The sequence below is a fragment of the Mesorhizobium sp. M0923 genome (assembly GCF_040319365.1).
Taxonomy (GTDB): domain Bacteria; phylum Pseudomonadota; class Alphaproteobacteria; order Rhizobiales; family Rhizobiaceae; genus Mesorhizobium.
The window spans coordinates 1-55,795 of the sequence record NZ_JAMYNW010000008.1 but is presented as its reverse complement, the minus strand read 5'-3'; the positions used below and the strand labels follow the sequence as shown (position 1 = coordinate 55,795).

Genomic DNA, 55,795 nt, shown 5'->3' with positions numbered 1-55,795 from the left:
CTTTCCGAGCGCGATGTGGTGCGGGTTCTTGCCAAGGAGGGGGCGGCGGCGCTCGACCTTGCCATCCGCTCGGCGATGACGCCCAAGGTGAAGATCTGCAATGAGAACCACACCGTCAACGAGGTCATGGAGATCATGACCAAGGGCCGCTTCCGCCATCTGCCGGTGGAAAAGAACGGGCTGCTCGACGGCATCGTGTCGATCGGCGACGTGGTCAAGCGGCGCATCGAGGACGTCGAGCGCGAGGCCGAGGAAATCAGGGCCTATATCGCCACGGCATAGGTGAGGGCGGCCGGGTTGCCGGCCATTGAATTTTTTCAAGCTGCTATAGCAGTCCATCGCGGCAGGTGCGGGCCTGTGCCGCGTCGGCGCCCGCGGCTTTGCGCTTGTCTCTCTTGGCGGTTTGCACTAGCGAAGTTGCACATCAAAATATGCGTTCTCGCATATCCGCAATTCCACTATGCAGGCCACTATGACCCTCATCGATACCCGCACGCCCGACGCCAAGCGCCTGGTTCCCGGCGCCACCGGCGACTGGGAGATCATCATCGGCCTCGAGGTCCATGCGCAGGTGACCTCGCAGGCAAAGCTGTTTTCCGGCGCCTCGACCATTTTCGGCGCCGCGCCCAATGCCAATGTCAGCCTGGTCGACGCGGCGATGCCCGGCATGCTGCCGGTCATCAACGAGGAATGCGTCAAGCAGGCGATCCGTACCGGGTTGGGCCTGAAGGCTGAGATCAACCACAAATCGGTCTTCGACAGGAAAAACTATTTCTATCCCGACCTGCCGCAGGGCTACCAGATCTCGCAGTTCAAGCAGCCGATCGTCGGCGAGGGCAAGGTGATCGTCTCGGTCGGCCCGGACCGGCAGGGCGAATTCGAGGACATCGAGATCGGCATCGAGCGCCTGCACCTGGAGCAGGATGCCGGCAAGTCGATGCACGACCAGCATGCGACAATGTCCTATGTCGATCTCAACCGCTCCGGCGTGGCGCTGATGGAGATCGTCTCCAAGCCGGATATGCGCTCCGCCGATGAAGCCAAGGCGTATGTCACCAAGCTGCGCACCATCGTGCGCTATCTCGGCACGTGCGACGGCAATATGGACGAAGGCTCGTTGCGGGCCGACGTCAACGTCTCGGTGCGCCGGCCCGGCGGCGAATTCGGCACGCGCTGCGAGATCAAGAACGTCAACTCGATCCGCTTCATCGGCCAGGCCATCGACTATGAGGCGCGCCGCCAGATTGCCATCCTCGAGGACGGCGGCAGGATCGAGCAGGAAACGCGGCTGTTCGACCCCAACAAGGGTGAGACGCGCTCGATGCGCTCCAAGGAAGAAGCGCATGACTACCGCTATTTCCCGGATCCCGATCTTCTGCCGCTGGAATTCGACCAGGCCTATGTCGACGAGTTGGCAAAGGACCTGCCGGAACTTCCCGACGCCAAGAAGGCTCGGCTGATCGCTTCGCTTGGCCTGTCGACCTACGATGCCTCGATCCTGGTATCGGAAAAGGCGGTCGCCGATTATTTCGAGAAGGTGGCGGCCGGGCGCGACGGCAAGCTCGCCGCCAACTGGGTCATCAACGACCTCCTGGGGGCCTTGAACAAGGCCGGCAAGGATATTGAAAACGCTCCTGTTTCGCCCGACCAGCTTGGTGCCGTCATCGACCTGATCAAGGAAGGCACCATCTCCGGCAAGATCGCCAAGGATCTGTTCGAAATCGTCTGGAACGAGGGCGGCGATCCGCGTCAGCTGGTCGAAAGCCGTGGCATGAAGCAGGTCACCGACACCGGCGCCATCGAAAGGGCGGTGGACGAGGTGATCGCGGCCAACCCGGACAAGGTCGAGCAGGCGCGTGCCAAGCCGACCATGGCCGGCTGGTTCGTCGGCCAGGTGATGAAGGCGACCGGCGGCAAGGCCAATCCGCAGGCGGTCAACGAGCTGGTCAAGGCCAAGCTCGGGATCGAGTAGGATGTTCGTCCGCACCGCCGGCGAGCGCGATCTGGCGGCGGTGCGCGCATTGCTGATCGAGACATGGCATGCCACCTATGACGCCATCTACGGCGCGGCGCGGGTTACCGAAATCACCGATGAATGGCATTCGATCGCCGCGCTCAAAGCACGGCTGACGCGGCCGAACTCGGAGTTCCTAGTCGCCGACGACGGCAAAAGCATCGGCGGCATGGCTTTCGCCGCCGCCACCACGGATGCCAGGATCGTCATGCTGAACCAGCTTTACGTGCATCCGGCCTGGCAGAGGCAAGGCATCGGCCAGGCGCTGCTGGACGAGATTGAGGCCAGCTTTCCGGAGGCCCGAACGCTACGCGTCGAGGTCGAGGAAGCAAATGCCCCGGCCATCGCCTTCTACCGCTCGAGAGGGTTCTTGCCCGCCGGCGACACGGCCGATTGCGGCGGCGCCACAGGGTTGCCGGCGCTGGTTTTGGAGAAGGCGATCGGCTAGCTCGTTCGCCTGACGCTCAGTTGCGTTTCACAGGCAGGTTGGAGCAGCCGGCGGCGAGAAACTCGCACGGCAGGCTGCCGCCGCCGCCCGACGTGTGCGGCGGCGTAGCGGCTTCGATTTTTTCGACCTCGTAATATTTCGAGGTGACGCCCCATTTTTTGACGCCCTGGCACGTCGAGCGCACGCCAACCTCCGTCGCCTTCGCCGCCGTCTTGTAGTAGGTGGTGATCCGGCAGGATTGGCTGACCGGCAGCGCGTTCGCCGGGCTCGTGACCGGCGGCAGGAAGTTCGGGAAAGCAAGCAGTGAGATTGCCGCAATGATCCGGGCGGCGGGCATGGTGTGGGGAAGGTGCAGCATCGTTTGTCTCCATCGATGGCGCCGCTCGCTCGTGGCGAAGCGGCGCGTTTGTTCCCGCAGGATCAGGCCATGAAGCCGGCGCTGCCGCATCTGCCGCGCGGGGGATGGGGGCAGCGGTCCGAACCGCAGCCGTCATCCGCGAGCGACCGCGTCAGGGCATTTTCGGCTTGATGAGCGTCTTTATCGGAACGGCGACTTTTGGTGGCCGGACCGCACTGGCTCCACCGTCGACGGCCAGCCCGCCGCTGTTGAGATAGCGCACCGTATAGTGCAGCTCGTAGCCCGGAACTCTGATCCATGTAGGCTTGTGATTGAACTGGTCCGGAGGCCTCGAATACCACTTCGGGATCTGCATGATCTTGGAACCGGCACCGAATCCCGCACTCTTGGCCGCTACCGCGAAGGCGCTGTCTCTGGGATCGTTCGGCGGCTGGTCGACATTGCCGATGACGACCAGCGAATCGTATTTTCGCGCGTCGAGCCTGAGTGCGGGAAGGTTCAGCGCAGCCACGTCGCCTTCGCGCATCGTCAGCGCCTTCTGAAGGCCGTCCTCATTGGCGTAGACATTGAGGTTAATGGCCTCGGATTCCGCATAGACCACATTGTTGTGGAAGTCGCGGGCCGCCAGACGCGTGAGGCTGTCGAAGGTCACTTCAACCGTCGGCTTGGCTATGGCGTCCGTCACAATCAGGTTGCGTCGCGGCACCGTCCAGAAGATGAGATCGTCGCCGGTGGCTTGCGTGCCGGCATCGGACCCGTCGATTGCCGAGCATTTCGAATTCGGAACCGGCGTCGTCACCGGCAGGGGTGCCGAAAACGAGCTGCGTACCTGGGCATCGATGTAGTTGCCGATGTTGAAAACATCTTCGAGGATGTTGCCGCCTTCGAAGCTCGCCGGGCCGGGTTGCGAGCGGATGATGACCTGGCTGGAATCGGTCTGCCAGCGGCTGCAGAAGACGTTGACGTCTATGGGAATGCCGATGTGACGGTCGGACGTCAGCGGGATCGAGACCTTGATGGTGAGGATATAGGGAACTTTGACAAACCAGCTGTTCGGCTGGTTCAGCATCTGCGTCGCAAAGCGCGACGGCCGCCATTGCTTCAGCGATTCGATCGATGCGCGCGATGATCGTCCCTGGGCGGCTAGCTGTGCGTTGGTGGCGTCGACCTTGGCCTGCGCCAGGTTGCGGACGGTGTTGGTGATCAGGAACACGCCGAGTTCGGCTTTGCAGGGCCTGTTCGATTGTGTGGGGTTGCATGGGGCAAGTGCCGCACTGGCAACCGGCGGCCCCGAAGGCGGCGGCTGGGCGGCCGCGGTGGCCGCCATCAGACCGAAGAACAGCATCGTGCAGGTTTTCAACATGGTATCCTCGCTCTGTCGTTGGAAACCACCCTCCGGCTAGACAGCAGCATTTGTCCGCTGGCGGTTCATCGCCCGCACGGGGGATGAACCGCGAAAACATCGGGCGGGCCTAGCGACGTCGGGCCGCCGTCCTTTCGGCTTGGATGGCTACTGCTTCACGACGCCTTTGGTCGTCGCCTTCGGCGCGACGACCTTGGGCTTGGGGGTTTTCGGACCTGGGTCGACTACCAACGCGGCCGTGCACGAGCATTTGCCCGAACCGCAATTCAGGTCGCCCTTGCACATTTTCGAATGCCGCATGTCGGTGCAGTCGGCGGTCCCGGAGCAGGAGCAACTGCCTTGCCCGATCGTACCGGACTGACATTTGAAGCTCCATGCCGGATCGGCAGCAACGCCGGCCACAGCGAGCGATAAGACAAAAAGCGTCGTCGAGATGAGCTTGCGCATGAATACCTCCCGGTTCAATCGAGCGATGGAACCACGGAGCAGCAACGCCTTCATCTCCCGTGCGGGAGATGAATTGGCAAACCGGTAACGATCGTCAATGCTGTCCCTTCAGCACGACGAGATAGCCGCGTTCGACGCGAAGCCGGAACGCGATTTGCCCTGCGGTGCCGGGATCCTTGGAAACCTTGTCGATGACATAGCCGCTGGGATGCGAGCCAAGCCATTCTTCCGGTTTGTCGGTGGTTTCGAATGGCTTTTGCAACCGGGCCAGGAAGCCGACTTCGCCTTGATAGTCGAAAGCCACGGCCCAGTCCGCATCCTTTCGCTCGTCGACGAAGTTGGCGAGCGGCGTCAGGTCATAGCGTTTGAACGCGGTTGCCGATGCCACCGCATGGCCGATGCCGAAAATGACAAGCATGACGACGGCCGAGCTTTTCAGCCTGGCGAGCGGGATCTCCGCCATGAAATACCCGAACAGGATGGTCACGAACGGCAACATCGGCACGACATAGTGGGGCTGCTTGCCGGATATCGCGCTGAACGCCAGCAACACGGCAACGAACGAGAACGACAGTAAGCGCAAGGCGCGCAGATCGGGCGACTTCGTCTCGATCAGGCTGCGTATCCGCGTGCGCAGCTTCAATCGCCATACCTCGGGTATAAAAATCCACGGCATGAACATGACCGGCAGCAGCAGCAGATAGAAGTAGAACGGCCGGCCGTGCGAATTGCGCAAATTGCCGGTGACGCGCCCCGCCGATTGGTTCCAGACCAGATCATAGACGAAACTGCCCTTTGTCAGGATGGTCGCCGGCACCAGCCAGATCGCCACCGGAATTAGCGCGGCGAGCACTGCCAGGCCCACTCCAACGAGGAAGTTCGGTGTCGCCAGTCCCGCCCGCCGGTCGCGCCAGAACGGGTAGAACAGGATGGGCGCGCCGATATGGATGAGCACCACCGGGCCTTTCGTCAGCACGCCCATGCCGATGAACAACCCGGCCAGAACGGCCTGCCAGCGGTCGCCGCTCCGGGCAAAGGCAATCAACGACAACAGCGCGGCGAGCACGAAGACCGTCAGCAACAGGTCGAACAGGATCAGCGTCGAATAGATGACGAACACGCTGCTTCCGACGACCAGCCAGGGGACGCGCCGTGCGATGTCGTCGCGGCCGGGAAACAGGGTCCTTGCCAAAGCCGTCGTCAGCCAGATGACGAGTGAGGAGGCGGCGAAGATGACCAGCATCGCCGCCGGCCGGCTGGCGCCGAAAACGGTCCAGACAAGGTCGATAAGCCAAAACAGCAGCGGCGGCTTCTGCAGATAGGGCGCGAAATTCATCGTCGGGACGAAGATCTGTCCGCTCAGATACATTTCCCAGGTGACGCTGAGATATCGCGTTTCGTCGACGGGCAGCAGTGGCCGGAAAGCGACCGCGATGACGATCAGCCCAAGCAGGAAAAGGTAGGGGAGCAGCCGCTCGGTAGATGTCGGTATCAAAGATCGAGATCCGCGCCAGAAACCATTTTCTTTCCAGCCGAGCATAGTGCCGCGTTTCTGGACCGCGAACGACCGCACCATGATTTTGGCCGAATTGCAACGATGCCGGTTTCGTTTTGCAGATTTTGCGGATGATGTTCTTAAAGGCTTGGAAAACTTACCGGCCGAGCCTTTTGGACCACGGCCGGTCCGGGGGATCTGCGCAAATCAACTGGAGCGCAACGGCGGCGACAATTCGCGCATCAAGAGTTCGAGCTCGCGCTGATCGCCGGTACCGGTCTTGTCGAAGATCGTCGCCAGCTGCGACTTGACGGTGCCGTCCGAGACGCCGCCGGCCGCGGCGATTTCCTTTCGCGTCAGGCCGGCGGCAACATGACCGGCGACGCGCCTTTCTGCCGCGGTCAGTCCGAACAGCGCCGCAATGGCGTCCAGCGCCGGGATTGGTGCCGAACCGGCCGCGGCGATGAAGATCGCCGCGGCGGCGCGCTGCGAGATACGCGCCGAGATTTCACGCCGCGCCAGCGGCATCACATGGGCCACCGCCGGAACGGCCGTCTTGGCCAGCGGAATGTTGATGCCGCAAGGTCCGAGCGCGAATTCGTCGCGCGTGCCGAGCTGGACGGCACGGCCGATCGCGGCATTGGCGTTGGCATAGGTGAAGGAAAGCTGTCCGCGCACGCAAGCGACCGAGATGTTTTCGGCGAGCAGCGCTTCGGCTGTCGGGTTGGCGAAGATGATGGTCATGTCTTCGGCGACGATCAGCACGGGATGGTCAAGGCTTTCGATGATGGAACGGAAGATTTCGGCCTTGCGCCGCTCCGCCTCGAACAGGTCGCCGATGGTCACCGCGCGCCGCACATGCGGCGCCAGCAGGCAGACAAGCTCGAGGTCCTCGCTGGAAATCTGGCGCCTGTCCTTGTCGGTAACCACCATCAGCGTGCCGATCCGGATCGGCCGCTTCATCAACGCCACCCAGAAGAAATCGTCCAGCCGGTTGGGTTGCACCCATTCGCGCACGATGCGGCTTTCGAGCCATCTCTGTCGCGTATCCGGACCTTGCAGGGCGTAGATCGAATCGACAGTGAACGGCACGTCGATCTCCATCTTGGGAACCGCCGCATAGAACGGCACTTGCGAGCCGTAGTCATGCTTCAACGGCTCAAGAACTGCGGGATCGCCGCAAGACACCGAAAACCGCGCGGAACTGCTGATCGTGTCGATGACGGCGAGCATGGCAAGCTGGCCTTCCGCCAGGCTGCAGATGGCCTCGAGTGTCGCTTGCCAGCGGCCGACGTCGGCAATCGAATCGTAGATCGCCTCAACGACCTGCGGCAATGCGCGACCGGCCGTGCCCGCCAGCGATGACATGAGCCCCTCTCATTTGCCGCCCTTGAGGCGACGAAGCATCATTCCTAGAATAACGCTGCGTAAGGTTGCCAACAACCCATTTCATCTGCTTCGCGCGGACGCGAGGATCGCATGAACGTATAGCTTGCCCGCCAGCCATTTGCTCGTCGGTTGCGGCAAGACCCTTGCCTTCGCAATGCCGTGACGCCATAAGCAGGAACAGGCGCCGCGAGGACTTGCTACAAGGACTTGCCACGAGGATTTGGATGAAAACTTTCCTTCTGCAGTTTTTCACCTGGTGGAACAGCCAGACGCTGGGAACGCGCTTCCACACCTGGCGGCACGGCAAGATGGTCGGGCAGGACGAGGTCGGCAACGTCTACTACGAGGGCGGCGTCGATTCGGAAGGCCGCACCCGCCGCTGGGTCATCTACCGCGACTATTCGGAAGCCTCGGCGATTCCGCCCGGCTGGCATGGCTGGATCCATCACCGTGTCGACGTTGCGCCGCCAACGGAAGACTACAAGCCCCGCGACTGGCAAAAGCCGCATGTGCCGAACCTCACCGGCAGCCCCGCAGCCTATCGCCCGAAGGGCTCGGTGCTGACCAACCAGCATCGTCCGCAGGTGACGGGCGACTACGACGCCTGGACGCCCGGTTCGTGATCGATCGCCGCGACACGCGCGCGGTTCCCACAGGCACCGTGTCCCCACGGGCGCGGTCCTTTGTCGCCACAATTGCTGTTTAGCTGTTTGCTGATCCGACAGCAGCAACTAGCCTTGGCGTTAAGAGAATCACCCGGGCGCAAACCACCGGACCTTGCATGAGCATGTTCAGCCGAATTTTGACGGGCGGATTAACCGCGGTCGTTCTCGCTTCTATGGTGGCGCTTGCTGCTGCGCAGGAGTTGGCGCCGCCTGCGCCGGACGCGTCGGTGGCGCCTGCAGCACCGGCAGTATCCGAGCGCATCACCAATCCCGTCGCTGAATTCGCCGGTATCGACAAGATCACCGGTCGCATCATCACTTTCGACGTCTATATCGACGAGACGGTGCAATTCGGCGCTTTGCAGGTGACGCCGCGCATCTGCTATTCGCGGCCCGAAAACGAAGAGCCGAAGACGGATTCGTTCGTCGAGGTCGACGAGATCACGCTCGACCGGAAAATCCGCCGTATCTTCACCGGCTGGATGTTTGCCGAAAGCCCCGGGATCAACGCCGTCGAGCACGCCGTCTATGATATCTGGCTGAAGGGCTGCAAGCAGAAGTCCGACGTGCCGGCGCCCGCTGCCCCCAAAACCAACTAGAACCTGTCAGCGCGGCGGATAGATACGCCGCGTCTTGCGGAACCGCCTTGTTGCCTGAGCGTTGGGGCCTCTCTAGGGAGGAGGTTGCCATGATGATGGCCAACAAAAGCGAGCTTCTCGACATCGAAAAGGGATTCTGGACCGGCGACGCCGACTATTTCAAGGCCAACGCCGACACCGAATGCCTGGTGGCCTTCCCGCAGATGGCGCGGGTGATGAGCAACGCCGATCTGGCCAAAACCGCGACGGAGCCGAAGCGCTGGCGCGAGCTCGACATCGACCTCAAGGGCATCATCGAGCCCGGCAGCGACATCGTCATGCTGACCTACGAGGCGCGTGCGACCCGGCAAAATGGCGAAGCCTATGCAGCACTGGTCAGTACCGGCTATGTCCACCGCGTCAATGGCTGGAAGATGATGTTCCATGCACAGACACCGCTGGTGACGGCGACCAAGGGCTGACCGGCCGGTAGAGCAATTCCAGGAAAAGTGTGAACGGTTTTCCGTGCGGAATTGCGTCAAAACACAAAATAGACCGGTTCGGCGTTTCCGTGAAACGATGAACCGTTCTAGATCACGGAAAAAACACAGCCTCGCCCTTTAGCGCCTCGGCCAGCATCTTCTCGTACTTGCCACGTGGCACGTCGATTGCGCCGAAACGTTTGAGATGCTCGGTCGTGAACTGCGTATCGAGCAGCGCAAAGCCGCGCGCCTTCAGGCGCTCGACCAGATGAACCAGACAGGCCTTCGAGGCGTCGGTCTCCCTGGCAAACATGCTCTCGCCGAAGAACACCCGGCCGAGCGACACCCCGTAGAGCCCGCCGACCAGCCGGTCGTCGTGCCAGGCCTCGACCGAATGGCAATGGCCCATCCGATGCAGCTCGACATAGGCTTCGCGGATTGGTGCGTTGATCCAGGTCGACCGCCGTTCCTCGCGTCTTTCGGCGCAGGCGTCGATCGTCGCCTCGAAATCGAAATCGATGCGGAATTCGAACAGATCCTTGCGGATCGTCTTCCTCAGGCTCTTCGGGATGTGGAAACCGTCGAGCGGAATGATGCCGCGCGTCTCCGGCCGCACCCAGAACACCTCGGGGTCATTGGCATTTTCGGCCATCGGGAAGACGCCGGAGGCATAGGCTTTGAGCAACAGGTCGGTCGGGATGCGATAGCCGGGTGCGTAGGGGCGGGTCATCGCGTCGCCCCTGTGTCACTCGCCTTTGGCCAGATATTTTTCCAGCCAGTGGATGTCGTAGTCGCCATTGGCGATGTCGGCGTTGCCGACGAGGTCGCGAAACAGCGGCAGCGTGGTCTTGATGCCGTCGACCACGAATTCATCGAGCGCGCGTCGCAGCCGCATCATGCACTCGACGCGGTTGCGGCCGTGCACGATCAGCTTGCCGATCAGGCTGTCGTAGTAGGGCGGGATCTTGTAGCCGGAATAGACGCCGGAATCGACGCGGATGCCGAGGCCGCCTGGCGTGTGGAAGTGGGTGATGGTGCCCGGCGAGGGGGTGAAGGTGCGCGGATCCTCGGCATTGATGCGGCATTCGATAGCATGGCCGTGGAAGCGGATATCTTCCTGGCGCACCGAAAGCCCGCCGCCCGAGGCGACGCGGATCTGCTCGTGCACGAGGTCGATGCCGGTAATCGCCTCGGTCACCGGATGTTCGACCTGCAGGCGCGTGTTCATCTCGATGAAATAGAACTCGCCGTTCTCATAAAGGAATTCGATGGTGCCGGCGCCGGAATAGCCGAGATCGGCGATCGCCTTGGCGCAGACGCCGCCAATATGTGCGCGCTCCTCGGCATTGAGCGCCGGCGAGGGCGCTTCTTCCCAGACCTTCTGGTGGCGGCGCTGCAGCGAGCAGTCGCGCTCGCCGAAATGCACGCCGCGCCCGGCGCCGTCGCCGAACACCTGCACTTCGATATGGCGCGGCTTCTGCAGATACTTCTCGATATAGACGGCGTCGTCGCCGAAGGCGGCGCCCGCCTCCGAGCGTGCCGTCTGCAGCGCCACCTCGAGGTCGGCCTCGCTATGCGCCACTTTCATGCCGCGCCCGCCGCCGCCGGCCGACGCCTTGATGATCACGGGGTAGCCGATCTCGGCGGCAATGCGCTTGGCCTCCTTTTCCTCGGTGACCGCGCCGTCGGAGCCGGGTACCACGGGAATGCCGAGGCGCTTTGCGGTGCGCTTGGCCTCGATCTTGTCGCCCATGATGCGGATATGGTCGCCGGTCGGGCCGATGAAGGTGATGTTGTGCGCGGCGAGGATGTCGGCGAACTTGGCATTCTCCGACAAAAAACCGTAGCCGGGATGCACCGCGTCGGCACCGGTGATCTCGCAGGCGGCGACGATCTGGTGGATGTTGAGATAGGAGTCGCGCGACGGCGGCGGGCCGATGCAGACGCTCTCGTCGGCGAGACGCACATGCATGGCGTCGGCGTCGGCGGTCGAATGCACCACCACCGTCTGGATGCCAAGCTCCTTGCAGGCGCGCAGCACCCTGAGGGCAATTTCGCCGCGATTGGCGATGAGGATTTTCTGGAACATCTTTCGCCTGTTCCCGGCTCTACTCGATCACGACGAGCGGCATGCCGTATTCGACCGGCTGCGCATCTTCGAAGAGGATCGCCGTCACCATGCCGGCGCGCGGCGAGGGGATCTGGTTCATCGTCTTCATCGCCTCGATGATCAGCAGCGTCTGGCCTTCCTTGACCTTCTGGCCGATTTCGATGAACGGCTTGGCGTCGGGCGACGGTGCCAGATAGGCGGTGCCGACCATTGGCGAGGCGACGGCGTTCTTCGACACGTCGGGCGTCGCCGGCGCGGCCGCTGCCGCAGGCTGCGCTGCTGCCGGGGCATAGGCTGGCGGCGCTGCGGCGATCGCATGGACGGCCGGCGCCTGCCGCGAGACGCGCACCTTCAGATCGCCCAGCTCGACCTCGATCTCGGTCAGGTTGGTGTCGTTCAGTATGCCCGCCAGATCGCGGATCAGCTGCTGGTCAACACCGTTCTTCTTTATCGACATTTTCGAGCCTTCTGTTTGTTGGCCGGTCATAGGCGTGCAGCCAGCGCCTGCAGCGCCAGCGTGTAGCCGAGCGGCCCGAACCCGCAGATCATGCCGACAGCGACCGGCGCGACCATGGAGACGTGGCGGAATGATTCCCGCGCGTGGATGTTGGAGAGATGCACCTCAGCGACCGGCAGCGGCGCGACGGCGCGGATGGCATCGTGAATGGCGATCGAGGTGTGGCCGTAGGCGCCCGGATTGATGACGATTGCGGCGGCCTTCTCGGCGGCCTCGTGGATCCAGTCGACGAGGTCGCCCTCATGGTTCGACTGGCGGAAATCGATCTCCAGCCCAAGTGCGGCACCCGCCTGCTTGCAGTCGTCGGCGATCGCCGCAAGCGTCTTGCCGCCATAGATGCCCGGCTCGCGCTTGCCGAGCGCGTTGAGATTGGGGCCGTTCAGGACGAAAACCGTTTTCAAAAAATGCCGACCTTTCCCGGCGCGGCTAAGCCGGCGCGCCGGACCCTCTATAATGGGCATAGACGCTGGCGAAAAGAGCGCAAGTGCGTTCTTTCGCCGTCCACAACAGCCGGAAAACGGCCCGCGCCGGAAACCCGCAGCCTGATCGAAACCCGAACGCTAATCAGAGTGCGGTCTTCGCCGCCTCGATCTTTTCGGCCAGCACTTCCTGGCCGAGCGCGCCGAACACAACCTCGTTGCCGACGACATAGGACGGCGTTCCGGTGATGGCGAGCTTGGTGGCAAGATCATAGGTCTTGGAGAAGGCCTCAGTGATGCTCGGGTCCTTCATCTTTTCGCGCAGCGCCGCCTCGTCGGCGCCGAGCGACAGCGCCACCTTGATTGCCGCCGCCTCGGTGGCGCGCCCCTGGCCGCCGAGCAGCGCGTTGTGGAATTCGCGGTATTTCTCCGGCTTCATCAAGTGGAAGGCCATCGAGACGACGCTCGCCTTCTGCGAATCAGGGCCGAGGATCGGGAATTCCTTGAGCACGAAACGCAGGTCCGGATCGGCCTTGGTCAGCGCGCGCATGTCATCGATGGCGCGTTTGCAGTAACCGCAATTGTAATCGTAGAACTCGACGATGGTGACCTTGCCGTTCGGATTGCCGACAACGCCGTCGAAGGCGGAGTTGAAAATCTGGTCCTTGGCGTCTTTGATGACGCCGAGACTGGCGACGCGCTGTTCTTCCTTCTGCTTGGCCTCGAGCGCCTGCTGGGCTTCCAGAAGCACTTCCGGGTTCTTCAGCAGATAGTCGCGGACGATGCCTTCGACTTCGGTGCGGTCGAGCTTGGTTTCCGAGGACGCCGTCTGGACAAGCTGCGCCGTGCCGGCCTTCGCCGTCTGCGGACTTCCGGCGACGAAGCCGAACGCCAGCATGGCGAGGGCGGCTGCCACTCCGGTAGTGCCCAGCAGAATTGCCTTGGTCATGATCCTCGATCCTCTAGCCTGTGTTCGGGTCCGCTCGGTTCGGCTGTGTCGCAGCGTGCGTCCGAAAGGTTCACTTCTTCTTACCTGATGGTGCGTAGTTTATAATGTCCTGCGCGCGAAGCCAGCCCGGCTCGCCCCGCTTCATGCTCTGCTGCGCCCGCATGGCGAAGATCTTCGCATTCTTGTAGTCGCCGGAATAGAAATGCCCTTCGGCGGTTGCAAGCTCGGCCGCCGGGATGTTGCCGAGTTCGCCATAGGCCTGTGCCAGATAGCGGTATCCGGCGGCGTTTTCGCGATCCCGCCCGAGGCCCGTGTTGATCTGCGCCACCGCCTTCTTCAGCGAATCCGGCGTGCCGATAGCCATCAGCGCCTGGCCGTACGAGACCGGCAGCAGCCCGGATCGCGCCGGATCGAGGCTGACCGACCTGGCATAGGCGTCCGCCGCATCCTTCGGCCTGTTCGCCTTCATCAGGATGTCGCCGCGCAATTCCTGGAAATAGGGATTTTTCGGCTGTTCCTTGATCAGTGCGCTGGTCTTGGTGAGCGCCGAGGCCAGATTGCCGAAGAGATAGGTCATCTGCGCGTCGCCATAGCGCGAGGCGAGGCTGCCGGGGTTCTTGCGCATCAATCGCGACGCGGCGGCCTGTCCTTGCATATAGGCGGCGATCTTGATGCGCATCATGTCGTGGCGCTGCTGCAGTGTCGGTGGGTCGACCTTGTCGAGGTAAGGGCTCTGCTTCACCAGCACTTCGAGATTGGCGATACGCTCCTGCGGCATCGGATGGCTGATCTTGTAGGGATCGACTTGGGCGCCCGAGAGCGACAATGCGTTCTGGAAACGGCTGAACGTCTTCAGCATGCCCATGCCGGACTGGCCGGTAGCATTGAGATAAGCGATTGCCGAGCGGTCGGCGGTCATCTCTTCGGTGCGCTGATAGGCGAGGATACTGCGTTGCGCCATCTCGCCGCCGCCGGCCATCACGCCCATGCCGGCCCCAGCGAGGCCGCGGCTATTGCTGGTGGCGCCGGCCACCATGGCGCCGGCGCCAAGCAGCGTCGCCAGGATTGCCATCGTCTTGGCGCGCTCGAGCTGTTCGCGCAACTTTTGCTGGTGTCCGCCGGCGATATGGCCGGCCTCGTGGGCGATGACCCCGATGATCTCGTTGGGCGTTTCGGCTGTCATCAGCGCGCCGGTGTTGATGAACATGCGGCGGCCAGCAACAAAGGCGTTGAAGCTCTGGTCGTTGACCAGCACGATGTTGATGGCGTCGCCCGATAAGCCGGCCGCTTTGAAGATCGGCCGTGCATAATCCCGCACCAGCGCCTCGATCTCGGCATCGCGCACCACCGGCACATTCTGCGCAAACGCGTTGACCGAGCCAGCCATGGCTAGCACCGCGGCAAGCGAAAGCGTCGCGAAGGCGCGCGCTGTCCTGGCGATCGTCGATCTGGGTCGGCTTAACATGGCAGGTCCACTGGTAGACGAGCGGGCGAAGGATGAAAAGTCGGCACCTTAAAACTTACCGAACTTGTGATCCCCACATCAATCGGGCATTTGTGCGGCGCGGCCTGCATGGCCGGCACGTGCGGACAAGTGTGGTGGATTGAAAAATGGTTGTTTCGCTTTCGCGCCGCGGCGCCGTCGAGCCGTTCCACGCCATGGACATCCTGGCCGAGGCGAATCGGCTGAAGGCCAAGGGCGTGCCGGTCGTTTCCATGGCAGTCGGCCAGCCGTCCGACCCGGCACCGGCCGGGGTTCGCGAAGCGGCGGCGAGCGCCTTGAAAGCAGGCCGCATCGGCTATACCGACGCGCTGGGCCTCGCCGGCCTGCGCAAGGCAATCGCGGCCCATTATGGCGAGCATTACGGGCTTGACGTGCCGCCCGAGCGGGTAGCCGTTACCACCGGATCGTCGGCTGCCTTCAACCTTGCCTTCCTGGCGATGTTCGATCCGGGCGACCGCGTCGCCATCGCCGCGCCGGGCTATCCGGCCTATCGCAACATCATGGCTGCGCTCGGCATCGACATCGCCGAGATCGAGCTCGACGGCGCCGCCTATCTTCATGCCGAGCACCTGAAAGCCGCGCACCGCGAAAAACCGCTGAAGGGCGTGCTGTTCGCCAGCCCGGCCAATCCGACCGGCGCGGTCATTCCCGCCGGCGATCTCGAGGCGCTGGTCGAGACGGCGCGCGAGCTTGGCATCGCCGTGATCTCAGACGAGATCTACCACCGGCTGGCCTATGCGGCGCCCGACACGACGGCGCTGTCTTTCGGCGCGGACGTGACGGTGATCAATTCCTTCTCGAAATATTATTGCATGACCGGCTGGCGCATTGGCTGGATGGTGCTGCCGCAGGATTTGGTGCGGCCGATCGAGCGCATCGCCCAGAGCCTCTACATCTCGCCGCCCGAACTGTCCCAGATTGCCGCGATCGAAGCGTTCAAGGCGACAGAAGAGCTGGAGGCGGTGAAGGCGCGTTACGCCTGGAACCGCGAGCTCTTGATGCAACGCCTGCCGGAACTCGGCTTTGCGCTTGCCGCGCCCATGGACGGCGCCTTCTACGCCTTCTGCGACGTCACCCGGCACACCAATGACAGCATGGCATTTGCGCGCCGGATGCTGGCCGATGCGCATGTGGCGGCGACGCCCGGCCGCGATTTCGATCCGCTGCAGGGCCATCGCACGATGCGCTTTTCCTACGCCGGCAGCCACGAGGATATGGTCGAGGCGATGGCGCGTATCGAACGCTGGCTGAAGTAGCGGGGACGACGATGCCGGAGCTTGAACAGGCGCCGCAACGCGGACAGGCGCCCCAACTTGGACAGGCGCTGCGCGAGGTCGCCGCCGAAATGGCGGAGCGTGCCGATCGCGGCGACGTTGCCAGCTATATTCCCCAGCTCGGCAAGATCGACCCGAAAAAATTCGGCATTGCCGCGGTGACCAATGACGGCCGCGTGCTGATCGCGGGCGACGCCGACGAGGCGTTTTCGATCCAGAGCATCTCAAAGGTGTTCACGCTGACGCTGGCGCTCGGCAATGTCGGCGATGCGCTATGGCAGCGGGTCGGACGCGAACCGTCGGGCAATCCGTTCAACTCGATCGTCCAGCTCGAGCACGAGAACGGCATTCCGCGCAATCCGTTCATCAATGCCGGCGCCATCGTCGTTTCAGACATCCTGCTTGCCGGCCATCAGCCGCGCGAGGCGATCGGCGAGATCCTGCGCTTCATCCAGTTCCTGGCCGATGACGACACGATCATCATCGATCGCGAGGTCGCGGCGTCCGAACGTGCCACCGGCTTTCGCAATTTTGCGCTTGCCAATTACATGAAATCGTTCGGTAATCTCAATCACGCGCCGGAACTGGCGCTGGGCGTCTATTTCCACCATTGCGCGATCGCCATGAGCTGCCGGCAACTCGCCCTGGCCGGGCGCTTTCTCGCCAATGGCGGCAACAATCCGGCGACCGGGCATTCCGTCGTCTCGGCCGAGCGCGCCCGCCGCATCGGCGCGATGATGCTGACCTGCGGCCATTATGACGGCTCCGGCGACTTCGCTTTCCGTGTCGGCATTCCCGGCAAGAGCGGCGTTGGCGGCGGCATATTGGGGATCGTGCCGGGCGTCGCCTCGCTTGCGGTGTGGTCGCCTGGCCTCAATGCCAATGGCAATTCCAGGCTGGGCTCGATCGCGCTGGAGAAACTGGCGAAGATGATGAACTGGTCGATCTTCGCGCCATAGTGCCTGTCGCCTGGAATTGGCACGAAGAAATCCCGCGCAGCCAGTCGGCAGCGCGGGATTCTTTTAATCAGAAAGTCTGGCTAATACACGGAAAAGCTTAGAAAAAGCCCTTCCGCTGCCACCAGCCGGCACGCTTCGGCTTGTACTCGGCCTTTGTTTCCTCGGTCTTTGCCTCGTCGGGGACGATCGAGGAGACGACCGGCACGACCGGAGCATCCACCGGTGCGGGTTTGCGCCGCGACGGCCGGGCTTTCGGCGTTTCCTTGCCAGCCGCCACTTCGGTCTCCTGCCGAACCGGCGCAGCGGTCTCGCCGGAAGCCACCGCCGCGGCTTCGGCGGCCGATGTCTCGGCGCCCGCAATCTCGGCAACTGCTTCCGCCGCGGCCTTCTTCGGCTTGGCGGCGCGGCGCGGCTTCTTCGGCTTTTCGGCGCTCGGCGTGTCGTCGTTCGCCGGAGCACGCACCGCAAGCTCTTCGGCCGGCGGCGCGCCTTCCGGCTCGGCGGTCACGGGCTCTGCTTCCAATACGGCACCTTCTGTCATGCCGGCCGGCTCGCCGGCGCTGGCTTCGACGCCGTCCTCACCGTCTTCACGGCGATTGCGCTTGCCGCCGCGCTTGCCGCGCCGGCGCTTCTTGCCGTGACCGTCGTCCGCCGCTTCCGCAGTTTCGGCAACACCGGCCGGCGCTTCACGTTCCGCTTCCGCGCCTTGCTCGGCGGCGGCTACGAGGGCATCGTCGGTCGGCGCCGAAGCGGAAGCACCTTCCCCGGCAGCGGCCTGTTCACGATCCCCGTGTTCACGATCCCCGTGTTCGCGATCCCCGTGTTCGCGATCCCCGTGTTCGCGATCCTTGCCGCCGCGCCGTCTGCGGCGCTTGCGGCGCTTGCGATCGCGGCCTTCGCCGTCCTCGCCGGACCTTGGCTGCTGCGGCTGCTGGGCAGGGCGTGGCTGCTCAGCCTGCACCGGTGCCTCCTCTTCCTCCTCGATGACGATCTCGTCCTCGGGTTCTTCCGGCTCGACATAGGCCGGGAACGTGCGGGCCTCGACAAAGCCTTCCGGCTTTTCGGCCAGCGCGCCGCGGAAGATGGCATAGTGTTGTGCACCGACCGTGTCATCGGCTTCGATGGTGATGGTCACGCCGAAGCGGTGCTCGAATTCCACCAGCGTGCCGCGCTTGTGATTGAGCACATAGAGCGCGGTCGCTGCCGGCGTCCGCACCGTGATGTGGCTGCGCGAATCCTTGAGCAGGAATTCCTCGATTGCCCGCACCACCATCAGCGCAACCGACGAATCGGAGCGCACATGGCCGGTGCCGCCGCAATGCGGGCAAGGCTTCATCGTCGATTCCAGCACGCTGGCACGGATGCGCTGACGCGACATTTCCATCAGCCCGAAATGCGAGATGCGGCCGACCTGGATGCGGGCGCGGTCGTTCTTGAGGTGATCCTTCAGCCGCTTCTCGACGGAGCGGTTGTTGCGGTTCTCCTCCATGTCGATGAAGTCGATGACGATCAGGCCGGCGAGATCGCGTAGCCTCAATTGCCGGGCGACTTCCTCGGCGGCTTCCAGATTGGTGTGAAGCGCGGTGTCCTCGATCGAGTGCTCCTTGGTGGAACGGCCCGAATTGACGTCGATGGCGACCAGCGCTTCCGTCTGGTTGATGATGATGTAGCCGCCGCTCTTCAGCGTCACCTGCGGCTGCAGCATGCGGTCGAGCTGTGCTTCGATGCCGTTGCGCACAAAGATCGGCGTCGTGTCGCGGAACGGCTGTACCACCTTGGCGTGGCTCGGCATCAGCATGCGCATGAAATCCTTGGCCTCGCGGTAGCCTTCTTCGCCGGAAACCAGGATCTCGTCGATATCCTTGTTGTAGAGGTCGCGCACCGACCGCTTGATCAGGCTGCCTTCCTCATAAACCAGGGCAGGGGCCGTGGATTGAAGCGTCAGATTGCGGACATTTTCCCAAAGCCGCATCAAATATTCGTAGTCGCGCTTGATCTCTGCCTTGGTGCGGCTTTCGCCGGCCGTACGCAGGATGACGCCCATGCCTTGCGGCACTTCGAGATCGGCGACCACTTCCTTCAGCCGCTTGCGGTCTTGCGCATTGGTGATCTTGCGCGAAATGCCGCCGCCGCGCGCCGTGTTCGGCATCAGCACCGAATAGCGGCCGGCCAGCGACAGGTAGGTGGTCAGCGCCGCACCCTTGTTGCCGCGCTCTTCCTTGACGACCTGCACCAGCAGGATCTGCCGACGCTTGATCACTTCCTGGATCTTGTACTGGCGGCGCACCGGCTTGCGGCGGTTGCGCACTTCTTCCAGCGCGTCTTCGGCGCCGACCGATTCGACCTCGTGATCGTCCGAATGCGAGGATTGCACCTCCTCCAGCATGCCGCGATCATTGTCTTCGGACGTCGCTTCGCCGCTCGTCTCGGCCCCGCCTGTCTCGACCTCCCTTGTCTCTACTTGCGGGACGGCTTCCGAGATTACGTCGGCGTCGACGCTGGCAGCGATGGAACTGGATCCGCCTTCGGACGGCTCGGTCTCGCCGCTATCGGCGACTTCATCACTCTGTCCGGCGGCATCATCGCTCTGTCCGACAGTATCGGACATGGTGTCGCCGCCGTCGGCAGCGGCATCCAGGTTCTCTGCGACGGCATCTTCGCCGCTCTCGCCATTCTCACCGTCGGACGCGCCTGCCTCGCGCCTGTGCTCGCCGCGGTCGCGGCTCTTGCCGCCACGCCGGCGTCCGCGCTTGCCGCGGTCGCGGCTCTGGCGGTCGTCGCCCTCGGCGGCTTCCTCGTCCTCTTCGTCCTGGGCTTCCTGTGCTTCCGCACGCAGCAGCGCCTGACGGTCGGCGACCGGAATCTGGTAATAGTCGGGGTGTATTTCACTGAAGGCGAGGAAACCGTGACGGTTGCCGCCATATTCGACGAAGGCTGCCTGGAGGGAAGGTTCGACGCGCGTTACGCGGGCGAGATAGATGTTTCCTTTGAGCTGCTTCTTGTCCTGGGATTCAAAGTCGAATTCTTCAATACGGTTACCGCGAACGACGACAACGCGTGTTTCCTCCGGGTGGGAGGCGTCTATCAGCATTTTGTTGGGCATTATTTCGTTTCCCCCCGGCAGCCGTCGGCCGCAGCTTGCGGGGCAATGCCCGCTGCCGTGGACCTGGAACATGGGTGCCGGACAATTGAACGTCCGCCGGCCGCTGCCTGAGCGCCATGGCGGTGCCGCCCGCAGCCGTAGTGGCGCGGTTTGTTGCGGACCTTTCCATGATTGCGCTTGAAGCCATCGTAACCAGCAGAACCTTTTGAACCAAAGCCCGGGAAAAACCGGACCAGCTTGTTTGCTCATACAGAGCCGGCACGGGACAATCCCGGCCGTTTTGCTCACGCAGGCGATTCCCCCGCCACGGGAGCACGCCTGCGAAAATCGTCGCGATCACCGATGCCTTCTTCGCCTGAAGCGAAAGGAGCCGTCTTGCGTCTGACCTGTAGCAGGAAGCTGCGGAGGAGGACGGTTCCAGGATTGCAGTGATCCACCATCGCTTTTATGATTTGGCGGGTTGGAAGGCAACCCCGATTCCCGACGCCGGCAAAAAGCCGTTCCGCAACGGAAGCCCAGCTTCCAAGCCTTCCATGAAAAGGCTTGGTTAACCTTCTCTGGATACCAATCGTTAATCGAGTTCGCGGCCTGCCGGCACTTTGACAAGCAATAGGGCACTTTGACGAACGATCGGGCATGACGCCAAACAGGAGCGACTGGTAGAAAGATGGGACTGGCAGGCTTCGCAGACAAGGGCCGTCATCATGGAGGCTGGTTGTTCCGCACCGCCTGCCGGCTGCCGCTGATCCTGGCTTGCCTAGTCTTTCCGCCACTTTCGCGTGCTGCCGACGTACCGATCGGCGCCACAAGCTACAAGATGGCCGGCGATGCCACCAAGATGCGCATCGTCATCAATTTCGACCGCGATCCCGACATCAAATGGTTCCTGCTGCGCGGCCCCAATCGTCTGGTCATCGATCTGCCGGCCACGAGATTCGCCCTAAATGCCAAGGATGTGAAGCCGCGCGGCCTTGTCCGCGCCGTGCGTTACGGCGGACTCGGCGAGGGAAAATCGCGGCTGATTCTCACCGGCAAGGGACCGTTCGCCGTCGACAATCTCGACGTGCTGAAGAACGATGACGGCAGTGGCTACCGCATCGCCATCGACATGTCGGCGGCGTCGCAGCGGGAATTCGATGCAGCGCTCGCCAATCAGGCGCTGACCACCGGCTCGACAGTCTCTGCCGACAAGGCCGGCAGGGTCGGTACCGGGCCGGTCTCCAATCCGGGCCATCGTTTCACCGTCGTCGTCGATCCCGGCCACGGCGGCATCGACGGTGGTGCCGAGGGCCTGAACGGCACTGTCGAGAAGAACGTGACGCTCGCCTTTGCCATGGAACTGCGCGACAAGCTCACCGCCAGCGGCAAATATGACGTGTTCCTGACGCGCGAAACGGACGAGTTCCTGCGGCTCGACGATCGCGTGCGCATTGCTCGCCAGCATGAGGCCGACCTGCTCATCTCGATCCATGCCGACACGATCAGCCTCAAGGGCATTCGCGGCGCAACCGTCTACACCGTGTCCGACAAGGCTTCCGATCCCGAGGCACAGGCGCTTGCCGACCGTGAAAATCTTTCCGACCAGTTCGCCGGCATGGAGATCAAGGACGACAGCAAGGAAGTGACCGATATCCTGATCGACCTGATCCGCCGCGAGACGCATAATTTTTCGATGAGCTTCGCGCACACTCTTGTCGGCCAGCTTTCCACCAGCGTCGGCCTGATCAACAACCCGCAGCGTTCTGCCGGCTTCAAGGTGCTGAAGGCGCCGGACGTTCCGTCCGTGCTGGTCGAACTCGGCTATCTGTCGAACGCCAAGGACGAAGCGCAGTTGCTCAGCGCCGATTGGCGCAACAAGGCGACCCAAAGCATAACCAACGCCGTTGCACTGTTTGCTTCGGCCAAGAGCGGAACGGGGGCCGGAGGCTGAAATGCCCGCCGGCGCCCACAACCTGAGGCAGCGTTGCACGGCGACAACACCCTGTGCTTTTATTTCCGGCATTCGAAACCGAAATTCCACGCTGCCGTATTTTGCCCACATGGTCGCGACATGGCTTTTGCGATTACGGGTTGGGATCGTCCCGAAAGCTTGCGCGAAGGGCGGCTTCGTTTAGGAAATTCCCGAACCAAGGACTGGAGCGGGTATGATTCGTCTCATTGGCTATTTCTTCGGCATCGGCACGACGCTGGCCCTTTTGGTCGCGGCGGGCGTGGCGATCTATATCGGCCATTTGTCGAAGGACCTGCCCGATTACGAGGTGCTGGCCAAATACGAGCCGCCGGTGACGACCCGCATCCACGCGTCGGATGGCGCGCTGATGGCCGAATATGCGCGTGAGCGGCGGCTTTATCTGCCGATTCAGGCGATCCCGGATCGAGTCAAGGCGGCCTTCCTGTCGGCCGAGGACAAGAACTTTTACAATCATCCCGGCATCGACGTGACCGGCCTTGGCCGCGCCATTGTCGTCAACCTGCAGAATCTTGGCTCGGGAAAGCGCCAGGTCGGCGCCTCGACCATCACCCAGCAGGTGGCGAAGAACTTCCTGTTGTCTTCAGACCAGACCTACGAGCGCAAGATCAAGGAGATGATCCTCGCCTTCCGCATCGAGCAGGCCTATTCGAAGGATCGCATTCTCGAGCTCTATCTCAACGAGATTTTCTTCGGTTTCGGTGCCTATGGCGTCGCCGGTGCTGCGCTCACCTATTTCGACAAATCGGTGAACGAGCTCACCGTGGCCGAGGCTGCCTATCTTGCCTCTCTGCCGAAGGGGCCGAACAACTATCATCCCTTCAAGCATGCCGATCGCGCCTTGGAGCGCCGCAACTGGGTCATCGACCAGATGGTCGAGAACGGTTACGTCACCCATGAAGAAGGCGAGAAGGCCAAGGCCGAGCCGCTCGGCGTCACGCCGCGCCGCACCGGCAACTATCTCTTCGCCGGGGAATATTTCACCGAGGAAGTGCGTCGCCAGATCATCGCGCGCTACGGCGAGAATGCGCTCTACGAGGGCGGCCTTTCCGTCCGTACCACGCTCGATCCGAAGATGCAGTTGATTGCCCGCAAGGCCATGCAGAACGGTCTCATGAAGTTCGATACGCTGCGCGGCTACCGCGGGCCGGTCACGAGCATCGATGTTTCCGGCGACTGGGGCGTGCCGCTGGGCAACGTCAAGCGACTGGAGGACGTGCCGGAATGGTCGCTTGCTGTCGTGCTCGATAGCTCGGCCACCGGCCTGTCCATCGGCCTGCAGCCGACGCGCCAGATCTCCGGCGAAATCGTCAAGGACCGCCTCGAAGGCACCGTCAGCAAGGAAGACATGAGCTTCGCCATGCGCCACGTGGTCGACGGCAAAACCGTCAAGGCGAAGTCGCCGGCCGACGTGCTGAAGCCGGGCGACGTGATTTTCGTGCAGAGGAACGACGGCTCGGACAACAGCTACAGCTTGCGCCAGGTTCCCGAAGTGGAAGGCGGCCTGATCGCCATGGATCCGCATACCGGACGCGTCCTGGCCATGGTCGGCGGTTTCTCCTATGCGCAGTCGGAGTTCAACCGGGCGACGCAGGCCATGCGCCAGCCGGGGTCGTCGTTCAAGCCGATCGTCTATTCGGCCGCCCTCGACAATGGCTATACGCCCGCCTCTGTGATCATGGACGGGCCGATCACCATCCAGAGCGGCAACACGACCTGGACGCCCAAGAATTACGACGGAACGGTGGCCGGTCCGGCGACCTTGCGCTCCGGCATCGAGAAATCGCGCAATCTGATGACGGTGCGGCTTGCCAACGACATGGGCATGAAACTGGTCGTGGAGTATGCCGAGCGTTTCGGCGTCTACGACCATCTCGCGCCGTATCTGCCGATGGCGCTGGGTTCCGGCGAGACGACGGTGATGCGCATGGTATCGGCCTATTCGATCATGGCCAATGGCGGCAAGTCGATCAAGCCGTCGCTGATCGACCGCATCCAGGACCGCTACGGCAAGACCGTCTTTAGGCAGGACGAACGCGGCTGCTCAAACTGCAACGCCGCAGAATGGCAGAACCAGCCAGAGCCGGAGTTGGTCGACAATTCCGAGCAGGTGCTCGATCCGATGACCGCCTACCAGATCACATCGATGATGGAGGGCGTCGTTCAACGCGGTACCGGCGCCACCATCAACGAACTCGGCCGTCACATCGCCGGCAAGACCGGAACGACCAATGACGAAAAGGACGCCTGGTTCATCGGCTATACGCCGAACCTCGTTGTCGGCCTTTATATGGGCTACGATCAGCCGAAAGGTCTTGGCAAGGGCGCGACCGGCGGCGGCCTTGCTGCGCCGATCTTCAAGGATTTCATGCGCGTAGCGCTGGACGGCACGCCCAATGTCGACTTCAAGGTTCCCGAAGGCATGAAGCTGATTGCGATCAATCGCAAGACCGGCATGCGGGCCAACGAGGGTGACGCCGGAACCATCATCGAAGCCTTCAAGCCGGGTACCGGTCCCGCCGACAGCTATTGGGTGATCGGCATGGGTGCGGACGGCTCCAACGCCACCGGCGGGGCGCTGTCGCCGCAGGCCAACCAGGCTATCCAGTCGGGCGGCGGCGGGCTCTACTGACAATCGTTACATCCGGTCGGGCCGGCTTGACGATCATGGTCGAGCCGGCCCATCCCGCTTTACAGGGGCCGGTGCTTTACAGGGGACATTGCCGTCCCTATGTATCGCGCCACCAAACCGCCATTCAGCAACAGGACAGAACAGCCAGCCATGCGCGCGGAAACGCAAAATATTGTCGACGAGATCAGGCAGGCGATCACCCTGCTGAGGAGGCATCTTTGACTGGGACCAGGCCATAAAGCGGCTTGAGTACCTGAATGTCCGCGCCGAGGATCCGAGCCTCTGGAACGAGCCGTTGGAAGCGCAAAAGCTGATGCGCGAGCGTCAGGGCCTGGAGGAAGGCATTGCCGCGGTCAAAGGCCTCACCCAGGCTCTGGAAGACAATATCGGCCTGATCGAGCTTGGCGAGGAAGAGGGCGACGAGGGCGTCGTCGCGGAGGCCGAGGCGGCGATCCGCTCGATGCGCGGCGAGGCCAAGGCGCGCCAGATCGAAACGCTGCTGTCGGGCGAGGCGGACGCCAACGATAGCTATCTGGAAGTCCATGCCGGCGCCGGCGGCACCGAAAGCCAGGACTGGGCCTCGATGCTTCTGCGCATGTATACGCGCTGGGCCGAGCGCCGCCGCTTCAAGGTCGAGGTGCTGGAAGTGCATGACGGCGAAGAGGCCGGCATCAAGTCAGCCACGCTGCTGATCAAGGGCCACAACGCCTATGGCTGGCTGAAGACGGAATCCGGCGTGCATCGTCTCGTGCGTATTTCGCCCTATGACAGCAATGCGCGCCGCCACACCTCCTTCGCCAGCGTCTGGGTCTATCCCGTCATCGACGATACGATCGACATCGACGTTTCCGAATCTGACGTCCGTATCGACACGTATCGTTCTTCGGGATCGGGCGGCCAGCATGTCAACACCACCGATTCGGCGGTCCGCATCACCCATCTCGCCACCGGCATCGCGGTTGCCTGCCAGGCGGAGCGCTCCCAGCACAAGAACAAGGCTAAGGCCTGGGAAATGCTGCGCTCGCGGCTTTACGAGGAAGAGCTGAAGAAACGCGAAGCGGTGGCGAACGCCACCGAAGCGTCGAAGAGCGATATTGGCTGGGGCCACCAGATACGGTCCTACGTGCTGCAGCCCTATCAGCTGGTGAAAGATCTGCGCACCGGCGTCGAGAGCACCAGCCCGTCGAGCGTGCTCGACGGCGACCTCGACGATTTCATGGAGGCCTCGCTGTCGCAGCGCATCGAGGGTGGCGCCGGAGAAACGGTGGCCGACATCGACTGAAGGCGGGCACCAACCCGGCAATTTCAATCCATCACGCGAGAGTTACGGCCACGGCGCGAGAGTGACGAGTTCTCAGCTTGAACTTACCTGTCGTTCTACAACTTTGTTTTTCATCAGAATTTCCAAAATCGATTTCCGCTTTTGACGCGAATGCTTCGAGCCTGCCGGTGCCGAGCCCGGAACCACTGCGAGCCGAATTCCGTTATTGGCAACCCTCGCTGCCGGGGGTGATCGTACCAGTCTCGTCAACCCGGCCGGCAGGCTGGTTCCGGCCGCAGAGGTCGGCGTTCGGTTTGCGACAGCAATTCCTTGCGCCGACCAAGGAATCAGCCCAGCATCCAAGCGCTGGGGAGGAAAAAAGCATTTATGGCCGGGCGCGGCGTATCTGCGACCTGACGATCCGGCCACTGGGAAGACACGTTCCGGGAACGGGCAAGCGAGATGCTTGACAACCGTTGATAGGAACTGCGCCCATGCCTGCTCTTACAACCAGACCGGCCCATGCCGTTCACACGGCGCGCCGATTTCTGAATTCCCTTGTCGCGGCAGTGGTTTTGATAGCTGCCGCGATGCCATTCGCGGCGCCTGCTCTGGCGCATGATGCCAAGCCGACCGCGGCCATGCCGCAAGGCTGGAGCTATCCGTTCTCCTGCTGCTCGGGCTATGACTGCCGCGAGGTTGCGCCGATATCTATCGGCGAGCGCCCCGAAGGCTATGTCATCAAGGGGACAGGCGAAGTCGTGGCCTATAGCGACAAGCGCATCAAGAATTCGCCCGACGGCGCATATCACTGGTGCTCGGTCGCCGGCGCCAATGACGGAAAGACCATCTGTCTGTTCGTGCCGCCATCGTCCTATTGATGCATGTCGCCCCCAAAAGCTTGCCCTTGGGCTTGACCCGAGGGTGTGCAGGGTTTTTGGGATCGACACGCCCTCGATTGGGTTACAACACTTTTGAAACTGCGCATTGCAGACGACAGATCTGCTGACGGAGAGTTGTCAGGAGCGTTTCTTTATGGTGCCTTGCCGTAGGGGCGGCGGGCATTGTGAGGGACTAATCCATGACCATCAAGGCAAGCTGCCACTGCAAGGCGACGACGTTCGAGGTTTCGCAAGCGCCGCAGACGGTGACGCGATGCACCTGTTCCTTCTGTTCGAAACGCGGGTCGTTGTGGGCCTATTACCCGCCATCGCAATTCAGGCTTACCAGCCCGCCCGAGAATGTTTCGTTCTACCGATGGGGATCGAAAACCATAAAACACGGTTTTTGCGCCACCTGCGGCTGCGGCACCTTCACCGAAACGCCGGACTGGTCGACGGGCGAGCCGAATTTCGACAATCCGAAGATCAGCGTGAATTCGCGGCTGTTCGACTATTTCGATCTCGACAAGGTCGAAGTGGTGGTCATCGACGGCAAGAACCTCTGGTAGACGGTCGAATTGCGGTGGTCGCGCGAGCCGCTGGCAGCCGGGTGGAATGAGCCGGGGAAAGCGGCGGCAGCGGCTTTTGCTGGTCCGCTTTTCGCCGCATTTCATGTTACAAGTCGCTGGAAGGGCTGATGCGGTACGCCGTTGCGCGGCCGTGGAATGGAGAGGGACCACCATATGAAAAAGATTGTGCTCGCCGTCGTGGCGACGGCTGTGCTTGTGAGCGCATGCACCACCGATCCCTACACCGGCGAGCAGAAGGTTTCCAACACCGCTGCCGGCGCCGGTCTGGGAGCGCTGGCGGGTGCCGGGCTCGGTATGCTTGCCGGCGGCAACGACCGCCGCAACGCGCTGATCGGCGCCGGCATCGGTGCGCTTGCCGGCGGCGCCATCGGCGCCACCATGGACCAGAACGAGGCCGAACTGCGCCGGCAGCTTGAGGGCACCGGCGTCAGCGTCACCCGCACCGGCGACCAGATCATCCTCAACATGCCGTCCGACATCACCTTCAACGTCGACCAGGATGCGGTGAAGGCTGGTTTCTATCCGGTGCTGAATTCGGTTGCCCTTGTGCTGAAAAAGTTCCGGCAGACCACCGTCGACGTGTTCGGCCACACCGACTCGACCGGCGGCGACGAGCACAATTTCGACCTGTCGCAGCGCCGCGCCCTGGCGGTCGCCAACTATCTGTCCGGGCAGGGCGTCGATTCCCGCCGCTTCGCCGTCACCGGCTTCGGCAAGACGCGTCCGATCGCCTCCAACGCGACCGCTGCCGGCCGGGCTCAGAACCGCCGCGTCGAGATCCAGCTGTCGCCGCTCACCTGAGGCAAGCGCATGAACCGAGAGCGGCTCCGTACGGGGCCGCTCTAATGGTTATGCCGGACCGCCGGCCGCCGGCGCGCTGCGTTTGTGATATCAGGACCGGGCCGGCTGATCGACAATCGCGGCAACGATCCGGCGCACGATCGGAAGCACAATCAGCAGGCTGGGAAACGCAACAAGCCATGAAGCGCCCCATGCATAGCTCCAGGCCGCAATAAACCCGTCCGTCCAGCCTGCGCCGATTGCCGTCGAAACCGCCGAGACAATCGAGGACATCAGAATCGAAAGAACCAACGGCATCACCACCGCGCCGTAGGAGGGCGGCAGCTTTCTCAATTTGAAGGCTCGGTCCGGTGATGCTTGCATCGAAATCTCCTAATCAGAAAGTGTGCGTAAGCGTTATTGTGAGGACGATCAGGCGGCATGTGCCACCGGCAGCGCCAATTCCCGAATGAAGCTTCGCAGCGAACGCGGCTCGCGGCCAAGCGCGGCGCGCAACGCCAGGCTGTTCCCGCCGAGGCCGTATTTGGCGTAGTGGGTGTGTACTTTGGCCAGCATCTGCAACTGCCGGTCGGTATAGGGAAGGCGGGCTTTCGCCGCCCAGTCCTGAAATGTCGGCTCGCCTGCTGAAACCGGCCGGCCAAGCGCCTCGCTGATCATGGCAACGACCTCTTCGCGGCTGTGCATACCGTCGGCGCACAGCTCGAGGGTCGCATAGGACAAACGCGTTTCGGTCAGTGCGATCGCTGCCACTTCAGCCACGTCGCGATAGTCGACGCGGGCCAGCTTCGCCGTCTTTGGAAACGGCTCGGCGAAAACGCCATGCTCGACGACGGACGGCCAGGCCGCCGCGATATTTTGCATGAAATTGGCCGGGTGCAGAATGGTGTATTCCATGTTCGTCGAATAGAGGGCAGCTTCGACCGGTACCTTGCTTGCATGGTTTTCCAGCCTCGTATTGGTGGGCTGGATCACAGATGAGAAGACGAATTTCCGAACGCCTGCTCGCGCCGCTGCCTCAACCATGGCAACCCCCATGGCGGCTTCGTCGGGAGCAAAGGCCGGCCCGATGTGGAAGACACCGTCGACACCTTCGACGGCCTGTTCAAGGCTTTGATGGTTGCGCAGATCACCGATCGCGATCTCGGATGCCCCGGCTTTCCGGGCTTTTTCGGCAGCCGCGGCGTCACGAACAAGCGCTCTAACCCTGGCATTGCGGCGGACGAGTTCAGGCACCACCAAACCGGCAACGCGGCCTGCGGCGCCTACGACCAGGACGGTTGGACTGGGTGTTCGCATGACGATCTCCTTCCCTCGAGTCTGCCTTTCGGCCTGTGCAGGGAAGATAAAATCTAGCGAACTGCGTTACAATTGATCGATGTGGCGATAGTTTATCCCGATTTTCGGGAGAAATACGCGATGAGCCGGATAGATGATTTCGAAGCCTTCATTGCCATTGTCGAGCATGGCAGCCTGACGGCTGCCGCACGCCGGCTGAACCGCTCACTGCAGTCGGTCAGTCGGTCTTTGGCGACATTGGAGGAATCCATCGGGGTCGAGCTTCTGCACAGGACGACGCGCCGCTCGACGCCGAGCGAAGCCGGTGCGGCCTTTTTCCAACGCATCAAGCCCGCCATCGAGGAAATAAACGAAGCCAGGCTTCAGGCGGCCAACCGACGATCCGAGCCGTCCGGCATCCTGCGTGTGAGTGCCCCGGTTCTGTTCGGCCCGGATTTCCTGATGCCGGTCATCGCCGACTATATGCGGACATATCCCCAGGTTGAGGTTGACCTCCAGCTTTCCGATGAATTTGTCGATCTGGATGCCGTGGGTCTCGATCTGGCGGTCCGGATCGGCGATTTGCCGGATTCCAGTCTACGGGCGAAGCGGCTGGGGGCGTTGCGGCGCGTCGTGTTCGGCGCACCTGCCTACTTTCGACAACGCGGCCGACCGGCCCATCCGCTCGAATTGCGTGAGCATGAATGCATCGTACGAACCGTTGACGGCCGCCCGGGCGAATGGATGTTTCAGATTGAAGGCAAGCCCCGGCCGGTGAAGGTCGCGGGCACCTTCCGGTCGAATTTGATGATATCGATCTATGCAGCCGCGGTTCACGGATTGGGTTTGGGCTACTCCCCGCTTTGGCAGGTAACACACCTGGTGGACGATGGCCGCCTGGAGCTGGTTCTGACCGAATTCGAGCCGGTGCCGGTGCCGATACATGCCGTGTGGCCGGAAGGCAGGTCGTCCTCGGCCAAAGTACGCGCTTTTCTGGACCTGTTGGCATCTCGCCTGGAGCTCAGGAACCTTTAGGGCCCAAACCAAACTGAGCGCCGATCTTACCTCATCGATATCAAGTTCGTGATCAGAACTGCCTTGACGGCGTCGAGTGCTGGTTGATGGACCTCCAAATGACCGATGTCCTTCAGCTGATCGATCGTCAAATCTGCCAGTGCCCTGCGTCTTGCGGCGGTCCGCCGCCATCTCGTGAAGGCAGCGATCATCATTGCTGCGCTTTTCAAGCCAGACCCAAGCAAGCGTTTGGACATGCCGCGGGCGGCGCGAGTTTCCGTGTGAGCCATTGTTTTGGTCTCCCATTTCGAGTTTGCGGATGGGAGCGTGCCACGCAGGCGTTTTCGGACTGTTCGGCTGTGTGTGAACAATTGGGAGGAGTCCGACGATCCGCCGTTAAATCGGTGTTAAATCGATCCACCGAGATGCTATTCTGTCGCTGCGGTCGAAGTCTGGAGACGATTTGTGCGCATCCGGTTGCTTGGTGGCCTGGAGGTTACTTCCCCGGAGCGCCGGCCCGTCCGGTTCGCCACACGCAAGACTTCGCTTCTTTTTGCTGCTCTGGTTCTCGCAGGCCGCCGCGGCCATCGTCGCGAGCAGCTTTCCGAAGCCTTTTGGCCGGGGCGAAGCAATGGTCAGGCCCGCAATAGTTTGCGTCAGGCGCTGGTCGACATCAGGCGCACGTTCCCCGCCAGCTCGGATGCAACCGTCTACATCGATGGGGATCAGGAAACCATCGCGCTTATTGCCGGTCCGGATGAGGCGGACATCTCGATCTTCGACCGGAAGCTGGAGGAGGGCCGGACCACTGATCTCGCCTTCGCCGCCGATATCTACCGCGGTGAGTTGCTTGCCGGGCAAGCCATTCCTGACGAACTGGACGAGTGGTTCAGACCTTATCTGAGCAAGTATCAGCGCAAGGCGCTGCAGTTGGTCGATCGGCTGAGCCTGGCGCTGCCCGCACCGGGCTCAGCGGAAGAGACGGCCTGCGAAGGGCTCGCGGAGAGATTGCTCGCCTCGGATCCGACGGCGGAGGCGGCCCATCGGGCGCTGATCCGGATCCACGCTCATCGAGGTCACGAAAACGCCGCCTTGCGCCAGTTCGAGCTGTGCCGCGCAGCTTTGAAAAAACATCTGAATGCAGAGCCTGAGGAGCAGACAAGCTCGCTGGCGGCTTCTCTGCAGTCCCGTGAACGACCTGAACGTCCGCGGCCGGAGCCAAGCTCCGGCGTCGCATCACTGGCGCAGGTTCTGGCGGCCCCGACGAGGCGCGACGACCACCCATCGGTAGCGGTGCTGCCGTTTCAGAATCTAAGCGGTGATATGGAGCAGGAATATTTTGCCGACGGTATGGTGGAAGACATTGTCACGGCCTTGGCTCACTTTCGTCACCTGTTCGTAGTCGCACGGAATTCGAGCTTCACCTACAGGGGACGGTCCGTAGACATAGAGCAGGTCGGGCGTGAGCTGGGCGTGCGCTATGTGGTCGAGGGAAGTGTTCGCCGGGCTGGCGACCGCCTGCGCATCGCCGGGCAGCTCATCGACACCTCGACAGGGGCCTATCTCTGGGCCGACCGTTTTGACGGAGCGCTCGCCGAAGTCTTCGATCTGCAGGACCAGGTCGCCTCGAGCATTGTCGGCGCAATCACACCGAAAATGGAGGAGGCTGAGATCGAGCGTGCCAAACGCAAACCGACTGAAAGCCTCGACGCCTATGACTACTATCTCCGCGGGCTGGCGGCCTTTGACCGGACGATCACTAGTAGGTCGGCCATTGACGATGCCTTGCGCCTCTTCATGAAGGCGATCGACGGTGACCCGGAGTTTGCCGCAGCCTATGCGCGGGCGGCGCGGTGCTACGCTACCCGAAAAAGCAACGGCTGGATGGTCGACCGCGCGAAAGAGAATGCCGAGGCTACTCGACTGGCCAGGAGAGCGGTCGAACTCGGAAGGGACGATGCGATTGCGCTTTCCTTCGGTGGATACGTGCTCGGCTACGTAGGTGGCGACCTTGACGACAGTGCGGCTTGCATCGATCGCGCGCTCGTTCTCAACCCGAATCTAGCGGCCGCGTGGGGCCTAAGCAGCTGGGTCAGGGCTTGCTTTGGCGAGCCAGGCAAGGCCGTCGAGCACGCCGCGCTTGCCATGCGCCTAAGCCCATTGGATCCACGCCTGTTCGCTTGGCAATTCAACACCGGGCTCGCTCAGTTTTGTGCCGGCCACTACGATGACGCCGTCACTTGGGCGGGAAAGTCGCTGCGGTACCAACCGAACTACGTGAGCGCGATGCGTGTAGTGGCGGCGAGTCATGCCCTTGCGGGGCGCCTGTCGGAAGCGCAGCAGATGATGGCCCGGGTCTGCGAGCTCGATCCCTCGCTGCGGCTTTCGAATCTTGCCGAGGTGCTGCCGCCGTTTTATCGACCGGACGATCGCAGCAGGTACATCGAAGGCCTTCGCAAGGCGGGCCTGCCGGACTAACGCCATCTCAGCGTGAGGCGAGGCCGTCTTATGCCGGCTTCGTGCTTCGCGCGTCGGCGGGACGCGCGAGCGCTGTGGTATCAGACCTTGGCGACGATCCGCATGAAGGCCGGCATGTCGTCGCCGAAGCCCACGGTCGCGTCATTGTCTTCCTGGCGCTGACGGGCAGGGCGCTCGCGCTGTGGCCTGGTATCGCCGCGTTCCGGCGCGCGCCGCTCGCTGCGATCGGGCGAAGCCTTCCGTTCAGGTGAAGCTTGGCGCTCGCTGTTTTCCGAGCGGATCGCCTCTTTGCGGGTACGCCGCTCGCCGATGTCGGCGACCGCGGCTTCGGCCACGACCGGCTGTTCCTCGCTCACCGCTTCCGGCGCCGTTTCCTCGCCACGTTTGGCGTGGCGTTCACGCGGCTTGCGCTCGCCCCTGTCCTTGGCGTCGTCCTTGCGCCCGGCGCGGCGTGGCGCACCACGGCCACGGCGGGGGGCCTCATCCTCGCCGCCTTCGCTGACGACGACCGTCGACAGGTCGCCGTCATGCCACTCGATCTTGGTGCCGATCAGCCGTTCGATGGCGTCGATGTATTTGGTGTCCGATTTGGTCGCGATGGTGAAGGATTTGCCGGAGCGTCCGGCGCGGCCGGTACGGCCGATGCGGTGGACATAATCCTCGGCGTGGATCGGCACGTCGTAGTTGAAGACATGGCTGACGTCGGGAATGTCGAGGCCGCGCGCCGCGACGTCCGAAGCAACGAGATAGCGCAGCTTGCCGTCACGGAAATTGGCCAGCATCTGCATGCGCGCGCGCTGGTCCATGTCGCCGTGCAGGGCGCCGGCGTCGAAATCATATTTCAGCAGCGAGCGGAACAGCTCCGACACCTCGACCTTGCGGTTGCAGAAGATGATGGCGTTCTTCAGCTCGGCATCCTCGGCCTTCATCAGATTGCGCAGCGTCTCGCGCTTGTCCCAAGGCTTTGGCCCGGATTTCACCAGCCGCTGGATGATGTTGGTGGCGGCCGATGCAGCCTTCGACACTTCGACGCGCACCGGCGCGTGCAGGAACTTCTCGGTGAGCTTGGTGATCTCCGGCGGCATCGTCGCTGAGAAGAACAGCGTCTGCCTGGTGAACGGGATCATCTCGCAGATGCGCTCGATGTCGGGGATGAAGCCCATGTCGAGCATGCGGTCGGCCTCGTCGATGACGAGGATCTCGACGCCATTGAGCAGGAGCTTGCCGCGCTCGCGATGGTCGAGCAGGCGGCCGGGAGTCGCGATCAGCACGTCGGCGCCGCGCTCGAGCTTCTTGTCCTGCTCGTCGAAGGACACGCCGCCGATCAGCAGCGCGATGTTGAGCTTGTGGTTCTTGCCGTATTTGACGAAGTTTTCCTCGACCTGCGCGGCTAGCTCGCGCGTCGGCTCGAGGATCAGCGTACGCGGCATGCGGGCGCGGGCGCGGCCCTTTTCCAGTCGGGTGAGCATCGGCAGGACGAAGGACGCCGTCTTGCCGGTGCCGGTCTGGGCAATGCCCAGCACGTCCTTGCCGAGCAAGGCGTGCGGGATAGCACCAGCCTGGATCGGCGTCGGCTCGGTGTAGCCGGCATCGGTAACTGCGGAAAGGACCTTCGGCGACAGGCCGAGGTCTGCGAAGGTCAACGCTTCTTGAGCGATCTGGGTGTCTGAGGACAAGTTTGGCTGTCTTTGGCTGGTTCGGGGGCGCAACATAGGCAGTCGCGGCAAGCGCCGCGCGCCTGCAAGATTGGTATTGCAGGTAGGCGCAAGCCTACGATTTGTCAACACAAACGGGCGGCATTGGCGCGATTGTGAAGTCGTAACCTTAATCGCGATGCTTAATTTGCGCAGTGGCTGCTGCGCCGGCTCAGTAGCGGAACTGTTCGGCGAGAATGCGCTCGTTCCACGAATGGTTGGGATCGAACAGCAGCGTCGCCGTCGCCGTCGGCGATTCCCTCACCGTGACCGTCGTCACTGCCTTGACCTCGGTGTGGTCGGCGGCGGCATTCACCGGCCGCTTTTCCGGCTCCAGAATGTCGAAACGCACGATCGCCTTGTTGGACAGCAGCGCGCCGCGCCAGCGGCGCGGACGAAACGGGCTGACCGGGGTCAGCGCCAGCAGCGGAGCGTCGAGCGGCAGGATCGGCCCGTGCGCCGACAGATTATACGCGGTCGAGCCGGCCGGCGTCGCAATCATAACGCCGTCGCAGTGCAATTCCTCCAGCCGCTCTTGCCCATCCACGGTGATGCGGATCTTGGCGGTCTGGTAGGACTGGCGCCAGAGCGCGACCTCGTTGATCGCCAGCGCCGAAATCGTCTCACCCTCCGCCGTCACCGCCTGCATCTCCAGCGGACGGATCGTTTCGGCGACCGCAGCCGCGATGCGCCCGGTCAAGCCGCTGGCGCGGTATTCGTTCATCAGGAAACCGATGGTGCCACGGTTCATGCCGTAGACCCTCTTTCCCGTGCTCATCGTCTCGCGCAGGGTCTGTAGCAGAAAGCCGTCGCCACCGAGCGCCACGACGATCCCGGCATCCTCGACGGATGCCTGGCCGTAGCGTGCCGAAAGGCTTTCCAGCGCTGCATTGGCGTCGGCTGTACCGGATGAGACGAAGGCGAAACGGCTGGCGGTTTTGCTCATGGCTCTCAACGACAACCGATTGGCAACGACCGATTGGTGGCGACCGGTTGCGGGGTCGCGCCAGCGCCGGGTTAGCATGGGCGGGCATTTCTGCAAAGGGAGGGAGGTGTCTTGAGATGGCGGCCAAACAGGCGCGCTCGCGCATCATGTCGGGGGACAAAATGATGTGATGGTTAAGACCTGCCTTAAACTCTCGTAAAGCCGTATCGATCATGTTAGCCGGCAGTGGATGGGCGGCGTGGGGCTAACCAGTCGAGGCCGATCTATTGCCGCTGGCACGCTTGATTATCGTCTTCCTGATGCTGGCAAGTTTTGCCCTGGCTTTCGCGGAACTGGTGCGTCAGTCGGAGGAAAAGAGTTTTAGACCCGAGCCCACGGCCTCACGCTGCGGCGACGCGGCGGGCACACCCTGCCCGCAAAGGGCGCTTTGACGCTACAACGCTAGTCCCTATCGGGCGAGCAGATGGCAGCCGGCCTGGCGCTTCTGCGCGAGATACTCGTCGACAAGCTGGCGATAGCGGATTTTGCCGAAGCTCGGGAAATGGCCGCCATGCACGACCGAGACATCGAGATCGCGCATGCGCAGCAGCGTTTCGACATAGTCGTCGATATCGGAGTGATAGACATCGTCGATCAGCGGGCCGTCATAGATGATGTCGCCGGAAAACAGGATGCCCGTCCTGTTTTCGTAGAGCGCAATGCCGCCGGGTGAATGGCCGGGCGTATGGATGACCTCGAAGGTACGGTCGCCAAGATCGACGATGTCGCCTTGTTCGAGCAACCGGCCGGCTGGTGCGGGTAGGATCCGGTAGCGATTCGTGTCCCAGCCTTGCGGCATGCCGTCGAACATCTCCTCGGTGGCATAGCGGTCGGCAACCGTCCATTCGTTGCGCGGGTCGGCGAGGATCTCGGCCTCGGCCGGGTGCACGCAGCGGTCGGGAAATTCGTGATGGCAGCCGATATGGTCGAAATGCGTGTGGCTGGCCACGCAGGTGAGCTTGCGTTCCGTGACCAGCGGTACGTGGCGGCGCAGGCTGAAATGGCCGAGGCCGGTGTCGAACAGCAGGTCGCGGTCGCGGCCCCGCACATGCCAGATGTTGCAGCGGAAGAACGGCTTGATCCACGGCTCGTGGATCAGCGTCACGCCATCGCCCATGCGGATGCTCTCGTACCAGTTAGGAGCGTCGATAATTGGAAGCGTGTTCATGTTCAGTCCGCAAGCAGGATGATGTCGCCAGCATCGCACGATACGGCGACCACGTCGCCGGGCTGGACGGCCGATGCGGCGGGAACCTTGGCGATGAAGTGCAGCGCCGGGTCGGTCGTGGAGGTCCCCAGCACACGCTTGAAGCTACCCTGGAAGACGACGTCGCTGACCTTGATCATGCCAAGCGCTACAGCGCCGCCGATCGCACCGAGGACAAGATGCTCCGGCCGGATAGCCAGCGCAACCGTCGAGCCGGCCGGCAATGTGCCGGCCAGGGAGAGCGACCCAAGCTTCGTGGTGACGGTGATTTTGCCGCTCTTCGCCTCCGTCACCGTTCCCGATAACAGCGTGCTTTCGCCCATGAAGGTCGCGGAAAAGCGCGTCGCCGGCCGTGCATAGACGCGCTCCGGCGGTCCTTCATCCTCGATGCGCCCGTCATTCATCACCACGCAATGGTCGGCCAGCGCCATCGCCTCTTCCTGGTCGTGGGTGACGTGGATGAAGGCGGTGCCGACACGCTTCTGGATCGCCTTCAACTCGTCCTGCATCTGCCGGCGCAATTTGAGGTCGAGCGCACCGAGCGGCTCGTCGAGCAGGAGCACCGCCGGCTCGACCACCAGGGCGCGCGCCAGTGCCACGCGCTGCCGCTGCCCGCCGGAAAGCTGGTGCGGCTTCTTGTCGAAGGCGGTGGCGAGGCCAACCAGCGCCAGCGCCTCGCGCGCCCTTGCTGCCCGGGTTGCGCCATTGACACCCTGCATGCGCAGGCCGAAGCCGACATTGCTGCCGACGCTCATATGTGGGAACAGCGCATAGTCCTGGAACACGGTCGTCGTCGGCCGCTTCGCCGGTGGTACTGCGGTGCAGTCCTCGCCGCGGATCAGCACCTTGCCTTCGCTCGGCATGACGAAGCCGCCGAGAATGGACAAAAGCGTCGTCTTGCCGGAGCCGGACGGCCCAAGCAGGATCGTGTAGCTGCCCGGCTCGATCGTCAGCGAGACGTTCTTCAGCACCGTGTGCTGGCCGAAGCGATGCGAGACAGAGCTTATATCGACCAGTGGCGCCGTCATGCCGGCTTCCTCCGCAACAGCATCAGTTCGAACAATACCACCAACACGATGGAGACGGCGAAGACCAGCGAGCCGACGGCGTTGGTCTTGGGATTGAGACCGGAGCGCAGCAGGTTCCAGATCTCGACAGGCAGCGTCGTGTCGAAGCGCGTCAACAGGAACGAGATGACGAATTCGTCCCAGGAGAAGGTCATCGACAGGAAGAAACCGGCGAAGATCGCCGGCGCCATCACAGGCACGGTGATCAGCAGCAGCACCTTCCATTCGGGCGCGCCGAGGTCGCGCGCGGCGCGCTCGATATTGATCTGGTGGTCGCCCATCTGACTGTAGACGATGGCAAAGCACAGCGGCAGGTTGATCACGACATGGCCGATGCCGGCGGCAAGAAGCGACTTCGGCACGCCGGCCCAGTTGAACAGCACCAGCAGCCCCATGCCGATGATGAGATAGCTGACGGTCAGTGGCAGCGTGATCAGTCCACGCATCAGGCCCGAGCCCGGCAAGGCGAAGCGTGCAAAACCCCAGGCCGAGAGAAAGCCGAGCGTGACGGCGACAGCCGAAGAGAGGACGGCAACCAGCAGCGAGTTGACCAGCGCCGAGGTGAGCCGCGTATCGGCGAGCACGGCCTCGTACCAGCGCAGCGACGGCCCGGTGAAGGGCGGGATCGGAAACGACGTCGCCTGCAGCGAAAACAGTATCAGCACAACCACCGGCAGGAAGATGAAGCCGTAGATGGCGATGGCGTAAAGGCCGGAGACGAGGCGGATGAGAGCGCGCATGGTCAAGCCCGCTCGATCTTCAGCCAGCGGGCGCAGGCGAGATAGGCGATGGTGACGACCGCCATCAGGATGATCGACAGCGCCGAGGCGAGCGGAAAGTCGCCGCGCCGGCCGATCTGCATCATGACGAGCTGCGGCATCAACAGCTCATTGTTGCCGCCGAGGATCTGCGGTGTGATGTAGTCGCCGATGCACAGCACAAAGGTGAGGAAGGCGCCGACCATGATGCCAGGCAGCGTCAGCGGCAGAACGACATGCAGGAATGTCCGGATCGGCCCGGCGCCGAGGTCGGCTGCGGCCTTGCGGTAGCTGGGGCTGAGCTGCTTCAGATTGGCGAAGATCGTCAGCGTCAACAGCATGACGAAGAAATGCACGAAGCCGGTGACGGTCGCTAGCCGCGTATTGGCAAGCTGCAGCGGTTCGCTGAACAGCCCGGAGCCGGTCAACGCGCGGTTGACGACGCCGTTCTGCGCCAGCACCAGCAGCCACGAATAGGAACGCACGACATAGGAGGTCCAGAACGGCAGCACCGCCAGCATCAGCGCCAGCCGCTGCCAGCGCTCCGGCACCTGCTCGGCCAGGATCCAGGCGAAGGGATAGGCAAGCAGCACCGAGATCACGGTGACGATGGCCGTGACCTGCAGCGAATTCACCATCGCCTGCCAGTAGGATGGATTGGCAAAAAACTGGCTGTAGTTGGATAGCGTGAAGCCGCCGCCTTCATGCGCCGTCAGGCTGGATACCGCCATGGCGACGAAGGGCAGCACGAAGAACAGCAGCGTCCAGCCGAGCGCCGGCGTGACCAGCGCCCAGGGTAGGGCACGCCCGCTGCTGGCGGAGTTCACGACCGGCAGCCGGTCATTGCGCCTGCAGCATTTCGGTCCAGACGTCCTGCATCTTCTTGTCGAGATCGGCGTTCGGCGCCGGATAGGACTGGGCGCGGGCAAGGAACTCCGGCTGCTCGTCGAAGCGCAGGATCTTCTTCTGCTCGTCGCTCAGCGCCGCTTTGGTGTTGGCCGGCATGCCCCAATAGCAGGACGAGGTGGCGAGCCGCGCCTGGCCTTCGGGGCTCATAATGTACTGGATGAATTTAAGTGCCAGCTCCTTGTTCTTGGAATCCTTGAACATTGCCAGCGACTGCGACCACAGCACGGCGCCTTCCTTCGGGATCGAGAAGTCGAGCGCCGGGTTTTCCTTGGCCAGCCCCGCCGTCACCCATTCGCCACCGCCAACCAGAATGTCGACCTCGCCGGTCGCCAGCGCTGTCTGGCTGGCGGTCACTTCGCCGACCAGCTTGGCATTGGCCTTCATTTTGAGCAGCTGTTCCTTGATGGCGGGAAGGTCGGCTTCGGTCAGTTCCGCCGTCTTCTTGCCGATCGCCAGTGCGGCCATGCCGATGACCGGCAGGTAATAATCGTAGATGGCGATCTTGCCCTTGTATTTGTCGCCGGTCAGCGCGGCAAGCGACTGCATGTCGGCCGGGTCGACTTTAGTCTTGTTGTAGCCGATCGTGTTGTAGCCGAACTTTTCGGTGATGCCGTAACGCTTGCCGTCGACGACGGTGGAGCTATCCATCTTCACCTGCGGAAACAGGTCGACCAGCGGCAGCTTGTCTTCCGGTAGCGGCTCGAACAGGCCTTTTTCGACGCCGCGCGGTACGTCGATGCTGTCGATCACCATCACGTCCCAGTCGCCGGGCTGTGATTGATCGACGATGGCCAGGCCGGCGCCGGTGCCTTCGAACTCCTTGACATTGACCTTGACGCCGTTGGCCTCCTCGAACGGCTGCAACAGCGCCGGATCGGCGTGATCGCACCAGATCAGCGCGTTCAGGTCCTGCGCCTGAGCGAGGCTGCCAGCCGCCAGCAGCAGTGCTGCCGCGGCGCACGCGCCTTGGAGATGGCTCTTCAGAACGGAAAGCGGGTTCCTGGTAATTGGATTGGGGGTCTTTGGATTGATGGACATCGAGTGTTCTCCCTTGCCTTTTTGGCTTGTGGCAAAAAATTGAACCAATTCTAAAATTGAGTCAATTCTGTTTTTGTGGCAAACAGCCGCTATGAGCGGATTGCGGGCAAGGCAGAAGGCGGATCGGCACCGCCGCATCATCGAGGCGGCAGCGGACCTATTCCGCGATGCCGGTTATGAAGGCGCCAAGATCGAGACCATCGCGGCGCAGGCCGAAGTCTCGGTCGGCACGATCTACAATTACTACCAGAACAAGGGCGACATCCTCGGCGCCATCGTCTCGCTGGAGGTCAACGAGGTGCTCAATGCCGGGCGCGGCGTCGTCGCCAACCCGCCGGCCAATGTCGGCGACGCGCTGGATACGCTGCTCGGCATCTATATCGAACATTCGCTGCATTATCTCAGCAAGGAGATGTGGCGGCAGGCGATGGCGATCTCGACGCAACTGCCGGACAGCCCGTTCGGCCAGGCCTATACCGCGCTCGACCGGGCACTGACCGAGCAGATCCGTGCGCTGATCGCGAGGCTGCAGGCGCTCGGCCTGGTGCGCCGCGACATCGACGGGCCGGCGCTCGGCGAACTCATCTTCAACAACATGAACATGATGTTCATCGAATTCGTGAAGCGCGAGGAGGCGAGAATTGCCGAACTGCGCACGGCGATACGCAGGCAGAACAGGATATTGGTGGCGGCGATTGGGGTTTGACTGCAGTCACCCAGCCGAAAGACCTGCCCGAGCGAGGGCTTCGGGCGCCGGCGTGACGTGCCCGTGCGGCTTGCAGTAGACGGGGTCGATCGCGTGATAGCCAAGCAGATGGCCGAGTGGCGCCAGGATCCCCAGCGCCACTCGCTGAATCGCAGGTGGCGGGTGCGTGAAGACGATCACGTCGGCAAATTCCCTGGCGATGACTGCTGCCTGAAGCGGCGAAGGCCTGCCTTTTTTGTCCACCTTGCCGGCATTGGCCAGGCCGAAGAGCATGCCAATCAGCAGCTCGAAACGGTTCGGGTCGATATCATCCGCACCTGGTGCCCGGTCGACTTCGACCAGGACATGCGCTTCTTCGGTTTTGCTGCTGTTCCACCAATCATGTGCGACGCCTGCTTCGATCGCGGCGGATTGGCCAGGCCCCAGAGACAAAGTCTTTCCGGCGATGCAAGCGTCGAGCCGGCCGCCGAGGACGGTAAACCGTTCCGTCAGGTTCGGGTGGAAGTGCTCGCCCACCACTGCGGCTCCCGGCCGAGCGGTCAGATGGGCGATGCCTGGCCCATCTCCGCGGTCTTCCGTGCCACGCAGGATGACAGCATATTCGCCGGTCACCTTGTTCTCGTAGACATCTCCACAGCGTGACATGGATCAGCTCGTGGGTTCATAGCATCAGCGCCGCCAACTATACGGTTGAAGGCATGGTGCTTCAACGACTACAGGCGCCGACGTTCTGTTAACACAGGCGCGACGCCCTACCGAATATGCTTTGGAGGCCGCGCTCGCGGAAACGGCACGACCGTCAGCGGCGCCTTGCGGAATTCTGCGATGGCTATTTCTTCAATCAGCGCGTCGAGGGCCTCGTTGACGCGCCGGCTCGTTTCATCCGCGCCGCAGAGGCGGTTTTGTGCGCACTCCAAAAGCTCGCGCGCCGCGGCGAAATCACTTCGCATGACAACACCCTTTGGTTTTTGGCCCGCCGCACCGACATTGTCGGCGCGCTTAATTGAGCGAGTGCTAATATACACAGGAGCAATTTAATCGAATGGTACGAGATGGCCGAGGCCCCGAGAGCGGGCCGAAATGACGGCTCTGCAACGGCGAAGACACGCCCGGGCTCAGCGTTTCCAGATATGAGATGCTAGCTCGTTGTCTGGCGACAGATTTTGCCAGCAATTTCACGGAAGTTTCTGGTGACCCGACGAGGACGGTCCCGACACGTACGCCCCTAGTACGATCTTGGGCGGCTTAGATATTCTCTGGCGGCGGCAATCTGGCGTCGATGCTCGCGGAGGAAAGCCGCGCCGAAACAAATCGCAAAGGCCAGTACGGAAAGGCTTGTCGTTGCTCTTGATGCTGGATCGGGATCGGGACTTATCAGGAAACGGAAACCAAGCGCGAAGGCGAAGACGATAAGGCCGCCAAACATACCGTTGATGAAGGGGGCGGTCGTGCGTTTCTGCTCCAACGAAGACTCCTAGGTTTTCCGCTAGGGAACTATGGTTTCCGCTAGGGAATATATGCGTTGAAGCTGATGTGCTACCGATCTGACGGCCCCGGCCTGTGGATATCGGGGACGAGCAGATATCAAGCGCCCCCGAGGTCTCAAGAAGCCCGCACTGGTGCCCCCGGACGGAATCGAACCGCCGACCTTCGGTTTACAAAACCGCTGCTCTACCAGCTGAGCTACAAGGGCACGGCGCTCGGGTTAGCATATTTGCTGCGCCAGTAAAGACAAAACTCCGTTTTCGGCTGCCGCGACCGCGCCGGTTCTGCCGCCAGGGCGTCCTGAAAACGGCCAATTCGCTTCCTATATTGACCGAAGGTGCAATCGCATCAGCGAGGCTGTCGCATGATCAGGTTTGTCATCATTCTCCCGCTCGTCGTCGTGGCCTGGGTTCTCCTGGTGAAGCTCGTCAGGGATCTGAAGCGCGCCAATATCGACTGGACCGGCGTCACCACCATCATCGGCTTCATCGCGCTCGCCTTCTGGCTTCGCCATATCACCGGCATGGGCTGAGGTCTGCCGATTGTTCCGGTGAACTGTCGACCGGCGACTGTTCGTGGTCGCGGCCGACGCATCAGGCCGGGCGATTTCTCCCTTCGAGAAAATCCAAAAAGATCTTCGAACCTTTTTCCTTGTTGCGACGACTGACGGTCAAGAGGCGGTGGGTCGCCTCTCACAACAAGGAGATCGTCATGTTCAAACGCACCATCGTTTCCGGCCTCGTCGCCACCACCGTCGCCGCCGCCATGCTGGTTGGTACGGTTCAGCCTTCGGCCGCCCATCACAAGCACTACAACAAGCACCTCGGCATCGGCATTGCTGCAGGTGTCGGCGGCTTCCTGCTCGGCAGCGCGCTCGCCCAGCCGCGCACCGTCTATATCGAGGAAGACGGCGGCTCCTGGCATGTCCGGCGCTGCCTCAATCGCTACCAGAGCTACGACCCGTACTCGGACACCTATGTCGGGTACGACGGTTATCGCCATCGCTGCCACCTTTGAGAGCCACTACCGCCCGTTTTGAGAGGAGGTGACCGTTTCAGGCAACCGGAAGAAGGGGCATCCCACCGCCCCTTTTTCTGTATGTCTGAGTTCCTATTCGAATGGTCGACTGCCAATGTCGGCATAGCTCATCATTTTTGAATTGGGCGCCGTCGACGAAACTGCCAATCTCCCCCCTTGCGGGGGAGATGCCCGGCAGGGCAGAGGGGGTGCTGCCCCGCACTACTTGTCAATAGATGACAGTCAAGCCTACGCCAATTCCCAGTTGGAGTGGCTGAACATCGACGTCGGCGATCCTTCGCACCCCCGTCTGTCCTGCCGGACATCTCCCCCGCAAGGGGGGAGATTGGATTGCCGCACGGCTTTCGCCAATCGCCAACACTGAAAACTGCCTTATCCCGCCGTTCGGCTCTTGCCGATGTACAGGGGTCTCCCAGCAGCCTAATCTACAAGCCGAACAGCAATCTACTGCCGAGCCGAAACAGGGAGAGGGCGCTTGGGCGAACACGATCCGAACGAAGAGCCGATCGAGACGATTTTCCGCAACGGCACAATCACCACCGTCGGCATCCTGCTGGCGTTCTCGCTGGGCTTCATCACGCATTGGGCCGCCAACCCGATACCATGGGAAATCTATCACCTGGCCGCCGTCGTGCCGATTTTGATCGGCATTGCCCTGCAGATACGAGCGCTGCGGTTGCTGCTCGATATAACGTCTCTACAACGGCGCGTTTATGAACGCGCCAATCGTATCTTCATTGCCGGCCTCATCTTCACCGCCTGCGGAGTTGGGCTGGCGATGCTGCTTGATTTCTACGACCTGTCGACCAAGAGCGCGGTGCCCGGGGCCTAGCTCTGGCCATCCTGGCAGATGTCGCACCATTCGGCGCTGGTCAGCGCTGCCATGCGCTCGGTTCGCTGCCAAGGCCGGGAGGGGTCGGCAGCCCGCCGATCATCCTCGTCACCTCCGCCGCCGCATCGCGCACCAACGGGCCGATCTCGGCCAACCGTTCCGGCGTGACGCGCACCGTCGGCCCGGAGACCGAAACGCCGCCAATCGGCTCGCCGAATTCGTTGAAGATGGCGGCGGCAACGCAGCGCATGCCCGGATGCCGCTCCTCGTCGTCGACCGACCAGCCGCGCAGCTTGATCGTCACCAGGTCGCGGGCGAGAGCCGAGATGTCGGACAGCGTGTTTTCAGTGAAGCGCTCCAGGCCGGCTCGGCGCAGGATGGTGGCGACGCGTTCCGGCTCGAGATGCGCCAGCACTGCCTTACCGATGCCCGAGGCATGGAAGGAACTGCGCGTGCCCGGCCGGAAGAAGGCGCGGATCGCCTGGTGTGTTTCGACCTGGCTGACGAAGACGACGCAATCGTCCTCGGCGACGCCGAGATTGGCGGTCTCGCCGGTCTTCTCCATCAATTCCTGCATGACGATGCGGGCGCGGTCGACCAGCTTGCGGCGGCGCAGGAACGCCGCGCCCATGCGATAGGTTTCGACGCCGATCGACCACAGCTGGTCGGTGCCGTCGAACTCGACCATGCCATGGTTCTCCAGCGTCGTCAGCATGCGGTAGGCGGTGGATGCTGGCAGACCGGAATTGGCGGCGATCTCGCTCAGCGACAGGCCACTGCCATCGGCCACGATCGCCAGGATGCGCAACGCCCGGTCCAGCGACTGCACCGAGGCGGCCTCGGACGGCCCGTTGAAGGCGCGTGGCCGGCCGCGCTGCCGTTTTTCAGTGGTTTCCATGGATCCATTCTTCCCCTGTTCGCCCAAGCAAGCAATGAAAAAGTTTTTCATCGATTTGCGAAGCGAATTCATGGAAAACAGAAAGGCCAATCAATTCAATTCACAAGAGCCGCTCTCTAGAAATGAAAAAATATTCTGAAAAAATTGAAAAGTAGTCGGCGCACTGGCATCATCGGCCATCAACAATTCCGTGGAGGCTGACATGGCCAAGATGCGCGCAGTCGACGCAGCGGTTCTCGTCCTCGAAAAGGAAGGCATTTCCTGTGCCTTCGGCGTGCCGGGTGCTGCGATCAACCCGCTTTATTCGGCGCTGAAGGCGAGGGGCAGTATCCGCCACATCCTTGCGCGGCACGTCGAGGCGGCTTCGCATATGGCCGAAGGATTTACCCGCGCCAGATCGGGCAATATCGGTCTGTGCATCGGCACTTCGGGTCCCGCCGGCACCGACATGATCACCGGCCTCTATTCGGCCGCTGCCGATTCCATCCCGATCCTCTGCATCACCGGGCAGGCGCCGCGGGCTCGCCTCAACAAAGAGGATTTCCAGGCTGTCGACATCGCCGCCATCGCCGCGCCCGTCGCCAAATGGGCTGTTACCGTCATGGAACCCTATCTGGTGCCGATGGCGTTGCAGAAGGCGTTCCATCTGATGCGCTCGTCGCGGCCGGGGCCGGTTCTCGTTGATCTGCCGGTCGATGTGCAACTGGCTGAGATCGAGTTCGACATCGATGCTTATGAGCCGCTGGTGCCGTTCAAGCCGGCAATGTCGCGCGCTCAGGCGGAGAAGGCCCTGAAAATGCTCAATGCGGCCGACAAGCCGCTGATCGTCGCCGGTGGCGGCATCATCAACGCCGATGCGTCGGACCTGTTGATCGAATTCGCCGAAGTCACCGGCGTGCCTGTCATTCCGACGCTGATGGGCTGGGGCGCGATCCCCGACGACCACCGCCTGATGGCTGGCATGTGCGGGCTGCAGACCTCGCACCGCTACGGCAATGCGACGATGCTCGAAGCCGATTTCGTATTAGGCATCGGCAACCGCTGGGCCAACCGCCACACCGGTTCGGTCGACGTCTACACCAAGGGCAAGAAATTCATCCACGTCGATATCGAACCGACGCAGATCGGCCGCGTCTTCGCGCCGGACCTTGGCGTCGTCTCGGACGCCGGTGCGGCGCTTAAAATGCTGCTCGACGTCGCCACCGAATGGAGGACGGCCGGGAAATTGCGCGACTGGTCGGGCTGGGCCGGCGAATGCCGGCAGCGCAAGAAGACGATGAAGCGCAAGACGCATTTCGACCAGGTGCCGCTGAAGCCGCAGCGCATCTACGAGGAGATGAACAAGGCGTTCGGCCGCGACACCACCTACGTCACCACGATCGGCCTGTCGCAGATCGCCGGGGCGCAGTTCCTGCATGTCTATAAGCCGCGCAACTGGATCAATTGCGGCCAGGCCGGGCCGCTCGGCTGGACATTGCCGGCGGCGCTCGGCGTTCGCGCCGCCGATCCGGACCGTACCATTGTCGCACTTTCCGGCGATTATGATTTCCAGTTCATGATCGAGGAACTGGCAGCCGGCGCGCAGCACAGACTGCCCTACATCCATGTCGTCGTGAACAATGCCTATCTCGGCCTGATCCGCCAGGCGCAGCGCGGGTTTTCGATGGATTTCGAAGTCAGCCTGGCCTTCGAGAACGTCAATCGACAGGGCGATGCCGAAGCTGGCTACGGCGTCGACCACGTCGCTGTCGCCGAGGCGATGGGCTGCAAGGCCGTCAGGGTGCGCAAGCCGGAGGAATTCGCCGGTGCCTTCGAGGAGGCGCAGCGCCTGATGAACGAGCACCAGGTTCCGGTTGTGCTCGAATTCATCCTCGAGCGCGTCACCAACGTTTCGATGGGCACCGAAATCGACAAGATCACCGAGTTCGAGGAGCTTGCCGAGCATCACGAAGACGCGCCGACGGCGATCGTCATGCTCGACTAGCTGTTTTATGAGGAATTACTGCCATGCCACGGTTTTCAGCCAATCTTTCGATGCTCTTTGGCGAGCACGACTTCCTCGACCGCTTCGATGCCGCCGCCCGAGCGGGCTTTAGGGGTGTCGAGTATATCGGCCCCTATGACCATGCGCCGGATGTCGTTGTGGCAAGGTTGAAGCAGAACGGGTTGACGCAGGTCCTGTTCAACCTGCCTGCCGGTGACTGGGCCAAGGGCGAGCGCGGCATCGCGATCCTGCCGGACCGCATCCCGGAGTTCCGGCAAGGCATTGCCAAGGTCGTCACCTACGCGCACGCGCTGGGTTGCGAGCAGGTCAATTGCCTCGCCGGCATCGCGCCGCAGGGCGTCGATCGCTCCGTGCTGGAAGACGTCTTCGCCGAAAATCTGGCTTTCGCGGCGGAAAAGCTGGAGCAGGCCGGCATCCGGCTGCTGATCGAGCCGATCAACACCCGCGATATCCCGGGCTTCTTCCTGAATTACTCGGACCAGGCGCTGGCGCTGATCGACCGCGTCGGCTCGAAGAACCTGTTCCTGCAATACGACATCTATCACATGCAGATCATGGAGGGGGATCTCGCCCGTACCATCGAGGCAAACCTCAACCGCATCGCGCATATCCAGCTTGCGGACAATCCTGGCCGTCATGAGCCGGGGACGGGCGAGATCAATTTTCCTTTTTTATACAAGCACATCGACAGGATCGGGTACCCCGGCTGGGTCGGGGCGGAGTACAAGCCGAAGGGCGGAACGGAAGCCGGGCTCGGGTGGTTTCGGGACGGGGCCGGGCAGGGGAGTGCGGCGGCATAGACGCTACGTATCGCACGTCGCGTTCCTGCGCGCGCCCCTCTGGCCTGCCGGCCATCTCCCCCACAAGGAGGGAGATTGGATGTCACCGCCGCTTTCGCCAATTTTCGAGGTCGGGAAAGTTTAAGGGCCGGAGCGCGAACTGCCGATCTCCCCACTCGTGGGGGAGATGGCCAGCAGGCCAGAGGGGGGCGCGCAGCAACGCCGCCTTAACAAGAAACGGAGAAAGACATGGAAACCATCGGCTTCATCGGACTCGGCATTATGGGCGCGCCGATGGCGGGGCATCTGCTCAATGCTGGCTATCACCTCGTCGCCAGCGACCACCGCTCGAAACCGCCGGCGGATCTGGTCACCAGGGGATTAAAGACCATCACCGGCCATGACGCCGTCGCCCGTGCCGCCGACATTATCATCACCATGGTTCCCGACACACCGCAGGTCGCCGACGTGCTGTTCGGCCAAAACGGCGTCGCATCCGGCCTGAAAAGAGGCAAGCTGGTCATCGACATGAGCTCGATCTCGCCGATCGAGACCAAGGCCTTTGCAAGAAAGGTCAACGATCTCGGCTGCGACTATCTCGATGCGCCGGTGTCGGGCGGCGAGGTTGGCGCCAAAGCGGCATCGCTGACCATCATGGTCGGCGGCGAGGAAACAGCCTTCGAACGCGCCAAGCCTATCTTCGAGAAGCTAGGCAAGAACATCACTTTGGTCGGGCCCAACGGCGTCGGCCAGACCACCAAGGTCGCCAATCAGATCGTCGTCGCGCTGACCATCGAGGCCGTCGCCGAAGCGCTTGTCTTCGCTTCGAAAGCCGGCGCCGATCCGGCCAAGGTCAGGCAAGCGCTGATGGGCGGGCTGGCCGCCTCGCGCATCCTGGAAGTGCACGGCGAGCGCATGATCAAGCGCACCTTCGCACCCGGCTTCCGCATCGAACTCCACCAGAAGGATCTCAATCTCGCGCTGGAAGGCGCGAAAGCCCTCGGCGTGGCGCTGCCCAACACCTCAACGACGCAGCAATTGTTCAATTCCTGCGCCGCTAATGGCGGGGCCAAGGAGGATCACTCGGCGCTTGTTCGAGCGCTGGAGCGGATGGCGGGATGTGAAGTAGGGAAGTAGGGAATAGGAGAGAATAAGGGAGTAGAGACGTGCAGTTAGCGAATACCGTGAATATGCTTTCCCTACTCCCTTATTCCCCTATTCCCTAACCTAGAAACTTCCTCGCCGCATAAAGCGCCACCGCCGCCGCATTCGACACGTTGAGCGAGCGGATGGCGCCGGGCATGTCGAGCCGGGCCAGCGTCGTCACCGTCTCGCGCGTCTTCTGGCGCAGGCCCTTGCCTTCGGCGCCGAGCACCAGCGCTATTCTGTCGCCGGAAAAACTCTTTTCAAGCTCCGCCGGTCCATCCGAATCGAGACCGATGGTCTGGAATCCGGCATCGTGCAGCTGGCCGAGCGCATCGGCGAGGTTCTTTACCTCGATTTGGTCGATATGCTCGAGCGCGCCGGAGGCCGACTTCGCCAGCACGCCGGATTCCTGCGGGCTGTGGCGCGCCGTGGTGATCAGTGCGCCGGCACCGAAGGCCACCGCCGAGCGCAGGATCGCGCCGACATTGTGCGGATCGGTGATCTGGTCGAGCACCAGCACCAACCTGGTGTCGCCGAGCGCATCGAGGCGTTTCGGTTTCAGCGGCTCGGCCTCGATCAGCACGCCCTGGTGCACGGCATCCGAGCCGGTGACCTTGTCGATGTCCCTGGGTTCGACCAACTCCGCCTTGAAGGGCAAAGCGCCGAGATCGGCGATTGCCAGCCGCTCGGCAGCGTTGCGCGTCACCAGCATTTTCTTGATCTTGCGGCGCGGATTGTCGAGTGCGGCCCGCACCGTGTGCAGCCCGTAAAGCCGCACCAGCCCGTCCGCCGCGTTCTCCCCGGGCGGCACCGGCTGGCGTGGCCTGAACGCCGGCGCGCCGCCGCTCTTCTCGTCGCGATGCGCGCGGCGCAGCTTGGCGTAGTGGGTATCTTTCGGGGTCTTCGATTTGTTATCGTTGCTCATGGCGGCCTCTATAGCCGTGTCGTCCGGCGATGGATACAGCTGCACAAGGTGCTTGTCAGGCGAGGTGCGAAATTCAGCGCTTTTTGCCGGGCTGTTGTGGTTGACAGTTTTGGGCGCTGCCGCCATAAGGCGCTTCGCGGAAGGGCTGCTTTGGCGGCCGCGACGCGTCGATGCCTCGTTGCATGGCTCCGGCGGCAGACTGGAGAGGTGCCCGAGTGGTTAAAGGGGACGGACTGTAAATCCGTTGGCTATGCCTACGTTGGTTCAAATCCAACCCTCTCCACCACTGCCGGCCCGGAAGCCCTGAAACGCAGAGCGAGCGTCGGAGCGTATCCGATGCTTGACTGAAAGGCGCGGGTATAGCTCAGTGGTAGAGCAGCAGCCTTCCAAGCTGAATATGCGGGTTCGATTCCCGCTACCCGCTCCAGATTTCCCGCAGCCGCGGCGTCCCTCGCGCACAATCCCGAAGCAGGCACCGCCAAGTGAAGCGCTTTGCCGATAATTCAAAGTGTTGGTTGCGCGTCCAGACGGACGCGCAACGACCTTAATCCGTTGTTTTATGCATGTCGTTGTACCAAACCGCAGGCGGTGTTGGGCGACATGCCTTAACTCGCGAATTTGCTGAATATGGACGCGAGCTGGTTCTGCTGCGGCACTTGCCCGTTCGGCGTCAGCTGGTCGACAAGCCCTGGCAAGGCTGCGGACAGTTGCTTGAGCAGGTCCTGCTGGTTCAGCCCCGTCCTTTGCGCGATCTCCTGAATGATTTGTGGCCCGAGAGCGCTGCCCAGATCGCTGGGGTTGATCGGCTGGTTCTGACCGGTACCGACCCACGAATTGGCGACGTTGCCGTGGCCGGCGTCCTTCAGTTTGTCGAGCAGGCCGCCCAGACCGCCGAGCAGGCCGCCATCGGCGGATGCTGTTGTATCAGGCGGGACGGGGGCAGGGCTTTGCGTTGCCTCCGGCTGGGCGGAACTTCCACCGCTCAGCATTTTTCCCACCAAAAGTGCGCCGAGCGCGATCATCAGCGGCTTGGCGACGTTGCCGCCGGGAACGGCATTGTCAAACAGTCCCATTGTGGATCTCCATGTCAAATTGCCCGTCCGTCTCCGACAATGACGCATCCATGGCGAATTTCAAGCCGGTTTGAGCTTTCCGTAATCATGATTTTCAAGTTGGCTTGAGCTTTGCTTAATAATGTGGAAGTAATCGAGCGCGGGGAACGGAGAGGAAAAATGTCAATATTAAGCTGGATTATTCTCGGCGTCATCGCCGGCTTCATAGGCAGCAAGATCGTCAATAAAAGCGGGCAAGGCCTTGTGCTCGACATCGTGCTCGGGATTGTCGGGGCCATCGTCGGAGGGCTCATCTTCAGCGCGTTTGGCGCGTCGGGCGTTACCGGGCTCAACATCTATAGCCTGATCGTAGCCGTGGTCGGTGCCGTGGTTGTCCTCTGGGCCTATCATCAGTTCAGCGGCAAGAGGGCTCTATAGAAGCCGTCCGGCAGTTGCGTCGGCATTCGGGTGAATGCCGACCGCCTATCTGATCCTTCTGAGGATTTCGCGGATCAGCGTGTTGAGGCCGGCTTCCAGCCCTCTCACCATGATCGGCCATAGTTCCTCCAGCAATCGCTGCCATACGGCATCCCGCCCAATCCTCACCGGCAGATTTGGCATCGAGCTCATTGCCGCCGTCACGTCGCGGCGCAGCCGCTCGCCGCAGCCGCTTGCGCCGCTGATCGTCGGATCGAAAGGCAGCCGGGTGAAATCCCATTTTCCGCGTTGCTCGATGCCGAGATTGCTTTCGACCTCGGCGTGCGAGAGCACCGTTTTGGGCGTGACCTTGATGCGGTAATATTTGCAGAGTTCGGCGACAACCGCGGTCATCGCGTCCCACTGCGCCCTGGTCATCGGATAGCGGCCGGCATCGAACGGCCTTTCCTCCGCCCCGGCCATGCAACAGAGCGAAACCCCGATCGAGCCGCCGTTGCAGTTGAGCGTGTGCGCGGCATATCCCGGTTTTACCCGGCCGGAATTGAGCGCGATCGAAGGCCGGCCCCTGACCAGACGGCCATTCCCCTCGACCAGTATGTGATATGCATCCTTGTCGGTATCGCCGGCCGAATGCGAGCCCGCCGTCCAATGGCAAATGACGCGCCTCATCGCAACATTGGGCAACCACTCGGGCGGTAATGCCACAGAAATCCCCGCGACATAGGTTCGGTGACGGAGCACAGTATAGTTTCTTTGGCGACGGACGCGAAAACGAAACGATAATTTGGTTGAGCGTTTTCTAACGGTCAGCTATTCGTCGGCATCTCCAGCGACCACGTGTTCTTCATATTGCGGCAGGTCGTCGGTGATCGTGAACCACTTCGCCTTGGAGCCGACAAAGATGTGCTGCGTCGGGCGGATGGTCGGCTCGTCGACCAGGGTTCCCATGGCGACATGCACGAAGGCACCGCCGCGGACCACCGAATAGAGCAACGAGCCGCAAGTCTTGCAGTGCGCGTTATGGCCGGTTTCGTCGCCGAAGATCATGAGATTGTCCTCGCCCCTGGTCAGGCTCAGCCTGTCGCGTTCGATGCCGGCGAATGGCTTGAACGCCGAACCGGTGGTGCGCCGGCAGTTCGAGCAGTGGCAGTTCGCGGCATAGATGAACGCGTCCGCCACCGCATACTGAACGGCGCCGCACAGGCACTTTCCGGTGAGCGTGCGGTTGCTTGCATTCTGGTTGCTTTCCGGGCTTGCCATGCGCTTCTCCACCTCCGCTCTAGGCGACGACAGTCAACCGGCGCTTGCGCTCGTCGAGCGAGACGATTGTCAACCCGCTGGCCACCACCAGCAGGATACCGCAGATGGCCAGCGCATTCGGGAGTTGCCGGAATACCACCAGGCCCGAAATCACCGCCCAGACGGTGAAGCAATAGTAGAACGGCGCCACCACGCTGGTCGGCCCGACCCGATAGGCCATGAAGATGAAGAAGTGGCCGAAGATCAGGAACAGTCCGGCCCCCGCCATCAGCAGCAGGTGATGGGTTTCAGGCACGACCCACTGCTCGGAAAGCAGATGCGCGACGCCGGCGCCGGCGAGCACCACGACCACCGCGGAAATGGCAACAACCATCCCCGGCACCTCGGCGGCGACCTTGCGTCCCGCCAGATCGCGTGCCGCGGACAGAGCGGCATTGCCCAGCGCCAGCAGGGCGTAGACCGAAATCCCCTGCATCGTCGGTTGTGCCACCATCACCGCGCCGATAAAGCCAAGGCCGATCAGCGCCAGCCGCACCCCGCCGATCCGTTCGCCAAACAGGATCGAGGAGCCGACCAGCATCAGCAAGGGTGTGATCTGCCCAAGCGCGGTCGAATCGGCGATCTGCATGTTGGCGAGCGCCACCACGTAGCAAAGGATAGCACCCAGTTCGAGCAGGTTCCTGCGCAACACCTTCGCGTCGAGGATCAGCGGGATCTGCTTGCCATAGCCCAGCATGAACAGCAGCGGAATGCCCCACAATGTTGCCGCAGCGCCGCGCAGGAACAGCACCTCATAGGGCGGCAGTCCCGCGGTTGCGAGCTTCATCATCGTGTCGTTCACGATGTAGGACCCGGTCGAAACGACCATGAACAGCGGGCCTCGGATGGCAGTCGGGATGAAATGCATGGGCCGACGAAATCAGACCGGCGCAGCAGCGGCAATGGGCCAGCGGCAAGCGAACGGATTTCCAGCGGCAAGCGAACGGATTATGGCTTCAATTCACGTTGAGCGCTCCAGCCCGCGAAGCCAAGCGTGTCGGAAAAGCCTGCCATGCGCGGCCGACCACCAGGCCTGACACAAGCAGCGCCGAGAGAAAGGCGGTGGCCAGGTGGTCCGAGGGGCCCGAGACGAGCAGAATTCCGGCAGCGATCACGACAGCGCTTTCTTTCGCCGAAAATCCTGATTTTCCTAGAAACGCCAGCGGGATGGCAAGAGCCACGAAATCATAGATGAACGCGTAAGGCGAAGCGAGAATCGTCACGGTTGCGAGCGCTGCTGCCTTGACGTCGAACGCCACTTTTTGACGCCATATCCAGACAATGCCGGCGCTCAGAACTGCGATGAGCAGGCCCTGCGCGGTCCATGCGAGCGTCCAATTCCACCCAAGCGCGCGGACAAAACCGTAGAGGCTTTGAAGCTTGGAGAAGTCAGCCCTACCATCGACGAGAATGGTGCCGTTGACCTTGGCGGCGGCATCGAAGAAATCGGACCAAATCTCGGCGCCGAAGAGGCCGATGGAAAGCATGATCATGACGGTGGTGGAAACAGCGGCCCAACCGATCACTCGCCAAAAGCCTCCGGCGATGAGCGCAAGCGGGATCATCAGACCGAATTGCGGCTTATAGGTGAGCAGGCCGAAGCAGAGGCCGGCCAGCGCGGGGCGTTTTTCGATCGAGGCGATGGCTGCGCCAAGCAACGCAGCGGTAATGAAGCCGTTTTGGCCGACCACGGTATTCCAAAGCACGGGGGGCCAGGCCATGGCTGCCAGAATCGCAACGCGTGTGTTCCCGATCAGCCGTATGGCGGCGGCGTAGAGCGTTATCCCGGTCGCCATCCATGCAACCAATGCAGCCGGATAGGATAGCAACGCCAGTGCGGCGGTCACGATCAGGAAAGTCGGAGGATACTGCCATGAAAAATAGCCGTCGAAGGTAGCACCGCTTTCAGCGGTCGAGATGCTCTTGTGCAGGTCCCAATTATAGGCATCGGCGGCATGGCCTTGCAGGACAAGCTTGCCAGCCCCCCAGAATGCGATGAAGTCGGTCGCCAGCGGCCGCCCGTTTTCGTCGAACAGCCAGCTGCCGATCAATATCGAAATGCCAAGCACGCCGATGTAAGTGCAGATCAAGCCGCATATGGCCAGATAGATCAGACGTTGCAGGTTCTGCCCTGTCGCGATGGTGGCAATCCGCATGATGCTCATTTACCCGCAAGTGCCCAGGCGCCATTCTGCTCCAGTGTCATTAAGCCAGTCTCATTAAGGGAGTGTCATTAAGGGTTTGTGGCGCCTCCGGCCTTGGGTCGTGCCCATCTTACATTTCCGTCTTGCCATTCCCATATCGGCCACATCCCCTAAATCGGATCATGGGTTCGAACCGAGTGAGCCGCGCTCAGCCACAAGGCACTTGTGTTTTTCGGCCTTAGTCGCTAATCGCCCCGCATTCGACTGAACTGAAGGTCCAGGCCGTCCTTAGGCCGTCCAAGGAAAGAGACTATGGCAAAAGGTAAATTCGAGCGCACTAAGCCTCATGTGAACATTGGCACGATTGGTCACGTCGACCACGGCAAGACGTCGCTGACGGCGGCGATCACCAAGT

At 62.3% G+C, this 55,795-nt stretch carries 56 protein-coding genes and 3 tRNA genes (1 of these 59 cut by a window edge); 27 read left to right on the top strand and 32 right to left on the bottom strand.

The window, feature by feature from the left end:
- The 3 genes from NKH89_RS15540 to NKH89_RS15530 form a co-directional block, all read left to right on the top strand.
- Window positions 1–282 carry the 3' portion of a CBS domain-containing protein gene (locus tag NKH89_RS15540; RefSeq protein ID WP_023717464.1) on the top strand. 150 nt of this gene lie to the left of the window's left edge, so the window shows 282 of its 432 coding nt (coding positions 151–432); the start codon falls outside the window, past its left edge; its stop codon occupies window positions 280–282.
- 190 nt (window positions 283–472) lie between these two features.
- A complete protein-coding gene (gene gatB, locus NKH89_RS15535) occupies window positions 473–1,972 on the top strand; it encodes an Asp-tRNA(Asn)/Glu-tRNA(Gln) amidotransferase subunit GatB (protein ID WP_352496721.1) in 1,500 nt (499 codons plus the stop codon).
- A gap of 1 nt (window position 1,973) precedes the next feature.
- On the top strand, window positions 1,974–2,462 hold the full coding sequence (locus tag NKH89_RS15530) for a GNAT family N-acetyltransferase (RefSeq protein WP_352496720.1): 489 nt from the start codon (window positions 1,974–1,976) through the stop codon (window positions 2,460–2,462).
- A 16-nt stretch (window positions 2,463–2,478) separates the two neighbouring features.
- Here the strand turns inward: NKH89_RS15530 and NKH89_RS15525 are convergent, their stop codons facing one another.
- The 5 genes from NKH89_RS15525 to NKH89_RS15505 all read right to left on the bottom strand — a co-directional run bounded on the left by NKH89_RS15525 (window position 2,479) and on the right by NKH89_RS15505 (window position 7,493).
- Complete coding sequence (locus NKH89_RS15525; protein WP_352496719.1) at window positions 2,479–2,820, bottom strand: hypothetical protein; 342 nt, start codon at window positions 2,818–2,820, stop codon at window positions 2,479–2,481.
- A gap of 151 nt (window positions 2,821–2,971) precedes the next feature.
- A complete protein-coding gene (locus tag NKH89_RS15520; RefSeq protein WP_352515791.1) occupies window positions 2,972–4,183 on the bottom strand; it encodes a hypothetical protein in 1,212 nt (403 codons plus the stop codon).
- A 147-nt stretch (window positions 4,184–4,330) separates the two neighbouring features.
- Window positions 4,331–4,684 carry a hypothetical protein gene (locus NKH89_RS15515; protein ID WP_352515792.1) on the bottom strand — a complete coding sequence of 118 codons (354 nt, stop codon included), beginning with the start codon at window positions 4,682–4,684 and terminating at the stop codon, window positions 4,331–4,333.
- Between the two features lie 40 nt (window positions 4,685–4,724).
- On the bottom strand, window positions 4,725–6,125 hold the full coding sequence (locus NKH89_RS15510; RefSeq protein WP_352496716.1) for an ArnT family glycosyltransferase: 1,401 nt from the start codon (window positions 6,123–6,125) through the stop codon (window positions 4,725–4,727).
- A gap of 207 nt (window positions 6,126–6,332) precedes the next feature.
- Window positions 6,333–7,493, bottom strand: coding sequence for a helix-turn-helix transcriptional regulator (locus NKH89_RS15505; RefSeq protein WP_352515793.1), 1,161 nt, complete (start codon window positions 7,491–7,493; stop codon window positions 6,333–6,335).
- Between the two features lie 245 nt (window positions 7,494–7,738).
- Here NKH89_RS15505 and NKH89_RS15500 point away from each other — a divergent pair, with 245 nt between their 5' ends.
- From NKH89_RS15500 to NKH89_RS15490, 3 genes are all read left to right on the top strand, one after another.
- Window positions 7,739–8,137 (top strand): NADH:ubiquinone oxidoreductase subunit NDUFA12, encoded by a 399-nt coding sequence (locus tag NKH89_RS15500; RefSeq protein ID WP_352484551.1) that lies wholly within the window; start codon window positions 7,739–7,741, stop codon window positions 8,135–8,137.
- Between the two features lie 158 nt (window positions 8,138–8,295).
- Complete coding sequence (locus NKH89_RS15495) at window positions 8,296–8,778, top strand: DUF2155 domain-containing protein (RefSeq protein ID WP_352451095.1); 483 nt, start codon at window positions 8,296–8,298, stop codon at window positions 8,776–8,778.
- A gap of 92 nt (window positions 8,779–8,870) precedes the next feature.
- Complete coding sequence (locus NKH89_RS15490) at window positions 8,871–9,239, top strand: hypothetical protein (protein WP_023717474.1); 369 nt, start codon at window positions 8,871–8,873, stop codon at window positions 9,237–9,239.
- A 112-nt stretch (window positions 9,240–9,351) separates the two neighbouring features.
- Here NKH89_RS15490 and aat read toward each other — a convergent pair whose 3' ends face one another.
- From aat to NKH89_RS15460, 6 genes are all read right to left on the bottom strand, one after another.
- The gene (gene aat / locus NKH89_RS15485; RefSeq protein WP_023717475.1) at window positions 9,352–9,969 is read right to left on the bottom strand and encodes a leucyl/phenylalanyl-tRNA--protein transferase; all 618 of its coding nucleotides are present in this window, start codon (window positions 9,967–9,969) and stop codon (window positions 9,352–9,354) included.
- 15 nt (window positions 9,970–9,984) lie between these two features.
- Window positions 9,985–11,328: an acetyl-CoA carboxylase biotin carboxylase subunit gene (gene accC, locus NKH89_RS15480; RefSeq protein ID WP_352484553.1), complete on the bottom strand. Its 1,344-nt coding sequence runs from the start codon at window positions 11,326–11,328 to the stop codon at window positions 9,985–9,987.
- Between the two features lie 19 nt (window positions 11,329–11,347).
- The gene (gene accB, locus NKH89_RS15475; RefSeq protein WP_023717477.1) at window positions 11,348–11,806 is read right to left on the bottom strand and encodes an acetyl-CoA carboxylase biotin carboxyl carrier protein; all 459 of its coding nucleotides are present in this window, start codon (window positions 11,804–11,806) and stop codon (window positions 11,348–11,350) included.
- 26 nt (window positions 11,807–11,832) lie between these two features.
- Window positions 11,833–12,267, bottom strand: a complete 435-nt coding sequence (aroQ, locus tag NKH89_RS15470) for a type II 3-dehydroquinate dehydratase (RefSeq protein WP_352909267.1) — start codon at window positions 12,265–12,267, stop codon at window positions 11,833–11,835.
- A 163-nt stretch (window positions 12,268–12,430) separates the two neighbouring features.
- Window positions 12,431–13,234: a DsbA family protein gene (locus NKH89_RS15465; protein WP_352909265.1), complete on the bottom strand. Its 804-nt coding sequence runs from the start codon at window positions 13,232–13,234 to the stop codon at window positions 12,431–12,433.
- Window positions 13,235–13,304: 70 nt separating this feature from the next.
- Window positions 13,305–14,699, bottom strand: a complete 1,395-nt coding sequence (locus NKH89_RS15460) for a M48 family metalloprotease (protein WP_352484556.1) — start codon at window positions 14,697–14,699, stop codon at window positions 13,305–13,307.
- A 146-nt stretch (window positions 14,700–14,845) separates the two neighbouring features.
- Here NKH89_RS15460 and NKH89_RS15455 point away from each other — a divergent pair, with 146 nt between their 5' ends.
- Together NKH89_RS15455 and NKH89_RS15450 are read left to right on the top strand one after the other, a co-directional pair.
- Window positions 14,846–15,994 carry a pyridoxal phosphate-dependent aminotransferase gene (locus NKH89_RS15455; RefSeq protein WP_352909264.1) on the top strand — a complete coding sequence of 383 codons (1,149 nt, stop codon included), beginning with the start codon at window positions 14,846–14,848 and terminating at the stop codon, window positions 15,992–15,994.
- 11 nt (window positions 15,995–16,005) lie between these two features.
- Window positions 16,006–16,971, top strand: coding sequence for a glutaminase (locus NKH89_RS15450; protein WP_352909263.1), 966 nt, complete (start codon window positions 16,006–16,008; stop codon window positions 16,969–16,971).
- Window positions 16,972–17,068: 97 nt separating this feature from the next.
- On the opposite strand, the gene NKH89_RS15445 is transcribed toward NKH89_RS15450, so the two are convergent.
- Window positions 17,069–20,074 (bottom strand): Rne/Rng family ribonuclease, encoded by a 3,006-nt coding sequence (locus tag NKH89_RS15445; RefSeq protein WP_352909262.1) that lies wholly within the window; start codon window positions 20,072–20,074, stop codon window positions 17,069–17,071.
- Between the two features lie 667 nt (window positions 20,075–20,741).
- Here NKH89_RS15445 and NKH89_RS15440 point away from each other — a divergent pair.
- From NKH89_RS15440 to NKH89_RS15415, 6 genes are all read left to right on the top strand, one after another.
- Complete coding sequence (locus NKH89_RS15440) at window positions 20,742–22,004, top strand: N-acetylmuramoyl-L-alanine amidase (RefSeq protein WP_352909261.1); 1,263 nt, start codon at window positions 20,742–20,744, stop codon at window positions 22,002–22,004.
- 214 nt (window positions 22,005–22,218) lie between these two features.
- Window positions 22,219–24,675 (top strand): penicillin-binding protein 1A, encoded by a 2,457-nt coding sequence (locus NKH89_RS15435; protein WP_023717485.1) that lies wholly within the window; start codon window positions 22,219–22,221, stop codon window positions 24,673–24,675.
- A gap of 150 nt (window positions 24,676–24,825) precedes the next feature.
- Window positions 24,826–25,957, top strand: a protein-coding gene (gene prfB, locus NKH89_RS15430) for a peptide chain release factor 2 (protein WP_352496193.1) whose coding sequence is annotated in 2 segments (ribosomal slippage) — window positions 24,826–24,891 and window positions 24,893–25,957 — 1,131 coding nt in all. Because the reading frame shifts where the segments join, the coding sequence is not laid out codon by codon here.
- A gap of 473 nt (window positions 25,958–26,430) precedes the next feature.
- Window positions 26,431–26,817 (top strand): hypothetical protein, encoded by a 387-nt coding sequence (locus tag NKH89_RS15425; RefSeq protein ID WP_023717488.1) that lies wholly within the window; start codon window positions 26,431–26,433, stop codon window positions 26,815–26,817.
- A 200-nt stretch (window positions 26,818–27,017) separates the two neighbouring features.
- A complete protein-coding gene (locus NKH89_RS15420; RefSeq protein WP_352791694.1) occupies window positions 27,018–27,386 on the top strand; it encodes a GFA family protein in 369 nt (122 codons plus the stop codon).
- Window positions 27,387–27,560: 174 nt separating this feature from the next.
- A complete protein-coding gene (locus NKH89_RS15415; RefSeq protein WP_023717490.1) occupies window positions 27,561–28,208 on the top strand; it encodes a YiaD family glycine zipper/OmpA-like lipoprotein in 648 nt (215 codons plus the stop codon).
- A 90-nt stretch (window positions 28,209–28,298) separates the two neighbouring features.
- Here the strand turns inward: NKH89_RS15415 and NKH89_RS15410 are convergent, their stop codons facing one another.
- Both NKH89_RS15410 and NKH89_RS15405 read right to left on the bottom strand, forming a co-directional pair.
- On the bottom strand, window positions 28,299–28,571 hold the full coding sequence (locus tag NKH89_RS15410; RefSeq protein ID WP_023717491.1) for a DUF2798 domain-containing protein: 273 nt from the start codon (window positions 28,569–28,571) through the stop codon (window positions 28,299–28,301).
- 48 nt (window positions 28,572–28,619) lie between these two features.
- Window positions 28,620–29,504 (bottom strand): NmrA family NAD(P)-binding protein, encoded by an 885-nt coding sequence (locus NKH89_RS15405; protein ID WP_352909258.1) that lies wholly within the window; start codon window positions 29,502–29,504, stop codon window positions 28,620–28,622.
- A gap of 81 nt (window positions 29,505–29,585) precedes the next feature.
- Here NKH89_RS15405 and NKH89_RS15400 point away from each other — a divergent pair, with 81 nt between their 5' ends.
- Both NKH89_RS15400 and NKH89_RS15390 read left to right on the top strand, forming a co-directional pair.
- Window positions 29,586–30,518, top strand: coding sequence for a LysR family transcriptional regulator (locus NKH89_RS15400; protein ID WP_352909351.1), 933 nt, complete (start codon window positions 29,586–29,588; stop codon window positions 30,516–30,518).
- A gap of 444 nt (window positions 30,519–30,962) precedes the next feature.
- A complete protein-coding gene (locus NKH89_RS15390; RefSeq protein ID WP_352909257.1) occupies window positions 30,963–32,975 on the top strand; it encodes a BTAD domain-containing putative transcriptional regulator in 2,013 nt (670 codons plus the stop codon).
- 80 nt (window positions 32,976–33,055) lie between these two features.
- Here the strand turns inward: NKH89_RS15390 and NKH89_RS15385 are convergent, their stop codons facing one another.
- From NKH89_RS15385 to NKH89_RS15355, 7 genes are all read right to left on the bottom strand, one after another.
- A complete protein-coding gene (locus NKH89_RS15385; RefSeq protein WP_031193535.1) occupies window positions 33,056–34,651 on the bottom strand; it encodes a DEAD/DEAH box helicase in 1,596 nt (531 codons plus the stop codon).
- Window positions 34,652–34,841: 190 nt separating this feature from the next.
- Window positions 34,842–35,615, bottom strand: a complete 774-nt coding sequence (locus NKH89_RS15380; protein WP_352496188.1) for an NAD kinase — start codon at window positions 35,613–35,615, stop codon at window positions 34,842–34,844.
- Between the two features lie 448 nt (window positions 35,616–36,063).
- The gene (locus NKH89_RS15375; RefSeq protein WP_352496187.1) at window positions 36,064–36,822 is read right to left on the bottom strand and encodes an MBL fold metallo-hydrolase; all 759 of its coding nucleotides are present in this window, start codon (window positions 36,820–36,822) and stop codon (window positions 36,064–36,066) included.
- A 2-nt stretch (window positions 36,823–36,824) separates the two neighbouring features.
- Entirely contained in the window at window positions 36,825–37,889 is a 1,065-nt protein-coding gene (locus tag NKH89_RS15370; protein ID WP_352909255.1) for an ABC transporter ATP-binding protein, read from the bottom strand.
- A complete protein-coding gene (locus tag NKH89_RS15365; RefSeq protein ID WP_023717499.1) occupies window positions 37,886–38,668 on the bottom strand; it encodes an ABC transporter permease in 783 nt (260 codons plus the stop codon). Before NKH89_RS15365 ends, NKH89_RS15370 begins: the two co-directional genes overlap by 4 nt.
- A 2-nt stretch (window positions 38,669–38,670) precedes the next feature.
- Window positions 38,671–39,513, bottom strand: a complete 843-nt coding sequence (locus NKH89_RS15360) for an ABC transporter permease (RefSeq protein WP_023717500.1) — start codon at window positions 39,511–39,513, stop codon at window positions 38,671–38,673.
- Between the two features lie 13 nt (window positions 39,514–39,526).
- Window positions 39,527–40,633 carry a polyamine ABC transporter substrate-binding protein gene (locus NKH89_RS15355; RefSeq protein ID WP_352909253.1) on the bottom strand — a complete coding sequence of 369 codons (1,107 nt, stop codon included), beginning with the start codon at window positions 40,631–40,633 and terminating at the stop codon, window positions 39,527–39,529.
- A 91-nt stretch (window positions 40,634–40,724) separates the two neighbouring features.
- Here NKH89_RS15355 and NKH89_RS15350 point away from each other — a divergent pair, with 91 nt between their 5' ends.
- A complete protein-coding gene (locus NKH89_RS15350; RefSeq protein ID WP_352587612.1) occupies window positions 40,725–41,339 on the top strand; it encodes a TetR/AcrR family transcriptional regulator in 615 nt (204 codons plus the stop codon).
- Between the two features lie 6 nt (window positions 41,340–41,345).
- Here the strand turns inward: NKH89_RS15350 and NKH89_RS15345 are convergent, their stop codons facing one another.
- The 4 genes from NKH89_RS15345 to NKH89_RS15330 form a co-directional block, all read right to left on the bottom strand.
- Entirely contained in the window at window positions 41,346–41,984 is a 639-nt protein-coding gene (locus NKH89_RS15345) for a cupin domain-containing protein (protein WP_352496181.1), read from the bottom strand.
- A 107-nt stretch (window positions 41,985–42,091) separates the two neighbouring features.
- Entirely contained in the window at window positions 42,092–42,289 is a 198-nt protein-coding gene (locus NKH89_RS15340) for a hypothetical protein (RefSeq protein ID WP_352496180.1), read from the bottom strand.
- A gap of 275 nt (window positions 42,290–42,564) precedes the next feature.
- The gene (locus NKH89_RS15335) at window positions 42,565–42,804 is read right to left on the bottom strand and encodes a hypothetical protein (protein ID WP_031193539.1); all 240 of its coding nucleotides are present in this window, start codon (window positions 42,802–42,804) and stop codon (window positions 42,565–42,567) included.
- Window positions 42,805–42,956: 152 nt separating this feature from the next.
- Window positions 42,957–43,032, bottom strand: a tRNA-Thr gene (locus tag NKH89_RS15330).
- Between the two features lie 156 nt (window positions 43,033–43,188).
- Between NKH89_RS15330 and NKH89_RS15325 the strand changes: the two genes are divergently transcribed.
- The 3 genes from NKH89_RS15325 (at window position 43,189) to NKH89_RS15315 (ending at window position 44,694) form a co-directional block, all read left to right on the top strand.
- Window positions 43,189–43,356 carry a hypothetical protein gene (locus NKH89_RS15325; protein WP_023717505.1) on the top strand — a complete coding sequence of 56 codons (168 nt, stop codon included), beginning with the start codon at window positions 43,189–43,191 and terminating at the stop codon, window positions 43,354–43,356.
- A 179-nt stretch (window positions 43,357–43,535) separates the two neighbouring features.
- Window positions 43,536–43,841 (top strand): BA14K family protein, encoded by a 306-nt coding sequence (locus tag NKH89_RS15320; RefSeq protein ID WP_023717506.1) that lies wholly within the window; start codon window positions 43,536–43,538, stop codon window positions 43,839–43,841.
- A gap of 496 nt (window positions 43,842–44,337) precedes the next feature.
- Window positions 44,338–44,694, top strand: coding sequence for a hypothetical protein (locus NKH89_RS15315; RefSeq protein WP_352484569.1), 357 nt, complete (start codon window positions 44,338–44,340; stop codon window positions 44,692–44,694).
- 40 nt (window positions 44,695–44,734) lie between these two features.
- Here NKH89_RS15315 and bhcR read toward each other — a convergent pair whose 3' ends face one another.
- Window positions 44,735–45,592, bottom strand: coding sequence for an HTH-type transcriptional regulator BhcR (bhcR, locus tag NKH89_RS15310; RefSeq protein WP_352496179.1), 858 nt, complete (start codon window positions 45,590–45,592; stop codon window positions 44,735–44,737).
- A gap of 202 nt (window positions 45,593–45,794) precedes the next feature.
- Between bhcR and gcl the strand changes: the two genes are divergently transcribed.
- From gcl to NKH89_RS15295, 3 genes are all read left to right on the top strand, one after another.
- A complete protein-coding gene (gcl, locus tag NKH89_RS15305) occupies window positions 45,795–47,576 on the top strand; it encodes a glyoxylate carboligase (protein ID WP_352496178.1) in 1,782 nt (593 codons plus the stop codon).
- 23 nt (window positions 47,577–47,599) lie between these two features.
- Complete coding sequence (gene hyi, locus NKH89_RS15300) at window positions 47,600–48,397, top strand: hydroxypyruvate isomerase (RefSeq protein ID WP_352909250.1); 798 nt, start codon at window positions 47,600–47,602, stop codon at window positions 48,395–48,397.
- Window positions 48,398–48,625: 228 nt separating this feature from the next.
- Window positions 48,626–49,513 carry a 2-hydroxy-3-oxopropionate reductase gene (locus tag NKH89_RS15295; protein WP_352909248.1) on the top strand — a complete coding sequence of 296 codons (888 nt, stop codon included), beginning with the start codon at window positions 48,626–48,628 and terminating at the stop codon, window positions 49,511–49,513.
- Window positions 49,514–49,598: 85 nt separating this feature from the next.
- On the opposite strand, the gene NKH89_RS15290 is transcribed toward NKH89_RS15295, so the two are convergent.
- On the bottom strand, window positions 49,599–50,447 hold the full coding sequence (locus NKH89_RS15290; RefSeq protein ID WP_023717511.1) for a TrmH family RNA methyltransferase: 849 nt from the start codon (window positions 50,445–50,447) through the stop codon (window positions 49,599–49,601).
- Between the two features lie 201 nt (window positions 50,448–50,648).
- On the opposite strand from NKH89_RS15290, the gene NKH89_RS15285 reads away from it, so the two are divergent.
- Window positions 50,649–50,733 (top strand) — tRNA-Tyr (locus NKH89_RS15285).
- 67 nt (window positions 50,734–50,800) lie between these two features.
- Window positions 50,801–50,874 (top strand) — tRNA-Gly (locus NKH89_RS15280).
- 178 nt (window positions 50,875–51,052) lie between these two features.
- Here NKH89_RS15280 and NKH89_RS15275 read toward each other — a convergent pair.
- Window positions 51,053–51,520, bottom strand: coding sequence for a YidB family protein (locus NKH89_RS15275; RefSeq protein ID WP_023717512.1), 468 nt, complete (start codon window positions 51,518–51,520; stop codon window positions 51,053–51,055).
- A gap of 159 nt (window positions 51,521–51,679) precedes the next feature.
- Between NKH89_RS15275 and NKH89_RS15270 the strand changes: the two genes are divergently transcribed.
- A complete protein-coding gene (locus NKH89_RS15270; RefSeq protein ID WP_023717513.1) occupies window positions 51,680–51,937 on the top strand; it encodes a GlsB/YeaQ/YmgE family stress response membrane protein in 258 nt (85 codons plus the stop codon).
- A gap of 45 nt (window positions 51,938–51,982) precedes the next feature.
- On the opposite strand, the gene NKH89_RS15265 is transcribed toward NKH89_RS15270, so the two are convergent.
- From NKH89_RS15265 to NKH89_RS15250, 4 genes are all read right to left on the bottom strand, one after another.
- Window positions 51,983–52,606, bottom strand: a complete 624-nt coding sequence (locus NKH89_RS15265; protein ID WP_352484574.1) for a peptidoglycan recognition protein family protein — start codon at window positions 52,604–52,606, stop codon at window positions 51,983–51,985.
- Between the two features lie 141 nt (window positions 52,607–52,747).
- Window positions 52,748–53,197: a GFA family protein gene (locus NKH89_RS15260; protein ID WP_023717515.1), complete on the bottom strand. Its 450-nt coding sequence runs from the start codon at window positions 53,195–53,197 to the stop codon at window positions 52,748–52,750.
- A 19-nt stretch (window positions 53,198–53,216) separates the two neighbouring features.
- Window positions 53,217–54,104 carry a DMT family transporter gene (locus NKH89_RS15255; RefSeq protein ID WP_023717516.1) on the bottom strand — a complete coding sequence of 296 codons (888 nt, stop codon included), beginning with the start codon at window positions 54,102–54,104 and terminating at the stop codon, window positions 53,217–53,219.
- A gap of 88 nt (window positions 54,105–54,192) precedes the next feature.
- Window positions 54,193–55,392, bottom strand: coding sequence for a glycosyltransferase family 87 protein (locus NKH89_RS15250; RefSeq protein ID WP_352909246.1), 1,200 nt, complete (start codon window positions 55,390–55,392; stop codon window positions 54,193–54,195).
- Between the two features lie 300 nt (window positions 55,393–55,692).
- Between NKH89_RS15250 and NKH89_RS15245 the strand changes: the two genes are divergently transcribed.
- The coding region (locus tag NKH89_RS15245) for a GTP-binding protein (RefSeq protein ID WP_245464554.1) at window positions 55,693–55,795 on the top strand (103 nt) is incomplete at its 3' end.

Excerpts from the sequence above, each read along its gene's own strand:
- gatB (WP_352496721.1), top strand. The coding sequence starts at position 473 with ATGACCCTCATCGATACCCGCACGCCCGACGCCAAGCGCCTGGTTCCC.
- NKH89_RS15530 (WP_352496720.1), top strand. The coding sequence starts at position 1,974 with ATGTTCGTCCGCACCGCCGGCGAGCGCGATCTGGCGGCGGTGCGCGCA.
- NKH89_RS15525 (WP_352496719.1), bottom strand. The coding sequence starts at position 2,820 with ATGCTGCACCTTCCCCACACCATGCCCGCCGCCCGGATCATTGCGGCA.
- NKH89_RS15520 (WP_352515791.1), bottom strand. The coding sequence starts at position 4,183 with ATGTTGAAAACCTGCACGATGCTGTTCTTCGGTCTGATGGCGGCCACC.
- NKH89_RS15515 (WP_352515792.1), bottom strand. The coding sequence starts at position 4,684 with ATGAAGGCGTTGCTGCTCCGTGGTTCCATCGCTCGATTGAACCGGGAG.
- NKH89_RS15505 (WP_352515793.1), bottom strand. The coding sequence starts at position 7,493 with ATGTCATCGCTGGCGGGCACGGCCGGTCGCGCATTGCCGCAGGTCGTT.
- NKH89_RS15500 (WP_352484551.1), top strand. The coding sequence starts at position 7,739 with ATGAAAACTTTCCTTCTGCAGTTTTTCACCTGGTGGAACAGCCAGACG.
- NKH89_RS15495 (WP_352451095.1), top strand. The coding sequence starts at position 8,296 with ATGAGCATGTTCAGCCGAATTTTGACGGGCGGATTAACCGCGGTCGTT.
- NKH89_RS15490 (WP_023717474.1), top strand. The coding sequence starts at position 8,871 with ATGATGGCCAACAAAAGCGAGCTTCTCGACATCGAAAAGGGATTCTGG.
- aat (WP_023717475.1), bottom strand. The coding sequence starts at position 9,969 with ATGACCCGCCCCTACGCACCCGGCTATCGCATCCCGACCGACCTGTTG.
- accC (WP_352484553.1), bottom strand. The coding sequence starts at position 11,328 with ATGTTCCAGAAAATCCTCATCGCCAATCGCGGCGAAATTGCCCTCAGG.
- accB (WP_023717477.1), bottom strand. The coding sequence starts at position 11,806 with ATGTCGATAAAGAAGAACGGTGTTGACCAGCAGCTGATCCGCGATCTG.
- NKH89_RS15465 (WP_352909265.1), bottom strand. The coding sequence starts at position 13,234 with ATGACCAAGGCAATTCTGCTGGGCACTACCGGAGTGGCAGCCGCCCTC.
- NKH89_RS15460 (WP_352484556.1), bottom strand. The coding sequence starts at position 14,699 with ATGTTAAGCCGACCCAGATCGACGATCGCCAGGACAGCGCGCGCCTTC.
- NKH89_RS15455 (WP_352909264.1), top strand. The coding sequence starts at position 14,846 with ATGGTTGTTTCGCTTTCGCGCCGCGGCGCCGTCGAGCCGTTCCACGCC.
- NKH89_RS15450 (WP_352909263.1), top strand. The coding sequence starts at position 16,006 with ATGCCGGAGCTTGAACAGGCGCCGCAACGCGGACAGGCGCCCCAACTT.
- NKH89_RS15445 (WP_352909262.1), bottom strand. The coding sequence starts at position 20,074 with ATGCCCAACAAAATGCTGATAGACGCCTCCCACCCGGAGGAAACACGC.
- NKH89_RS15440 (WP_352909261.1), top strand. The coding sequence starts at position 20,742 with ATGGGACTGGCAGGCTTCGCAGACAAGGGCCGTCATCATGGAGGCTGG.
- NKH89_RS15435 (WP_023717485.1), top strand. The coding sequence starts at position 22,219 with ATGATTCGTCTCATTGGCTATTTCTTCGGCATCGGCACGACGCTGGCC.
- NKH89_RS15425 (WP_023717488.1), top strand. The coding sequence starts at position 26,431 with ATGCCTGCTCTTACAACCAGACCGGCCCATGCCGTTCACACGGCGCGC.
- NKH89_RS15420 (WP_352791694.1), top strand. The coding sequence starts at position 27,018 with ATGACCATCAAGGCAAGCTGCCACTGCAAGGCGACGACGTTCGAGGTT.
- NKH89_RS15415 (WP_023717490.1), top strand. The coding sequence starts at position 27,561 with ATGAAAAAGATTGTGCTCGCCGTCGTGGCGACGGCTGTGCTTGTGAGC.
- NKH89_RS15410 (WP_023717491.1), bottom strand. The coding sequence starts at position 28,571 with ATGCAAGCATCACCGGACCGAGCCTTCAAATTGAGAAAGCTGCCGCCC.
- NKH89_RS15405 (WP_352909258.1), bottom strand. The coding sequence starts at position 29,504 with ATGCGAACACCCAGTCCAACCGTCCTGGTCGTAGGCGCCGCAGGCCGC.
- NKH89_RS15380 (WP_352496188.1), bottom strand. The coding sequence starts at position 35,615 with ATGAGCAAAACCGCCAGCCGTTTCGCCTTCGTCTCATCCGGTACAGCC.
- NKH89_RS15375 (WP_352496187.1), bottom strand. The coding sequence starts at position 36,822 with ATGAACACGCTTCCAATTATCGACGCTCCTAACTGGTACGAGAGCATC.
- NKH89_RS15370 (WP_352909255.1), bottom strand. The coding sequence starts at position 37,889 with ATGACGGCGCCACTGGTCGATATAAGCTCTGTCTCGCATCGCTTCGGC.
- NKH89_RS15365 (WP_023717499.1), bottom strand. The coding sequence starts at position 38,668 with ATGCGCGCTCTCATCCGCCTCGTCTCCGGCCTTTACGCCATCGCCATC.
- NKH89_RS15355 (WP_352909253.1), bottom strand. The coding sequence starts at position 40,633 with ATGTCCATCAATCCAAAGACCCCCAATCCAATTACCAGGAACCCGCTT.
- NKH89_RS15350 (WP_352587612.1), top strand. The coding sequence starts at position 40,725 with ATGAGCGGATTGCGGGCAAGGCAGAAGGCGGATCGGCACCGCCGCATC.
- NKH89_RS15345 (WP_352496181.1), bottom strand. The coding sequence starts at position 41,984 with ATGTCACGCTGTGGAGATGTCTACGAGAACAAGGTGACCGGCGAATAT.
- NKH89_RS15340 (WP_352496180.1), bottom strand. The coding sequence starts at position 42,289 with ATGCGAAGTGATTTCGCCGCGGCGCGCGAGCTTTTGGAGTGCGCACAA.
- NKH89_RS15325 (WP_023717505.1), top strand. The coding sequence starts at position 43,189 with ATGATCAGGTTTGTCATCATTCTCCCGCTCGTCGTCGTGGCCTGGGTT.
- NKH89_RS15320 (WP_023717506.1), top strand. The coding sequence starts at position 43,536 with ATGTTCAAACGCACCATCGTTTCCGGCCTCGTCGCCACCACCGTCGCC.
- bhcR (WP_352496179.1), bottom strand. The coding sequence starts at position 45,592 with ATGGAAACCACTGAAAAACGGCAGCGCGGCCGGCCACGCGCCTTCAAC.
- gcl (WP_352496178.1), top strand. The coding sequence starts at position 45,795 with ATGGCCAAGATGCGCGCAGTCGACGCAGCGGTTCTCGTCCTCGAAAAG.
- hyi (WP_352909250.1), top strand. The coding sequence starts at position 47,600 with ATGCCACGGTTTTCAGCCAATCTTTCGATGCTCTTTGGCGAGCACGAC.
- NKH89_RS15295 (WP_352909248.1), top strand. The coding sequence starts at position 48,626 with ATGGAAACCATCGGCTTCATCGGACTCGGCATTATGGGCGCGCCGATG.
- NKH89_RS15290 (WP_023717511.1), bottom strand. The coding sequence starts at position 50,447 with ATGAGCAACGATAACAAATCGAAGACCCCGAAAGATACCCACTACGCC.
- NKH89_RS15275 (WP_023717512.1), bottom strand. The coding sequence starts at position 51,520 with ATGGGACTGTTTGACAATGCCGTTCCCGGCGGCAACGTCGCCAAGCCG.
- NKH89_RS15270 (WP_023717513.1), top strand. The coding sequence starts at position 51,680 with ATGTCAATATTAAGCTGGATTATTCTCGGCGTCATCGCCGGCTTCATA.
- NKH89_RS15265 (WP_352484574.1), bottom strand. The coding sequence starts at position 52,606 with ATGAGGCGCGTCATTTGCCATTGGACGGCGGGCTCGCATTCGGCCGGC.
- NKH89_RS15260 (WP_023717515.1), bottom strand. The coding sequence starts at position 53,197 with ATGGCAAGCCCGGAAAGCAACCAGAATGCAAGCAACCGCACGCTCACC.
- NKH89_RS15255 (WP_023717516.1), bottom strand. The coding sequence starts at position 54,104 with ATGCATTTCATCCCGACTGCCATCCGAGGCCCGCTGTTCATGGTCGTT.
- NKH89_RS15250 (WP_352909246.1), bottom strand. The coding sequence starts at position 55,392 with ATGCGGATTGCCACCATCGCGACAGGGCAGAACCTGCAACGTCTGATC.